The organism is Flavobacterium gillisiae (assembly GCF_900107635.1).
Classification (GTDB): domain Bacteria; phylum Bacteroidota; class Bacteroidia; order Flavobacteriales; family Flavobacteriaceae; genus Flavobacterium; species Flavobacterium gillisiae.
Genome location: NZ_FNRD01000006.1, coordinates 173,014 through 230,684, shown reverse-complemented (window position 1 = coordinate 230,684; position 57,671 = coordinate 173,014). Strand labels below are relative to the sequence as shown.

Annotated in this window: 42 protein-coding genes, 1 tRNA gene and 1 pseudogene (2 of these 44 only partly in view); 11 read left to right on the top strand and 33 right to left on the bottom strand. The window is 35.1% G+C overall.

What is annotated here, in order from left to right:
• The 3 genes from BLV35_RS10330 to BLV35_RS10320 all read left to right on the top strand — a co-directional run.
• On the top strand, nucleotides 1-651 hold the 3' portion of the coding sequence (locus BLV35_RS10330; RefSeq protein WP_091089163.1) for a PH domain-containing protein. The gene continues 60 nt to the left of window position 1, outside the view; the window shows 651 of its 711 coding nt (coding positions 61-711); its start codon lies beyond the left edge, outside the window; its stop codon occupies nucleotides 649-651.
• A gap of 263 nt (nucleotides 652-914) precedes the next feature.
• Nucleotides 915-2,216 (top strand): aminopeptidase P family protein, encoded by a 1,302-nt coding sequence (locus BLV35_RS10325; protein ID WP_091089160.1) that lies wholly within the window; start codon nucleotides 915-917, stop codon nucleotides 2,214-2,216.
• Nucleotides 2,217-2,284: 68 nt separating this feature from the next.
• A complete protein-coding gene (locus BLV35_RS10320; RefSeq protein WP_091089157.1) occupies nucleotides 2,285-4,585 on the top strand; it encodes an aminotransferase class III-fold pyridoxal phosphate-dependent enzyme in 2,301 nt (766 codons plus the stop codon).
• 110 nt (nucleotides 4,586-4,695) lie between these two features.
• On the opposite strand, the gene BLV35_RS10315 is transcribed toward BLV35_RS10320, so the two are convergent.
• The 3 genes from BLV35_RS10315 to BLV35_RS10305 all read right to left on the bottom strand — a co-directional run bounded on the left by BLV35_RS10315 (nucleotide 4,696) and on the right by BLV35_RS10305 (nucleotide 8,021).
• On the bottom strand, nucleotides 4,696-5,796 hold the full coding sequence (locus BLV35_RS10315) for a DUF4407 domain-containing protein (RefSeq protein WP_091089153.1): 1,101 nt from the start codon (nucleotides 5,794-5,796) through the stop codon (nucleotides 4,696-4,698).
• A 155-nt stretch (nucleotides 5,797-5,951) separates the two neighbouring features.
• Nucleotides 5,952-7,553 carry a phosphoenolpyruvate carboxykinase (ATP) gene (pckA, locus tag BLV35_RS10310; protein ID WP_091089151.1) on the bottom strand — a complete coding sequence of 534 codons (1,602 nt, stop codon included), beginning with the start codon at nucleotides 7,551-7,553 and terminating at the stop codon, nucleotides 5,952-5,954.
• 69 nt (nucleotides 7,554-7,622) lie between these two features.
• Nucleotides 7,623-8,021 carry a DUF423 domain-containing protein gene (locus BLV35_RS10305; protein WP_091089146.1) on the bottom strand — a complete coding sequence of 133 codons (399 nt, stop codon included), beginning with the start codon at nucleotides 8,019-8,021 and terminating at the stop codon, nucleotides 7,623-7,625.
• 208 nt (nucleotides 8,022-8,229) lie between these two features.
• Between BLV35_RS10305 and BLV35_RS10300 the strand changes: the two genes are divergently transcribed.
• Nucleotides 8,230-9,597: a saccharopine dehydrogenase family protein gene (locus BLV35_RS10300; RefSeq protein ID WP_091089144.1), complete on the top strand. Its 1,368-nt coding sequence runs from the start codon at nucleotides 8,230-8,232 to the stop codon at nucleotides 9,595-9,597.
• A 106-nt stretch (nucleotides 9,598-9,703) separates the two neighbouring features.
• On the opposite strand, the gene BLV35_RS10295 is transcribed toward BLV35_RS10300, so the two are convergent.
• The 6 genes from BLV35_RS10295 to BLV35_RS10270 form a co-directional block, all read right to left on the bottom strand.
• Nucleotides 9,704-10,945, bottom strand: a complete 1,242-nt coding sequence (locus BLV35_RS10295) for a M56 family metallopeptidase (RefSeq protein ID WP_091089140.1) — start codon at nucleotides 10,943-10,945, stop codon at nucleotides 9,704-9,706.
• Nucleotides 10,942-11,316 carry a BlaI/MecI/CopY family transcriptional regulator gene (locus BLV35_RS10290; protein ID WP_091089137.1) on the bottom strand — a complete coding sequence of 125 codons (375 nt, stop codon included), beginning with the start codon at nucleotides 11,314-11,316 and terminating at the stop codon, nucleotides 10,942-10,944. Before BLV35_RS10290 ends, BLV35_RS10295 begins: the two co-directional genes overlap by 4 nt.
• Nucleotides 11,317-11,393: 77 nt before the next feature.
• Entirely contained in the window at nucleotides 11,394-12,884 is a 1,491-nt protein-coding gene (locus BLV35_RS10285; RefSeq protein ID WP_091089135.1) for a M56 family metallopeptidase, read from the bottom strand.
• Nucleotides 12,881-13,255: a BlaI/MecI/CopY family transcriptional regulator gene (locus BLV35_RS10280; RefSeq protein WP_091089132.1), complete on the bottom strand. Its 375-nt coding sequence runs from the start codon at nucleotides 13,253-13,255 to the stop codon at nucleotides 12,881-12,883. Before BLV35_RS10280 ends, BLV35_RS10285 begins: the two co-directional genes overlap by 4 nt.
• 18 nt (nucleotides 13,256-13,273) lie before the next feature.
• Nucleotides 13,274-13,699, bottom strand: a complete 426-nt coding sequence (locus BLV35_RS10275; protein ID WP_091089299.1) for a toxin-antitoxin system YwqK family antitoxin — start codon at nucleotides 13,697-13,699, stop codon at nucleotides 13,274-13,276.
• 278 nt (nucleotides 13,700-13,977) lie between these two features.
• Nucleotides 13,978-15,366: a dipeptidase gene (locus tag BLV35_RS10270; RefSeq protein WP_091089128.1), complete on the bottom strand. Its 1,389-nt coding sequence runs from the start codon at nucleotides 15,364-15,366 to the stop codon at nucleotides 13,978-13,980.
• A gap of 112 nt (nucleotides 15,367-15,478) precedes the next feature.
• Here BLV35_RS10270 and BLV35_RS10265 point away from each other — a divergent pair.
• Nucleotides 15,479-15,560, top strand: a tRNA-Leu gene (locus BLV35_RS10265).
• 55 nt (nucleotides 15,561-15,615) lie between these two features.
• Here the strand turns inward: BLV35_RS10265 and BLV35_RS10260 are convergent.
• The 3 genes from BLV35_RS10260 to BLV35_RS10250 form a co-directional block, all read right to left on the bottom strand.
• On the bottom strand, nucleotides 15,616-17,391 hold the full coding sequence (locus tag BLV35_RS10260; protein ID WP_091089125.1) for a DUF885 domain-containing protein: 1,776 nt from the start codon (nucleotides 17,389-17,391) through the stop codon (nucleotides 15,616-15,618).
• A gap of 188 nt (nucleotides 17,392-17,579) precedes the next feature.
• Nucleotides 17,580-18,419, bottom strand: a complete 840-nt coding sequence (locus tag BLV35_RS10255) for a c-type cytochrome (RefSeq protein WP_091089122.1) — start codon at nucleotides 18,417-18,419, stop codon at nucleotides 17,580-17,582.
• A gap of 170 nt (nucleotides 18,420-18,589) precedes the next feature.
• Nucleotides 18,590-20,857: a glycoside hydrolase family 3 N-terminal domain-containing protein gene (locus tag BLV35_RS10250; protein WP_091089119.1), complete on the bottom strand. Its 2,268-nt coding sequence runs from the start codon at nucleotides 20,855-20,857 to the stop codon at nucleotides 18,590-18,592.
• A 400-nt stretch (nucleotides 20,858-21,257) separates the two neighbouring features.
• Here BLV35_RS10250 and BLV35_RS10245 point away from each other — a divergent pair, with 400 nt between their 5' ends.
• The gene (locus BLV35_RS10245; protein ID WP_091089115.1) at nucleotides 21,258-22,049 is read left to right on the top strand and encodes a carboxylesterase family protein; all 792 of its coding nucleotides are present in this window, start codon (nucleotides 21,258-21,260) and stop codon (nucleotides 22,047-22,049) included.
• Between the two features lie 183 nt (nucleotides 22,050-22,232).
• On the opposite strand, the gene BLV35_RS10240 is transcribed toward BLV35_RS10245, so the two are convergent.
• The 7 genes from BLV35_RS10240 to BLV35_RS10210 form a co-directional block, all read right to left on the bottom strand.
• A complete protein-coding gene (locus BLV35_RS10240) occupies nucleotides 22,233-22,595 on the bottom strand; it encodes a nuclear transport factor 2 family protein (RefSeq protein WP_091089111.1) in 363 nt (120 codons plus the stop codon).
• Nucleotides 22,596-22,678: 83 nt separating this feature from the next.
• Nucleotides 22,679-23,587 (bottom strand): pseudouridine synthase, encoded by a 909-nt coding sequence (locus tag BLV35_RS10235; RefSeq protein ID WP_091089107.1) that lies wholly within the window; start codon nucleotides 23,585-23,587, stop codon nucleotides 22,679-22,681.
• Nucleotides 23,588-23,835: 248 nt separating this feature from the next.
• Nucleotides 23,836-24,792: a geranylgeranylglycerol-phosphate geranylgeranyltransferase gene (locus BLV35_RS10230; RefSeq protein ID WP_091089104.1), complete on the bottom strand. Its 957-nt coding sequence runs from the start codon at nucleotides 24,790-24,792 to the stop codon at nucleotides 23,836-23,838.
• Nucleotides 24,793-24,967: 175 nt separating this feature from the next.
• Entirely contained in the window at nucleotides 24,968-25,366 is a 399-nt protein-coding gene (locus tag BLV35_RS10225) for a response regulator (protein ID WP_091089101.1), read from the bottom strand.
• A complete protein-coding gene (locus BLV35_RS10220; RefSeq protein WP_091089097.1) occupies nucleotides 25,350-26,783 on the bottom strand; it encodes a sensor histidine kinase in 1,434 nt (477 codons plus the stop codon). The genes BLV35_RS10225 and BLV35_RS10220 overlap by 17 nt, the downstream gene beginning before the upstream one ends.
• A gap of 288 nt (nucleotides 26,784-27,071) precedes the next feature.
• Entirely contained in the window at nucleotides 27,072-28,010 is a 939-nt protein-coding gene (locus tag BLV35_RS10215; RefSeq protein ID WP_091089094.1) for a mevalonate kinase family protein, read from the bottom strand.
• A 58-nt stretch (nucleotides 28,011-28,068) separates the two neighbouring features.
• Nucleotides 28,069-29,175 (bottom strand): diphosphomevalonate decarboxylase, encoded by a 1,107-nt coding sequence (locus BLV35_RS10210; protein ID WP_091089091.1) that lies wholly within the window; start codon nucleotides 29,173-29,175, stop codon nucleotides 28,069-28,071.
• 110 nt (nucleotides 29,176-29,285) lie between these two features.
• On the opposite strand from BLV35_RS10210, the gene BLV35_RS10205 reads away from it, so the two are divergent.
• Entirely contained in the window at nucleotides 29,286-29,762 is a 477-nt protein-coding gene (locus tag BLV35_RS10205; protein WP_091089088.1) for a TspO/MBR family protein, read from the top strand.
• A 31-nt stretch (nucleotides 29,763-29,793) separates the two neighbouring features.
• Here the strand turns inward: BLV35_RS10205 and BLV35_RS10200 are convergent, their stop codons facing one another.
• The 12 genes from BLV35_RS10200 to BLV35_RS10145 form a co-directional block, all read right to left on the bottom strand.
• Nucleotides 29,794-30,537, bottom strand: a complete 744-nt coding sequence (locus tag BLV35_RS10200; protein ID WP_091089085.1) for a hypothetical protein — start codon at nucleotides 30,535-30,537, stop codon at nucleotides 29,794-29,796.
• A gap of 63 nt (nucleotides 30,538-30,600) precedes the next feature.
• Nucleotides 30,601-31,329 (bottom strand): hypothetical protein, encoded by a 729-nt coding sequence (locus BLV35_RS10195; RefSeq protein WP_091089082.1) that lies wholly within the window; start codon nucleotides 31,327-31,329, stop codon nucleotides 30,601-30,603.
• Between the two features lie 189 nt (nucleotides 31,330-31,518).
• The gene (locus BLV35_RS10190; RefSeq protein WP_091089078.1) at nucleotides 31,519-32,727 is read right to left on the bottom strand and encodes a BaiN/RdsA family NAD(P)/FAD-dependent oxidoreductase; all 1,209 of its coding nucleotides are present in this window, start codon (nucleotides 32,725-32,727) and stop codon (nucleotides 31,519-31,521) included.
• A complete protein-coding gene (locus BLV35_RS10185; protein ID WP_091089075.1) occupies nucleotides 32,724-33,401 on the bottom strand; it encodes a glycerophosphodiester phosphodiesterase in 678 nt (225 codons plus the stop codon). The genes BLV35_RS10190 and BLV35_RS10185 overlap by 4 nt, the downstream gene beginning before the upstream one ends.
• Before the next feature lie 85 nt (nucleotides 33,402-33,486).
• Entirely contained in the window at nucleotides 33,487-35,019 is a 1,533-nt protein-coding gene (locus tag BLV35_RS10180; protein WP_091089070.1) for a flotillin family protein, read from the bottom strand.
• Nucleotides 35,020-35,032: 13 nt separating this feature from the next.
• Entirely contained in the window at nucleotides 35,033-35,590 is a 558-nt protein-coding gene (locus BLV35_RS10175) for an NfeD family protein (RefSeq protein ID WP_091089065.1), read from the bottom strand.
• A gap of 258 nt (nucleotides 35,591-35,848) precedes the next feature.
• Nucleotides 35,849-37,513: an alpha-amylase family glycosyl hydrolase gene (locus BLV35_RS10170; RefSeq protein ID WP_091089062.1), complete on the bottom strand. Its 1,665-nt coding sequence runs from the start codon at nucleotides 37,511-37,513 to the stop codon at nucleotides 35,849-35,851.
• A gap of 52 nt (nucleotides 37,514-37,565) precedes the next feature.
• Nucleotides 37,566-39,443, bottom strand: coding sequence for a glycoside hydrolase family 13 protein (locus tag BLV35_RS10165; RefSeq protein ID WP_091089058.1), 1,878 nt, complete (start codon nucleotides 39,441-39,443; stop codon nucleotides 37,566-37,568).
• A gap of 214 nt (nucleotides 39,444-39,657) precedes the next feature.
• The gene (locus BLV35_RS10160; protein WP_091089054.1) at nucleotides 39,658-41,973 is read right to left on the bottom strand and encodes a glycoside hydrolase family 65 protein; all 2,316 of its coding nucleotides are present in this window, start codon (nucleotides 41,971-41,973) and stop codon (nucleotides 39,658-39,660) included.
• Between the two features lie 90 nt (nucleotides 41,974-42,063).
• On the bottom strand, nucleotides 42,064-42,729 hold the full coding sequence (gene pgmB / locus BLV35_RS10155; protein WP_091089050.1) for a beta-phosphoglucomutase: 666 nt from the start codon (nucleotides 42,727-42,729) through the stop codon (nucleotides 42,064-42,066).
• Nucleotides 42,722-44,251 (bottom strand): MFS transporter, encoded by a 1,530-nt coding sequence (locus tag BLV35_RS10150; RefSeq protein ID WP_091089048.1) that lies wholly within the window; start codon nucleotides 44,249-44,251, stop codon nucleotides 42,722-42,724. Before BLV35_RS10150 ends, pgmB begins: the two co-directional genes overlap by 8 nt.
• A 192-nt stretch (nucleotides 44,252-44,443) precedes the next feature.
• Nucleotides 44,444-45,475 carry a LacI family DNA-binding transcriptional regulator gene (locus tag BLV35_RS10145; RefSeq protein WP_091089043.1) on the bottom strand — a complete coding sequence of 344 codons (1,032 nt, stop codon included), beginning with the start codon at nucleotides 45,473-45,475 and terminating at the stop codon, nucleotides 44,444-44,446.
• Between the two features lie 333 nt (nucleotides 45,476-45,808).
• Here BLV35_RS10145 and BLV35_RS10140 point away from each other — a divergent pair, with 333 nt between their 5' ends.
• The 4 genes from BLV35_RS10140 (at nucleotide 45,809) to BLV35_RS10125 (ending at nucleotide 54,405) form a co-directional block, all read left to right on the top strand.
• Nucleotides 45,809-48,748, top strand: a complete 2,940-nt coding sequence (locus BLV35_RS10140) for a SusC/RagA family TonB-linked outer membrane protein (protein ID WP_091089040.1) — start codon at nucleotides 45,809-45,811, stop codon at nucleotides 48,746-48,748.
• Between the two features lie 17 nt (nucleotides 48,749-48,765).
• Complete coding sequence (locus BLV35_RS10135) at nucleotides 48,766-50,358, top strand: RagB/SusD family nutrient uptake outer membrane protein (RefSeq protein ID WP_091089037.1); 1,593 nt, start codon at nucleotides 48,766-48,768, stop codon at nucleotides 50,356-50,358.
• Nucleotides 50,359-50,379: 21 nt separating this feature from the next.
• Nucleotides 50,380-51,447, top strand: coding sequence for a SusE domain-containing protein (locus tag BLV35_RS10130; RefSeq protein ID WP_091089034.1), 1,068 nt, complete (start codon nucleotides 50,380-50,382; stop codon nucleotides 51,445-51,447).
• 69 nt (nucleotides 51,448-51,516) lie between these two features.
• Nucleotides 51,517-54,405: an alpha-amylase family glycosyl hydrolase gene (locus BLV35_RS10125; RefSeq protein WP_091089030.1), complete on the top strand. Its 2,889-nt coding sequence runs from the start codon at nucleotides 51,517-51,519 to the stop codon at nucleotides 54,403-54,405.
• A gap of 111 nt (nucleotides 54,406-54,516) precedes the next feature.
• On the opposite strand, the gene acs is transcribed toward BLV35_RS10125, so the two are convergent.
• Together acs and BLV35_RS10115 are read right to left on the bottom strand one after the other, a co-directional pair.
• A complete protein-coding gene (acs, locus tag BLV35_RS10120) occupies nucleotides 54,517-56,424 on the bottom strand; it encodes an acetate--CoA ligase (protein ID WP_091089027.1) in 1,908 nt (635 codons plus the stop codon).
• A 16-nt stretch (nucleotides 56,425-56,440) separates the two neighbouring features.
• A pseudogene (locus BLV35_RS10115) lies at nucleotides 56,441-57,671 on the bottom strand (acetate--CoA ligase); it runs 686 nt beyond the window's last position.

Sequence of the window (57,671 nt, the reverse complement as noted above, 5' to 3'; positions counted from 1 at the left end):
ATCACTTCAAAGCTTGATGATCTATTGATGAAGAATGAAGAGATTGGATATATAGCGGTTCAGAAAAAACCGGCGCTTACCGTTTTTCCTGACAGTATTGTTATGACAAACAAGCGTATAATTATTTGTCAACCTAAAAACCTAGGGCTTTCAATGGATTTTACAGATTATACCTGGGATCAAATTGAAGGTACTTTTGTTAAAGAGAATATTTTAGGGTCAGAGTTTTCATTTTCGACTAAGACAGATATGGCGGTTTCCATCGATTATATTCCGAAAATTCAAGCAAGAAAAATTTTTACTTACGCAAAGGAGCAGTTGGATATTCTGAAAAACGGTGCGGTTTCAAATGCCATGGTTATGGAAGAAGTTTTAGTTGATGCAACTGATGACTTTGAGATTATTGAAGAAATGGAAACAGAGGAAGTAACTAGTTTTATGGAGATAATGCCTAGTACTCCGCCGCCTTTACCTATTAAGAACGACGATTTTGAGACTCATTCAGAGACTGCAAAAGAAAGTGGTTTTGCTGGGTTATCTCAAGATGAGTTGTTTGAAAAATTACAGAATTATAAAAAACTATTAGATAACGGTTTAATTCTTCAAGGAGAATATGACGCTTATAAAAAAGAGATTCTAAGCTTTATGTAATACAACTTATACACAAAGTAAAAAGGTCAAGTGATAATTTTATCACTTGACCTTTTTTAATATTATAAAGTTCTCTGCTGCTTTTCTATAAAGGTTGTCGCATATTTTTATACTTTTATTGCGTGGGGTAATTTATCTCATTTTGAGAGAATTTATCAATGCTTTTAATTTTTCTAATGATTAATAGACAGCATGATTCGGAGTTAAATATATCTCTGAACGATCATTTTCTGTTTTAATCAAAATCTTTCAATTATAAAAATATGCGATATAAAACGATTCCTTCTTCCTTATTTGTTGCAAACAGAAAGCGGTTTGCCGAAAAAATGAATGGTAATAGCATTGCTATTCTGTCTTCTAATGATGTTATGCCTAATAATGCTGATGATGTAATGGGTTTTGCCCAAAACAACGACTTATTTTATTTGTCAGGAGTCGATCAAGACGAAACCGTTTTGGTTCTTTACCCGGATGCTTTCAAAGAAGAAAACAGAGAGGTCTTGTTCGTAAAGGAAGTAAACGAGCAAAGCAAAATATGGGATGGTGATTTCTTGACAAAAGAAGAAGTCTCTACTATTTCGGGAGTAAAAAATGTGAAGTGGACGCATGAGATGGAGAAAACCTTACAGCTTTTTGCCTTTGAAGCAGATACGTTTTATTTGGGGCATAATGAGCACGTAAAACGAGGTACAGCAGATATGACAACTAGGCAGGATCGCTTAATTCAATGGTGTAAAGAGAAGTACCCATTGCATCAGTACGATAGAGTAGCCAAAATCACTAGGGAGCTTCGTCCTATAAAATCAGAAGAGGAAATAGCTCTTATCAAAGAGGCGGTAGGGATTAGTATAAAAGGGTTTGAAGGTGTCTTAAATGCAATTAAACCCAATGTAAAAGAGTATGAGTTAGAGGCTGAATTAACCTATCAATTAGTGAAAAACGGAGCAACGCGTCATGCCTTTAAGCCTATTGTAGCTTCGGGTAAAAATGCCTGTGCTTTACATTACAACTCTAACGATGCTGTATGTAAAGACGGGGATATGGTTTTAGTAGATTTTGGAGTTTGTTACGGGAATTACAATTCTGATACTACTAGATGTATTCCCGTAAACGGTAGTTTTTCCCCTCGTCAACGAGAAGTGTATGAGTCGGTTTTGCATTGTTTGAAAGAAGGATCAAAGCTATTAAAGCCTGGAGTTTTGTCTGTTAATTATGAAAAGCAAATGGCCGAGTTGGTTGAAAAAGAGTTAGTGAAGTTAAAGTTAATTACTGTAGATGAAATAGCAAATCAAAATCCAGACACGCCGGTTTACAAAAAATACTTCATGCATGGAACGGCGCATCACCTTGGGTTGGATGTGCATGATGTGGGGCTATATTCTCGTGTCTTCGAAAAAGGAATGGTGCTTACTTGCGAACCAGGAATTTATATTCATGAGGAAGGAATTGGTTGTCGTTTAGAAAACGATTATTTGATCACTGAGGATGGAAATATCAATCTTTCGGAAGCTATGCCTATTGAGATTGATGACATTGAAGAACGAATTAGAAAGGCGACTTCTTAGTAATTTATTTTACGTTTAAGCGAAAATCTGCTGCAAATAATACAAGACGATTAATCAAAACTATTATTATGATATTTACCGAATCATTTATAACTACTCTAATCCAAGAACAATATAAGATGGATGTGAGCTGCAAGATATTGAATGGATATGATGAACTTAATTTTTTGCTGACAGATTCGTCTGATAAAAAATATATTTTAAAAATAGCCACCGAAGAACACAATCCTTACTTTCTAGATGCGCAGGTACAAATGGTGAAACTGCTGTCTAAAAGCGGTTTGTCTGAAAAATTTCAGCATTATATAGCTACAGAAGTAAGCGAGGATATCGGTCAAATTATTGTTGAAGGAACTAAGTACTACTATCGATTGCTGAGTTATCTGGAAGGGGTTTTTTGGGTAAATCAAAATAGTAAATCAGCCGCTCTAGCTCGCAATTTAGGGCGTTTTTTAGGCGAAATGGATACTGTTTTAAAAGATTTCAAACACCCTGCAGCAGGCCGCCATTATGAATGGGATATAAAGAACACCTTAGATTCAAGAAGAAATCTACATTGTATTAAATCACATGAAAACAGACGATTGGTTGGCTATTTCTTAATGCAATTTGAAACAGAAGTGACACCACATATCTCGTCGCTTAGAACCGCTACGATTCATAATGACGCTAATGATTACAATGTTTTGGTCAATGGCGATGCTGTTACTGGTTTAATTGATTTTGGCGATATGGTCCATACTTCATTAATAAATAATTTAGCGATTGCTTGCGCTTATGCGATGCTTGACAGTGAAAAACCGCTTGAAATGGCTGTGGAAATGGTAAAAGGCTACCATGAAAAAATGGTTTTAACAGAGCTAGAAGTTTCGCTGTTATATTACTTGATTGCCGGTAGGTTTTGTATCAGCTTGTGTCAATCAGCTTATAATTCTTCATTGGACAGTGTTAATGAGCATCATTTTATTACCGAAAAGCCAGCCTGGAACTTGATGCATCGACTTATTCGAATCAATCCTTTAAAAGCACACCACGAATTTAGACTTGCTTGTGGATTTTCAGGATTGATAGACTCCTCTGATAACCACGAGTTGATACTAAAGGAAAGGCAGCTATATATCGGGAAGAATTTAAGCATTAGTTACACAAAGAAAGTAAAAATTGACAAAGGAGCGCTTCAATATTTGTATGATGACCAAGGAAATACGTTTCTGGATTGTGTGAATAATGTGAGTCATGTAGGGCATTGCCATCCTACGGTAGTGAAAGCAATGCAAAAGCAAATTGCTACATTAAACACAAATACGCGGTACCTTAATGATAATATTATTAAATATGCAAAGGAATTGACAGCTTTGCTTCCTAAGGAATTAGCAGTGTGTTATTTTACTAATTCTGGTAGTGAAGCTAATGACCTTGCTATTAGGATGAGCCGCCATTTTACCAAACAAAAAGATGTAATTGTTCTCGATCATGCTTATCACGGAACTTCAACTACCGCGATAGAAATGAGTCCATATAAATTTGATGGCAAAGGGGGTTTTGGAAAAATGCCATACATACATAAAGCGCAAAACCCAGACATGTACCGCGGTGAATTCAAATATAGAGACGCAGAAGCTGGAGAAAAATATGCTAAAGACGTTGATCGCATCATAGAATCATTGGCAACGGAATCAAAAAAACCAGCGGCATTTATTTGTGAAACCTTACTAGGAGTTGGAGGTCAAATCGCCTTGCCCCCTAATTATCTAAAAGAGGTATATTCCAAAGTGCGAAATGCAGGAGGGATTTGCATTGCAGACGAGGTTCAAGTTGGATTTGGTCGTGTGGGTGAGAAATTCTGGGGTTTTGAATTACAGGATGTTGTACCGGACATAGTGGTGCTGGGCAAGCCAATCGGAAATGGACATCCATTAGCGGCTGTTGTCACTACTAGAGAAATTGCAGATGCTTTCAATAATGGCATGGAATACTTCAATACTTTTGGTGGAAACCCGGTATCTATGGCAACTGGATTAGCGGTTTTACAGGTAATCGAAGAAGAAGAATTACAGAAGAATGCGCTTGAAGTTGGGAATTATTTAGTAAATAGATTAGCGGAATTAAAACCGAATTACGATATCATAGGTGACGTTCGTGGTAACGGATTGTTTGTTGGAGTTGAACTTGTGAGAGATAGAATTACTTTGGAACCCGCTGTTCCTGAAATAGATACTATTGTGGAAAAAATGAAAGAACGCGGTTTCTTTATCAGCACTGACGGGCCTTTGTATAATGTCTTGAAAATTAAACCTCCGATCATTTTTAGTAAACAAAATGCGGACGAATTTGTAGATAATCTAAATGTAGTTCTTGGAGAATTATAAATTATTATATTCCTGAATGATTTATAAATTTACATTTTAAATCGTATAATCGAGGGTGTTATAATTAAGTATGATAGTGGAGAAGGCGGCATTTTGGGGCTGCCGTATCTTTATAAAGTTCTCTTTTGTTTTTCTACAAAATTGTGTGCTTGTAATTCTAGCAATTCGGTCGCTTTCTTGCGCTGTAAATCATATAGATTTTTGTCTTGAGCAATATCTTCATATACTTTGTCGTGCATAGCGGCACTTGTTTTAACTAATAAATTGCGTTGGTATTTGTCTTGTTCTATAGTTGCTTTTAAAGCCGTTTCTAAATCTTCCAGTTTAAAATCGTATTCGCCTTTTGGAGATAGTAATTTAGCGATAATAGGAGATGTTTCAATGGCTAAAAACAACAACATGATAAATAAGGAAGGAAGAGAAGGCAATTTGTTCAGGGCGTTTATACGCGCCATCAAACCGTCAAATCCATCGATTATAGGTTGTGTGTCGGTTAGTTTTTTGTCTAAATCGGCTTGCAGTAGAGCTGCCGTTTTTTCCTTTTCGGCAATTTTTGCCAAGTTGTTTTTTCGAATTGTATCTAGTTGAGCGGAAGCAAGATTGTGCTTGGCTATTTTATCCTTAAAAACGGGGCCTTTGCCAAGTTTTAGCGTGCCTTTTGTTCCTTCAGCTTCTGTGATGTAGGTTTCATACAAGCTGTTAACTTCGTTTTCTTTTTTAGAAATATCCGATTTTAAGCTTGCTATTTCGGTCTTGTTTTTATCTAAATCTGATTTGAAGTAGTTAGCCACTTCTTTTTTGTTTTCGAGTGCCATAGCGTTTTTCTCTTTCAATAAAACGGTATTGATTTCTTTCTCGAATATTTTAATTTCCAATGGCTTCGATATTACGATGGCAATGATAATAGCCAGAATAATTCGAGGTGTAGCTTGTAGAAACTCACTTCCGAACTTATCTCTTTTTCGAATAGTAGAAACAATGAAGCGATCCAGATTGAAAATGAGTAAACTCCATACTAGTCCAAAAAATAGGGCTGGATATACGCTGTCGAAAACAGTAAATAAAGCATAAGCACTAGCGATAAAGGCCATGACAGCGGTAAAGAAAACGGTAGCGCCAATTCCTGCGTATTTAGTTTGTTCGCCTTGAGAACAGCCTTCCAAGATGTCATTGTCAGCTCCTGAGCAGAGGATGAAGAATTGTTTTAACATGATTGATTTTTTTGATTGAATGATGATTGCAAATTTAACGCCAAAAAATCAATACTATTGTAAAACGCTCATTTGTTTTTAGTTAAGAAGTTCTTAAAATCAAAAAGAGCTGTTCCATGGGAACAGCTCTTTTCTTTTTTTGAATTATAATTAACTTATGCATTTGGTGCTCCTGCCATAATTTCGGCATTCGCAAACTCTTCAAATTTGGCAAAATTAGCTTTAAATTTCTTTCCTAATTCTATTGCTTTTTGATCGTATAAATCTTTGTCTTCCCAAGTGTTTCTAGGATTTAAAATTTCGCTAGGTACGTCAGGGCATTCTTGTGGAATTGCTATTCCAAAGACAACATGGTTTTTATAATCTACTGTGTCTAGTTCACCGTTTAAAGCAGCGGTAATCATGGCACGAGTGTATTTTAATTTCATTCTTGTACCAGTTCCGTAAGCTCCACCGGTCCACCCCGTGTTGATTAACCATACTTTTACGTCAACTTCTTGAATTTTTTTACTCAACATTTCAGCATATCTTGTTGGGTGAAGTGGCATAAATGGCGCTCCAAAACATGCAGAGAAATTAGGTTGAGGTTCTGTTACTCCAGCTTCTGTTCCGGCAACTTTTGCAGTATATCCTGAGATAAAGTGGTATGCAGCTTGTCCTGGAGTTAATCTTGAAATAGGAGGTAGAATCCCGAAAGAATCTGCCGTAAGGAAAAATATGTTTTTAGGGTTTTTCCCAATAGATCCTGGTTGAATATTATCAATATGATAAATTGGGTAACTTACTCTTGTATTAGGCGTGATAGAAACATCCTCGAAGTCAACTTCATTGGTTCCCTCTTTAAAAATAACATTTTCTAAAATGGCTCCCTTTTTAATTGCTCTAAAGATATCTGGTTCGTTTTCTTCAGAAAGATTCACCACTTTAGCATAACATCCACCTTCAAAATTGAAAACAGTATTTTCGCTTGTCCATCCATGTTCGTCATCACCAATCAATTTTCTTTTTGGATCTGCTGATAAAGTTGTTTTTCCAGTTCCTGATAATCCAAAGAAAATTGCTGTGTCTCCATTGTTACCTACATTTGCACTACAGTGCATTGGTAACGTATTTTTGTCAACAGGAAGGATGAAATTAAGTGCTGAGAAAATTCCTTTTTTCATTTCTCCAGTGTAGCCAGTTCCACCAATCAATGCTATTTTTTTTGTAAAATCTAGAATGGCAAAATTACTTTGACGTGTTCCGTCTATAGCTGGATCTGCCATAAAACTAGGAACGCACATAACGGTCCATTCTGGTGTGAAGTTCTCTAACTCGCTTTCGTCAGGTCTCAAAAACATATTGTAACAAAATAAATTTGCCCAAGCTGTCTCAGTTACTACGCGAACATTTAATCTGTATTTAGGGTCAGCACATACATAAGAATCTCTTACGAATACTTCTTTGTTAGATAAGTAAGTAGTTACTTTTTTGTACAATGCGTCAAAAGCGGTAGATTCAAAAGGAATATTTACTTTTCCCCACCAAACTTGGTTCTCAGTAACGCTATCTTTTACGATAAATCGATCTAAAGGTGAGCGTCCTGTGAATTCCCCAGTGTTAATTGCTAGTGCACCAGTCGAACTTTCGACCCCTTGACCTGACGCGATGGTCATGTCGTGCAATTCGTTGGCTGATAATTGATAATGAATCTTTGCGTTTTCGATTCCTAAGTCATTTAGCGCAATCGATTTCGTAAACGGTGTGTTATTATTCATGAAATTATGTATTGTGAAGTTAAATTATTCGAATGCAAAAGTAAAGCTAATATTTTAGATACGATTTAATTATCGAATTTTTGTTGGTTTTTTCTTCAAAAAGTTTAACAGCAATACACTCCAGGCCAGTATTAGTAGGAGTCCGCCGATAGGAGTTAGAAAACCGATAATTTTAAAATCAAAGGAAGTTAGGGTGTTTGTGGCCAATAAATATATGGATCCAGAAAATAAAATCACACCAAAAATGACCAAATAATTGATGATTTTCTTCGCTTTTTCACTTAGGTCATTTAACATTCCAATAAAGATTAAAAACAACGCGTGGTACATTTGATAGCGTACTCCAGTTTCAAAAGTAATCAGTTGTTCAGGTAGCAGCACTTTTTTTAGGGCATGCGCTCCAAATGCGCCTAATATTATCGCTATCATGCCCAAAAGAGCTCCTGTTGAAATTAATTTATTTTTCATTTATTGGATATTTTTTTTCTTTGTAAAAGTATTTCTTATCAGGCTGAAATAAAAGATTTTTTGATTATTATGTTTGGACTTTTTATTTAGAGACAAGTCGAAATACAGGTGTTTTTTTATTTTGTTGACAACATAGTTAGGTTTTTAACAAGGACTAGTTGTTATAAATACAACAATTTTATATATTTGTGTTATATTTATATAACATATGAGAGTCATTTTAATTATAGGAGCAGGTAGATCAGCATCATCTTTGATACAATATCTTTTAAATAAATCAGAAAAAGAGAACTTACATCTTGTCATTGGTGATTTATCATTGGCTTTAGCCCAAAAGAAAACGAACAACCATCCCAACGCGACTGCAATAGCTTTAGATATTTTTGATACCAATCAAAGAAAAGAGGCGATTGAAAAAGCTGACATCGTTATCTCGATGTTGCCGGCTCATTTGCATATTGAGGTAGCCAGAGATTGCGTTGTTTATAAAAAAAACTTGGTTACGGCTTCTTACGTTAGTGATGCTATGCAGGAGCTAGATGAAGCTGTAAAGGAAAATAATTTGATTTTCATGAATGAAATTGGTCTCGATCCCGGAGTTGATCACATGAGCGCCATGAAAATCATTGATGAAATAAGTGATAAAGGTGGAAAGATGCTTTTATTCGAATCCTTCTGCGGAGGTCTTGTAGCTCCGGAGTCAGATACTAATCTTTGGAATTATAAATTCACTTGGGCTCCCCGTAATGTTGTGCTTGCTGGACAAGGTGGTGCAGCTAAGTTTATTCAAGAAGGGACTTATAAGTATATCCCGTATTGTAATTTATTTAGAAGAACAGAATTTCTTAAAGTCGAAGATTATGGCCGTTTTGAGGCCTATTCTAATAGAGATTCGTTGAAATATAGAAGTGTATATGGTTTAGATGACGTATTGACCTTATATAGAGGTACTATTCGTCGTGTTGGGTTTTCGAAAGCATGGAATATGTTTGTTCAGTTAGGAATGACGGATGACAGTTATGTTATGGAAGACTCTGAAAACATGAGCTACCGACAATTTGTAAATTCATTCTTGCCTTATCACCCTACAGATTCAGTTGAAATTAAGACACGCTTGATTTTAAAAATAGATCAAGATGATATTATGTGGGATAAACTTTTGGAATTGGATTTATTCAATAACAAAAAAATAGTTGGTCTTAAAAATGGTACGCCAGCACAAATATTGGAAAAAATATTAAGTGATAAGTGGACTTTAGAATCAGACGATAAGGATATGATAGTGATGTACCATAAATTCGGATACGAATTGGATGGTGCTAAAAAACAAATCGATTCTAAAATGGTGTGTATTGGGGAAGATCAGACTTATACAGCCATGGCAAAAACAGTTGGTCTGCCGGTGGCAATGGCGACCTTACTTATTTTAAACGGGAAAATCACTACGCCTGGAGTGCAACTTCCTATTCGTAAAGAAGTGTATTTGCCAATATTGAAAGAATTAGAAGAATATGGGGTTGTTTTTAAAGAGCAATCCATGCCTTACTTTGGTTATAAACCAGATAGTACTATTTAGGTAATAGTTTTTAGTTTTGTAGTAAGACAAATCCGCTTCGTAAAAAGGCGGATTTGTTGTTTTCTGTCTAATATTTAAATATATATAGACTGATTTTGGATACAGATTATTTCCCTTTTGTAACGGGTGGTGGAGGCGGTGGAATATTTTTCTTTTCCTCTAAGGTGAGTTCAGCAAATTTTTTCTCGCCTATAACTTTACCATTAACGTCTTTTATTTTATAGATTTTATTTTTAAAATAATGGTCTGTTTCATTGACTGGGATATAGATAGTTTTCGGTCCTGCCAATTTTTTGACCATTTCTTTATCTTTTGCAGGAGGTGGAGGAGGTGGAATATTTTTCTTCTCTTCGCTAGAAAGTTCACTGAATCTTTTTTGATCAATAATATTTCCTTTTTTATCTTGGAATTTGAAAACAGTATTTTCAAAATATTTCTCCATTCCGGTAATTGGATTTTTCTGCTCGGTACTATTTGTTATTCTTCTCTCCTGAGAGACTGTTTTAACACATGCAAAGAAAATAAGTATCGACAATACTGGAATTAGTATTGTTTTCTTGAACATCGCCCTTGTTGTGGTTGTGGTTCTTGTCATCATAATTAATCGTTTTTTAGTTACTGAATAGTTCAAATTACTCGCTAGGTTATAGGCGGGGTGTATGTTTGCTTTTGAGAGTAATAAATTTTGGTAAAACGAAACATTGTTATGTGATTTCACGACTTTCTCATCAGCTAGAAATTCATGATTGAGTTGGATTGCTTTTTTATAGAAAATAAAAATAGGGTTAAACCAAAAGAGTACTTTCAAAGTTTCAACGAGTAGAATGTCTAACGTATGTCTTTGGGTTACATGAATTAATTCATGTGTGTATAATTCGGGTTCAACTTTTCGATTGTGATAATCCTCTTGATTAATGAAAATTGTATTCAAGAAAGTGTAAGGCAACGTTTTCTCTTCTAATAGAATCAATCGGGATCCTTTATAGCTAATAGCTGTGTTTGATTTCGTCTTTTCATTCAATTTTATAATGTTTCTTGCAAAACGAATTAATAATATTGAGGTCATTATAATATACATCGTCCATATTGCAATTAACCAGTAGTTAGTTTCTTCTTTTAGTACAGCTATGGTTCCTTCCGCATTTTCCGAACTATTTTTAGCAAGAATCGGATTTGTGATTTCTTGGATTACTTCAATAGTGATAAACGGAATCGTGAATGAAAATAGCAAGCAGAACAAAAGGTAAAACCTGTTGAATTTATGTATTTTTTCTTTCTCCAATACCCAATGATATACTGCTAGCAGTACACATAATGAGATGGTCGATTTTAATAAAAAGTCTATCATTTTTTCTTTTTTTGAATGGCACTGTCTACAATTCTTTTAAGCTCTTCAAGTTCCCGTTCCGATAGGTTCGTCTCGTTAGTAAAGAAAGAAGCAAATTGCGTAGCAGAATCGTTAAAGCAATTCTTTATTAATCCGTTGACGTGTTTAGAGAAGTAGGCTGTTTTTTTTACCAATGGGTAATATTCTCTGGAGTTTCCATATTCGATATAAGCCACAAAATCTTTATCAATCATTCTTTTAAGCAAAGTAGCCACAGTAGTTGTCTTGGGTTTTGGCGCTGGAAACGCTTCGAGTAAATCTTTCATAAAGGCTTTCTCCAGTTTCCAGAGACGCTCCATTAGCTGTTCTTCGGCGTTCGTTAACTGTTGCATTAATTAGTTGTTTTGTACTGATTTGCTTTTGATATTTCGAATGAGGATAATACAGATTAAAAGAAATTAACGCGGTTTTAGTGTTTTAAATCTGTTTTTTCAGTTTGAATCGTTATCGGTAAACTGTATAAAGTTCTAACGGGTTCGTCATTTAGTTTGCCAGGAATCCAATTGGGACATTGTTTTAGTACGCGTAGTACTTCTTCACCAGTTCCATATCCTATTTCTCTTAAGATTTTAAAATCGGTTAACGAGCCGTCTTTTTCAATAATGAAAGTTACGTATACTTTTCCTTTTAGTTTATTTTCATAAGCTTCGTCTGAAATTTTAAAGTTTTCGCCAACAAATTTGTAGAAAAGCTCGATCCCTCCCGGGTATTCAGGTTTTTCTGTGATTTCAGCGGTGCTGTAGATGGCATTTTTATCCTCTTTTTTTACTTTAATATTCTTTTGATCGTATGGGTCTATGACAAATATTTCTGGTCCCCCTTCTTTCATTACTCTATCAATTTCGTTTTTAGTCAAAAGTTTGTTTTTGTTGTAAATAAATGCGGGAACTAGGTTTTTTTCTTTAGCTGTTAAATCGGCGTATTTTTTATCGGCAACAACTTTTCCGTTTTCGTCTTTTACTTTAAAAGTAGTTTTGTCGTAGTAATTTTTAAATGCAGAAGATTTGTTTGTAGCAGTACTTTCCTCTTTTTTGGTAGTTTCTTGTGCTACTACTTTGGTGCATAATGAAAATAGAAGTGCAGTCATTAAAGGAATAATAAGGCCCTTTTTTAGTAATGCTCTTGATGCGGATGTGGTTTTTGTCATCATAATTAATCGTTTTTTAGTTACTGAATAGTTTAAATTACTGGCCAAGTAATAGGTTGGGTTCGCGTTTGCCTTTGAGATTAATAAATTCTGGTAAAACGGAACATTGTTATGCGATTTTACAACTTTCTCATCAGCAAGAAATTCATGATTAAGTTGGATTGCTTTTTTATAGAAAATAAATATAGGGTTAAACCAAAAGAGTACTTTCAAAGTTTCTATTAGCAGTATGTCTAATGTATGTCTTTGGGTTACGTGTATTAACTCATGCGTATATAGTTCTTCTTCAATTTTTCGATTGTGATAATCATCTTGATTAATAAAAATGGTATTCAAGAAAGTGTAAGGCAATGTTACTTCTTTTAGCAAAATCAATTGAGAATTTTTATAATCAATTGCTGTGTTCGATTTGGCTTTGGTGTTCAGTTTTGTAATGTTTCTTACAAAACGAAATAGTAAAATTGAGGTCACTGCAGTATAAATCGACCAGATTGAAATTAACCAATAATTGGTTGTTTCTTGCACAACGGCTATGGTTTCTTCCTCGATTTTTATTGTGTTTTGGGGAATTAGCGGATTTGTGATTTCTTGAATCACCTCAAAAGTGATAAACGGAATCGTGAATGAAAATAACAAGCAGAACAAAAGGTAAAACCTATTGAACTGATGTATTTTTTCTTTTTCCAGTACCAAATGGTACATGGCTAAAAGCACGCACAATGAAATGGTTGATTTGATTAAAAAGTCGATCATTTTTTCTTTTTTTGAATGGCACTATCTACTATTTTTTTGAGTTCTTGTAATTCCTTTTCAGACAGATTCGTCTCATTGGTAAAGAAAGAAGCAAATTGCGAAGCGGAATCGTTAAAGAAATTCTTTATTAATCCGTTGACGTGTTTAGAGAAATACGCTGTTTTTTTTACCAATGGATAGTATTCTCTGGAGTTTCCAAACTCGGTATAAGCCACAAAATCTTTATCAATCATTCTTTTTAGCAAAGTTGCCACGGTAGTTGTCTTTGGTTTTGGTTCTGGAAATGCTTCGAGTAGATCTTTCATAAAGGCTTTCTCAAGATTCCAAAGGTGTTCCATTAGTTGTTCTTCGGCGTTCGTTAACTGTTGCATTTTTATTTTTTTAAAGTTTTATTTCAAGATTGTTTCAGAAGCAAGCTTGCCACTCTGATAATTTCGTTCAATTATTAGTTTTCCTTTGTTATCGTAGAATTCCCAGTTGCCGCTATAGAACCAATGGGCATATTTAGTGGTGGTGTCTAAAACTGTTTTCCCTCGGGATTGTATTTTTCCATTTTCATGATAAAATTTGGTGTAACAGGAATTTCCTTTGTACTTCTCTTTTTTGATTATTTTACCGTCTAGGTAATAGCACCACTTTTTTATAGGGTCGTCCTTTTTATATTTCCCGACTGATTTATAATGTGCACTGTCCATCGAATATTGTTCTATCCAAAGACCTTCTCTTTTTTTGTTTATTTTTTGATTGATTAGTTTAGGTTTACAAGAAAATAAACTCAAAATTATACAACCTAGAATAATAAGTGGTTTTTTCATACGTTTTTGTTCTACAGAAAAAGACATTGCTCTACAAATGTAGAATAATAAATCAATAAAACAAGTTTTTGTCTGTAAATTTATAGTTATTAGTGAGTTGCGTTAAGGATAGTAGCGAAAATCCTTATTTGTTTTTACAAATAAGATTGTAGCGGATAGCCTGACCTCGTTGCTGAAGGAGTGTAGTCGCTTAAATCAATAGTTCTGCAACGAGGTAACGCCCAAAAAAAAAATCCGCTCATTGCTGAACGGATTTTGTAGATGGATGTGGAGTTTGTTTATTTGCTTAACTCAACAAAATATTTGTAAAACAACGGAATAGTTTCGATTCCTTTAAGGTAATTAAAGATTCCGAAATGTTCATTTGGTGAGTGAATAGCGTCACTGTCTAAACCAAATCCCATTAGGATCGTTTTGCTTTTTAATTCTTTTTCGAATAAGGCTACAATAGGAATACTTCCACCCGAACGAACCGGAATAGCTGGAACGCCAAAAGTTTCCGTATACGCCATGTTAGCGGCTTTGTAACCAATGCTGTCGATAGGTGTTACATAACCCTGACCTCCGTGATGCGGCGTCACTTTTACGGTTACTCCAGCAGGAGCGAGGCTCATGAAATGCTTTGTAAATAACTCAGTGATTTGCTCCCATTCTTGGTTGGGTACTAAACGCATAGAGATTTTAGCAAACGCTTGACTTGCGATAACCGTTTTAGCTCCTGCGCCAGTGTAACCTCCCCAGATTCCGTTTACGTCTAATGTAGGACGAATAGAGTTTCTTTCGTTAGTCACATATCCTTTTTCACCATAAACGTCTTTTAGGTCGAGTGCTTTTTTATATTTTTCTAAGCTGAATGGTGCTTTTGCCATTTCAGCTCTTTCTTCAAGAGATAATTCTTCTACATTATCATAAAATCCAGGAATGGTAATATGATTGTTTTCGTCATGAAGTGAAGCAATCATTTTTGCCAAAATATTGATTGGATTAGCCACAGCACCACCGTATAAACCGGAATGTAAATCGCGATTTGGTCCTGTAACTTCTACTTCAACATAGCTTAATCCACGAAGACCTGTTGTAATAGAAGGTTGTTGATTAGAGATCATTCCAGTATCTGAAATTAAGATCACATCATTTTTAAGTTTTTCGGTATTGTTTTCAACGAAGGTTTTTAGGTTTACACTTCCTACTTCTTCTTCTCCTTCAATCATGAATTTCACGTTACAAGGTAAAGTATTGCTTTGAATCATGTATTCAAATGCTTTTACGTGCATATACATTTGCCCTTTATCGTCACAGGCACCACGAGCAAAAATGGCTCCTTCTGGGTGAATATCGGTCGTTTTTATCACTGGTTCAAATGGGGGAGAAGTCCAAAGTTCCATTGGGTCTGCCGGCTGTACATCATAATGACCATAAACTAATACTGTAGGCAAGTTTTTGTCTATTATTTTCTCACCATAAACAATAGGGTAACCGTCAGTTTCACAGATTTCTACGAAATCGCAACCTGCTTTTTCTAGGCTTACTTTTACGGCTTCAGAAGTTTCAATAACATCTTGAGAGTAGGCTGCATCAGCACTTACAGAAGGCATTTTTAATAATTCAATTAATTCGTTGATGAAACGATCTTTGTTTTCTTGAACGTATGACTTGATATTTTCCATTTATTAACTAATTTTTTATAGTTTCAAAAGTACAAAAAATAGAATAAAAAAATTTTTAAAAAAATGCTTTGAAAGTTCAAACTTATGTCTATATTTGCACCCACAATTGCACGCGGATATGGTGAAATTGGTAGACATGCCAGACTTAGGATCTGGTGCCGCAAGGCGTGTAGGTTCGAGTCCTATTATCCGCACGAAAAAAGCTTCTCAATCGAGAAGCTTTTTTTATATCTACTATTTAAAATTATTTTATTTTTCAGCAATCCAAGCGTCAATCTTTTTTTCTAATAAGGCCAGTGGCATTACTCCAGATTCCAACACTTTTTCATGAAATTTCTTAATGTCAAATTGAGCTCCCATTTTGTCTTGTGCTCTTTTGCGTAATTCCATGATTTTTAATTGACCAATTTTATACGATAAAGCTTGTCCAGGAATGGCCATATAGCGTTCGATTTCAGTAGTAATTCCAGCTTCACTTTCTGCCTCATTTTCCATTGAAAATTTAATAGCTTGTTCTCTAGTCCATCCTTTACTATGTATTCCTGTGTCAACAACTAAGCGTACTGCTCTGTGCATTTCATTTCCTAACATACCAAAATATTGATAAGGATCTTTGTACAAGCCTAATTCTGTACCTAAGCTTTCTGTGTATAAAGCCCAGCCTTCGCCGTAAGCGCCAAACCAATTGTATTTTCTGAAGTCAGGTAATGCGGTGTTTTCTTGTTGTAAAGAGATTTGAAAATGATGTCCAGGGATTGCTTCGTGTAAAAACAAATCTTCGTCCCCATACATATTGTATTCTTTGATGTTTGGTATTGGCACATAAAACACACCAGGGCGGGAACCGTCTGACGTTCCTTGACTGTATTCTGCACTAGCCGTTTTTTCTCTAAATGCTTCCGTTCGTCTAATTTCAAATTTTGTTTTTGGTTGTAGAGAGAACAGTTTGTCTACGTTTGGTTTTATTATGGTATGAATTCTTTCGAAATTGGCAATTACCTCTTCTGGTTTTTTAAATGGTTTTAACTCTGGTTTGTTTCTTACATAATCAAAAAATTCAAGTAATGTTCCTTCAAAACCGACTTGAGTTTTTACTTTTTCCATTTCAGCATTTAATCTTGCTACTTCTTTTAATCCTAATTCATGGATTTCTTGCGGAGTCATTGTGGTTGTGGTCCACTGTTTTGCATAGGTAGCATATAATTCTTTTCCAAAAGGCAAACTTCCTATTCCGCTCGTTGATCTTGATGCAGGCAGGTATTCGTTTTTAAGAAAAGCAGTCATTTTTTTAAACTGAGGGATCAGTTTGTTATTTATTTCCGCGGTATATTTTGCCGTTAAATCTTTCTTTGTTTCTTCAGAAAATGTAGAAGGCATTAGTTTTATGGACGAGTAAAATAGATTGTCTTCAATGTTAGCGGTAGGCATATCTTCGAACTGTGGAATCACTTTTATGGTTAATGCTTTTGGTAATACAACTCCTTGTTCGATTCCTTTTTTCATATAAACCATTGCCGAATCGATCCAGATACTATACGAATCCATTCTTTTAAGGAAATTGGTATAATCTTTTTCTGTTTTAAAAGGCTGCGCGCTAGTACCTCCAGCATATTGTCCCATTGTTAAGTGGGTTCCCCAAAACTGATGAATGGGCATTAGGTTTGTTGGTTGGTTTAATAATTCTTTACCCACTTCAACTTCCCATTTTATAATTTCATAACTGTTTTTTTCTTCAGGAGTAAGTTCCGCTTCTTTTACCTTATTTAAGGCGGCTTCATATTTATTGAAAAAAGTCAATTGATCTTTTCTAAAACTTTTCGTCATCTCAAATTGTAGCTGATCGTTGTATTCATTTTGACCATTTTGCGTTGCACTCAAAGGGTCTAGAGCATTTTTATCGTTGAAATAACTTGTCGTTAAGGCACTAAAGTCTTCTTTGTCGTTTTCTTTATTGTTTTCCTTTTTACAATTTACAAGTAATAGGGAAAAAATAGGTAGTAAAATAAGGAGGGATGTTCTTTTCATATAAATTGATTATTAGGTAGTTGAAGCTAATTTACTCAAAAAAACTGAATTATAAAGTATTTGTATTTTTCTTCTAAATATTCAGCGATTCATTTTTTGCGTTATGTATAAAGATGAAAAATTTCTCGTTAGAGAGGCTTTTTGAATGCTTGATAGTGAGATTTATTTTAATTCTATGTAAGATTCTTTTATAACTTGTGGTTTGTCATGTATTCTAAATAATTGACAATTTCATCGATCTCTTTAGTTGTTAAGTTCGTAGGCGTTGGCATTTTTACTCCGTTTCTAAAGGACGCTGGATTCTTTATGAAGGCTTTCAATTGAGTTTTGTCCCAATATTCGGTTACGCTTTTTGGGTAGTTTAATTCTGGCCCCATGTTTCCTCCAATTTTATTAATAGAATGGCAAGTGACACAATTCTTGCTGAATAATTGAAACCCAATTTCAGCCTTAGCATCGTCTTTTGGAAATAACAAGGCGATATTCTCGCTATTAGGGACAAGATGTATTTTTATAAGGTTGTAAGGCCATTTAAAATCAACATCTTTTGTTGAAACCTCTTGGTAAATTAAATAAAAGGGAGCGGCTTTCATTTCATGTCCGTCTTTTATAATTGGCAACCATAATTGCCCTTTTGGTGCATCCAAGTCGCTAACGGCAAGAAACGATTTTACCGAAATAAATTTTTGCAAGGGCATCATGGGTTTGTATCCATCTTCACATTCAAAGACGATTTGGTATTCGCTAGTTTCTAAATTTTTGATAGAAGTATAGGTTTCTAAAAGTTCTGGGAAAGGGATTGCATTGTAGCGTTTGATGCTATGATATACAGGGTCATCGTACACTGTTATCAAGGTTGTCTTTTTTAGTTGGCCTTTATTTTGTAGCGCAACTAAGTCAATGGTTAGAGAGTCTTTACCATGACTTTGTATGTTAGTTTCAGCGTCAGTTTTATTTTGCGTTTTTTGTTGACAACCCAGAGTGAGAAATAATATAAGAATCACTATTTTGTATTGAAATTGTCTCATTACTTTTTTGGTAGATAATTGGCTAAAGCTAATGTACTTAAATAAAAGGAATGTTTGTAGAAATTGGGTTTAGTAGTTTTTAAGGCTTTACATGTGTTATGCGTGTAAAACAAAATAAGCTCCTCAATTGAGAAGCTTATTTTATATTGTAAATTTTATTTAAGGAAGATTTACTGTAGTAAAAACTCCTTTGTAAGGTTGCCAATTTGAATTTTGAATGTTCCTTTTTCAGAAATCCATTTTAAGTCATTGCCTACAAACTGTAGGTCTTTTTGATTCAGCGTGAATGCTATTGTTTTAGTTTCATTAGGGCGCAAACTGATTTTGCCAAATCTTTTCAATGCTTTTACTTCAGGTGTAATACTAGCATAAATATCAGATAAGTAAAGTAAAACAGCTTCTTTTCCGTTTGTGGTCCCTGTGTTTTTTACTTCTACGGAAACTGTTATACTATCCGCTTCGCTTATTGTGGTTTTGTCAAGTCTAAGGTTTGAATACTCAAAAGTGGTGTACGATAATCCGGTTCCAAATTCAAATTGTGGGGAGTAACTTTTTTCGTATGTAGCGTCATTGTTTTGTTCTTCATCACCTAAACTCTCCGTATATTTTCGGTTGTATTTTTCCAATGAGTTAGGGTATCTCGGGTAGTTGTAAGGCAATCGTCCGCTTGGATTTACGTCACCCAAAAGAATATCAGCCAACGCTCTCGCACCTTCATTTCCTGGAAGGTAGCATTGTATTACCGCGCTCATTTTATCTTCAAAATCACTGATTAACCTTGGTCTTCCTTCATTCAAAACTAAAATAATAGGTTTGTTTAATTTGGCTAAAGCCAAAGCTAATTTGATTTGTGCGTCGTTAATGAATAAATTACTGATGTCTCCAGGTGTTTCGGTATAGTTCTTTTCGCCTAGACACAGAATTATTTTCGAAGCATTTTTAGCCATCTCTACTGCTTTCTCAATTTCAACATCATCAAAATTCGCAAAATCACTACCTGGCGTGTAGAACACATTTTCTTTTCCTAGTTTGTTCTGCAACGCTTCTAAAATAGTAGATTTATCAGCTGCATAGGTATCTGAATTTTCTCCTTGCCAGTTGTAAGACCAACCGCCGTTCAAGTATTTCATGCTATTAGCCGTTGGTCCTGTAACTAATATTTTTTCGTTTTTATTCAAAGGTAAAACGGTCTCTTTATTTTTTAATAAAGTAATCGATTCTGCCGCTGCATTGTAAGCTACATCTATGAATTCTTGAGAACCAAATTTTGGGTAATCCTTTAAATTAGCAACGGTACTTTCGAATAAATTTAGTTCGAACTTCATTTTTAGGATTCGGGAAACTGCATCATCAATTCTCGACATCGGTACTTCGCCTTTGGCAACTAAATCTAGTAAATCAGTGTAAAAACTGTAATCTTCTGGAACCATACTCATATCAATTCCTGCCATTACTGATATTCTTACAGCATCCCTATTTGTTTCGGCCACTTTGTGACGTGTGTGTAAGTAAATAATGTCTTTCCAATCTGTAACCACGACCCCTTCAAAACCCAATTCTGTTTTTAAAATGTCGGTAATCATTCGTTTGCTGGCATGAACGGGAGTTCCATTGATTTCGCCTGAACTCACCATGATGCTTTTGGCTCCAGCCTTAATAGCGGCTTGGTATAGGGTTAGGTCATATTGTCTCAAGATACGTTCCGGAATTATACTTGGTGTTCTGTCTTTTCCGGTTGTAGTACTACCATATCCTATATAATGTTTCATACATGAAGCGACATTGTATTTAGAACCTACATCATTTCCTTCGAAACCTTTCACCATAGCGGCTCCCATTTCAGAAGATAAATAGGCGTCTTCGCCAAATGATTCCCATATTCTAGACCAAGCTGGATTTCGTGGCATGTCTAAATCGGGTGAAAAAACCCAAGGGATAGAAGAAGCTCTTGTCTCATAGGCTGAAATTTCAGCACCTTTTCTCGCGATTTCAGTATTGAATGTGGCTGCAATTCCTATTTGCTGTGGGAACAAAGTTGCTCCGGCAGTATAGCTGGAACCATGAATTGCATCAATGCCATATAGTACCGGGATTTTCAATCTGGTTTTATTAGCTTCGTTGCTTATAGTAGTAATTACTTCTTTCCAGCGTTGTATTGTTGGCGCACCTGGATTTGGCACATTTAAAATAGAACCAATGTGATACTTTAGAATTGCTTCGTCTAGCTTTGCCATGTCAAAAACACCGGGTTTGCCTTTTGCTTCAAAATTAGTTACCGTAATTTGAGTCATCTGTCCGATTTTCTCTTCAATGCTCATTTTAGAAAGTAATTCTGAAACTTTGCGATTAACTTCTGTTTTCTGGGGGGAGTTATTTTGACTCCATAAATTTGTTGAAACGAGTGTGATTGTTAGTAGAAATAGAATTGGTTTTTTCATTTTTGGCCTGGTCTTTTGGTTGGTTCTTTGTTGTTAAAAAAAATCTAGACGGTGTATTAGATTTTTAAATAATCGATATTAAATGTATGCTTTTTTTTAGATAGTGTTAGTTTAGACTGTTAATTTATGTTGTTTTCAATAGGTTTAACGTTTTCGTTTTTAAAACGATAATTTGTTTTTAAGCCAGAGTTCTTATGTTTTAAAAAATGCTAGTCGGTATGAATAGGTTTTGTTTAAAAGGTTGTTTCAGTTTCATGTTGATAAATAAAGAACTTAATTTCACATTGTCTTAAATCTTTTTTGATAGAGGCTAACAGTCTATACAATCTTTTATTTCTTATGCTAATTGTATGGTAGGTAGATATATATTGCTAAATTTAGATTTTAAAGAGAAAAACATATGAGGCTTCAAAAAACAACTTTAGTGTATTTTATTTGTTTGATTTTTATTTATGGATGCAGTAATGGTGGTTCAGAAGAGTCGGCTAAAGTTCCGCGAACCTATCAAGATGTTGAGAAAGACTTTGATGCTATTAATTTTAAAACTGGAATTAACGATATCTCTTTAAGTAATTTTCGCGGTGGAAAGTGGGATTTTAGAGTGATTATGCCAAATGTCAATTTAACAAATAACCCGAGACCGTTGATAATTACATTGCATGGAGCAGCTGGTGGTAGTCCAGATGCTCATAAACAGACTGCGTGTTATGTAGAAACTGCTTATGCGGGTTTGAATGCCATTATTATAAGTCCAAACGGCTATGTTAATCTATGGTCTGAAGCGGTGAATCAAGAGCAGGTGTTAGCTTTGGTTGATTTAGCTACGAAATATCTTCCTGTAGACAAGAATAAAATTGTGATAGAAGGGTATAGTAATGGAGGGAATGGCGCTTGGTTTTTTGCAGAAACGCAACCTCAAATATTCTCTGCGGCAATTCCATCGGCCAGTTATTACAATACGACAAATAATGGTATTGGAAGATTGATTAAAATACCAGTGTACGCTATTCATGGAGAAAAAGACGCTCTGTTTCCTGTAGTAGATGTTAAGAGGTGGGTTGATGCTACTAATGCCTCCGGAAGTAAGGTTACTTTAGTCATTGCGCCAGGATTAACACATCCAGAACCTTGTTCTTATGTCAATTATATGAAAGGAGCCGCAGAATGGTTGGTTAATGATGTTTGGAAATAAGTTCAATAATTAAAGTCGAATATTATATGAAGAAAACTTGTTGGAAAACACAGAAAGGTTAAAAATACAATGGTCTCGCTGTAATAATAATGGTGAATATACAATACGGCTTGCCCTAATTGAATAAGAACAAGCCGTATTGTATTAGAGCTGCTAAATAGATTTTTAATTGAGCGAAATTTGCTATCCGTGATATACTCTAGAGGCAACAATTTTGTCTTCTCTTATGTCTAATACTTCTGCAACAAGCATTTCATCTTCTCCATCTACTGTTCTTATGTATTCCATGAAAACGCGATCTCCGTTTGCCGTAAGTGAAGTTACTTTGTAGTTTAAACTAGGCAATCGCTCAAAAGCATCTTGCCACCATTCTCGTAACGCTTGCTTGCCTTTTACTAGGCCATTTGTTTCCGGCTTGTGGATTTTTAGTTTTGGACTGAAGTGTGCGGCATCTTCGTCATATAAAGCTAAGAGTTTTTCTAATTCTTTGTTGTTGAAAGTCTCAAACCATTTAAAAGCGATTGATTGTAATTTTTCTGGTGTCATGGTGTTGGCTTTGTTTATTTAATTAAAAAAATCCCATTCGTTTGTCGCGAAAGGGATTTTAATGTAATAATTTCAATGAAGGATTATACGTTCTTCAAGTTGATGATTTCTTGATCAGTAAGTAATCTCCAGTTTCCTCTTGGTAAGTTTTTCTTAGTCAAACCTGCAAACGAAACTCTATCAATTCTTAAAACATCATAACTGAAATGTTCAAAAATAGAACGAACTACTTTTACATTTGATGATCTTAGTTTCAACCCTATTTCGCTTTTAGCTTCTCCTTCAATATAGCTTATGTCTTCTACAAAAACACGGTGTCCGTCAAGCGTTAACCCCTTGTTGATTTTTTCTAAATCTTCAAATTTTAGGTTCTTGTCTAAAGATACGTGGTATATTTTAGATGATTTTTGACTTGGTAAAGTGAATTTACGCAACATGTCTGTATCGTTTGTAAACAATAAAAGACCAGTCGTGTTCTTATCCATTCTCCCTACAGCTCCAATTTTTGCAGTTGTAGATCCTTTTACTAATTCTAAAACATTACGAAATTCTTGACCTTCATCAAGTGCTGTCGTAAAGTTTTTAGGTTTGTTTAATAAAATGTAAACTTTTTTCTCTGGAGTCAAAAGTACTCCGTCAAAATTTACTGTATCTCCTGGTTTTACCATGTATCCCATTTCAATAACAGGAATTCCATTTACTTTTACGTTTCCAGATTGAATGTAAATATCAGCATCACGACGTGAGCAAGCACCAGAATTGGCGATATATTTATTCAAACGAATTTCGTCTTTAACTTTAGGTCTCTTAGGTGCCTGATTCGGTTTTTTTTCAACCTTGTCAGAAACTACTTCTGCAACTTTAGTGTTTATTTTTACTTTTTTTGGCCCTTGTGCCCTTTTTTGCATCGCAGGTTTTGGCTTATTAGAGCTAGGTCTAGAACTCGTTGGTCTAGCACCGCTTTTTTTATTATTGCCTTCCTTATTATTCATAATATTCCATAATTTGTGCAAAGATAGTATTTATATTATTGCTAATCGATATATGGCAATTATAAAACGGTAACTATCTAATTAATAAGTTTTTATTTTGTTTTCTTGGAGCTATTTCCCGCTTTCCACTGTATCTTTTTATCCTGAACTTGTTTCAGGATCCTGAAACAAGTTCAGGATAAAAAGGATGCCGTTTCAATCAGGGCTAGCAAAATAGAAAAATCAGATTTTACCAGAATGTTTTTCGCTTAAATAAGTAATAAGAGTTTCTTTCCACTCCATAATACGGAGGGGTTGATTAGCACGATGCAAAAGACACCAGATACAATCAAGAATTTAAGGACGTTATGAAGTAACAGGTACTGTTCCTTTTTTACTGACTTCCATAAGTAAAGGACAAAGAAAATCAAGATAATCAAACAGGTATAAAAATATACATCCATATAGCCCACATCATAAATTTCAATCAGTACATACACTGGAAAGATGGTCAGTACAGTTAAGACCGTAATGATTTTTTTAGAAAGCATTTCGCCATAGACAATCGGAATCGTTTTATAATCATTAGCTAAATCACCTTTTATGTTTTCTAAATCTTTAATCATTTCGCGTATAAGTATCAACAGTGAAAGAAAGCTAGCGTGGGCAAAAATCACGGCGAAATGTCCTTTGTAATTTTCGATTTCTTCAAAAGAAAGGTTGTTGTAGTAATGTAGTAATATGGCAAAAAAAGGAATAACCGCCAGTAAAGCAGCAGTTAGGTTTCCTACGACTGGGTATTTTTTTATTTTATGCGAGTAAAACCAAATCAAGAAGATGTACGCTGAAAAGAATAAAAAAGCGCGCCATGAGATAAATAGCGCCATTATGGCTACTATAAAATTCAGTGAAAAATACACGGTAAGTTTTGTTTTCTGACTTACTAATCTATCCAGCATGGACTTGTTGGGACGGTTGATCAGATCTTTTCGGCTGTCGTAAAAATTATTAATAATGTAGCCCGAAGCAATGGTCAGTGAAGAAGCAAATACAAGAATGAACAAGTTGAAATCGAGTAGGACAGCAAGTGCTCTTTTTTCAGGAGCTAGAATAAAGATGGCTGAAAGGTACTGGGCCAAAATAATAACAGGAATGTTATATCCTCTTACCACCGAGAATAAACTTACGATCTTCATTATTAAAAGCTTGTGCTTTCTGCTTAACATGTAAAGGGATAGTTTTTTGTCAAGTTATTATAATAGTAACAAAACGTGATGATTTTTTTTCAAAGTTAGGATTTTGTTTTTAATATCAACTTGATTTATTCTGCAAACACAAAAAAGTAATTATTTGGGTACCATAGGAGGAGATTTACTCTAATTAATACATTTTGGTGTTTGTTTAAAGGTCAAGGTGAATTAGGCTACTGAATTCTTTACAAGACAGTGGCTTGCTTAAAAGAGTTTTTACGTATTTGTTGTTTTGTGCTCTTATAATATCATTAGGGTCTAATGTTGAGGAAAGCATGAAAATTAAGGTCTCCTTTTTTATTTCATCACTTAATGTGTCAAACTTTGTAAGGAATTCAAATCCGTCCATTTCGGGCATTTTGATGTCAAGCAGAATAATTAACGATTTTTCAATATCTTTTTTATAATTAAGAAGCCATTCAATTCCTTCTTCGCCATTATTAACCGTAGTTATTTCAGTTAAATTTAGTTTCTTTTTTAGTAATTGGATGGTGACAATCTGGTCAATCACATTGTCATCAATTAACAAAATGTTATAGTTGACTTTCATATTGTTTTGGTAAGGTTATTGTAAACTTGCTTCCTGTATTAATTTTTGAATCTACGGTTATTAAACCATTAAGATTTTCAATGGCTTCTTTAACTATATATAGACCTAAGCCAGATCCATTGTTGTCGTTTGTTGTAACAAAAAACATCTCAAAAATTTTATCATGATACTTTTCGTTAATACCAAGGCCATTATCTTCAATTTCAATTTTGTAATAGTCTCCTTCACTGAAAGCTTTAATCGAAATAAACTGATTTTCTTTTTTTTGGTCAGCATATTTAAAAGCATTCGATAATAAATTATTAATAATTATTTTTAATTTCAGTTCATTACTATAGAGCTCATTAATTGCGAGTTCTCTTGTAATAGTAATTTGATTAGATTGTTTTGCATATTGATTTTGAGAGATAGCTTCTTCAATGATTTTACTCAAACTAACTAAGGTGATAGTTGTTTTTTGCTTTTTATTTCTAGAATAATCTATGATGTCTTTTATAAATTGATCTTGTTTGTTAAGACTTTCATCCATTAGATTTAAATAATCTTTAACTTGATGGATGTCGTCTTCTAATTTCATGACTTCTATTAATCCTTTTAAGGAGGAGATCGGTGCTCTAAGGTCGTGCGAGGCGCTATATACAAACTTGTCGAGCTCCTTATTCGCAATCATTAAATTTTTGTTTTTCTCGTCACTTTCTATCTTAGCACTTTTTAATTTATTTATCATTAAAGCGTAGTAAGTACTAACGCTACCAATGATTATAAGTGTTAAAAAGATATTGATTAAAAGCAAGTAATTTTTAATTGAACGTGTGCCTTCTCCTAGCGCATTAGAAAAGTCATTTTGATTTTTTGATAATGTTACGCTTAGAATATTAACCCTTTGTAAAATATCTTTTTTTTCATTTTGGGTTAATTTATTAGCACTAATTTTTCTATTTATTTCATTACCTAATGCGTGTAATTTTTCGATTGAATAATCGGCTTTTTCCCATTCATCGATTGCTTTTTTGAAGAAAGAAACAGTTTTAAAGTTATTAAAAAGCCATATCATCGCGTCTAAGTCTTTTTCGTCATTTCTTCCAGCCCTTAAGCCATCCTTAATCACTTCGATATCGCTATTATTAATCAATCCAATTCTTGCAGCACCATCTCCTTTAGAAACGCTTAATTCATTATTAAATGCTATCCAACTAGTGGAGTCTTTAGTGAAAAGATAAGTGATAAGATGTCGTGCTCCGTCTTTTTGAGCTTTTGAATAATGCGATTCTCCATTTACGTAAGCTCTAGATGCCGATAAGATTTTTATGGTGAAGTAGTTGGTAAAAATCAATAAAGAGCAAGAAAGCGTTACTATGGCCACCGGGGTGAAAATAGCATTCAGCTTAAGCTTTTTTAGAATGTTATTTTTAAGCATATAGGTTTTGTAGGTTGGGGCAAAAACAACAAGAGCTTAAATGTAGGTGGTTTTTTTATTGTAATGTGTTTTTTGTCTATATTTTTATAAGGAGAATAACCTATTTTTAAAATAAAGAATACTTTTGAGTAAGCACATGAAAATCATGACTTAATGAATGTGTTAAATTCATTTGATCGCTAGTTGTCAAAGTAGAACTGTAAGGCGCCAAAAACCATTTGTATGCAGTGGCTTTCTTACAGTTTTTATTGTAAAAAAGAGTTTGTAATAATAGAAGTGTTTTAGTTTTTAAAACTGGTATACCACTTCTAATTTATAGTCTTTCAAGGAAAGTTTTGCGCGTTCTAAATCTTCGGTAAAACCTAAGATATAACCACCTCCACCAGAACCACATAATTTTAAATAGTAGTCATTTGTATCAATTCCTTTTTGCCATATCGCATGAAATTGCTCTGGAATCATCGGTTTGAAATTATTCAAAACTACGCTTGATAATTTTTTAGTATTCATAAACAATGCTTTCATGTCTCCGCCAAGGAAGTTTTCTACACAAGCATCAGTATATTTTACAAACTGATTTTTTAACATCGTGCGGAAACCTTTGTCTTTTAGGTTTTCCATGAAGATACTAACCATAGGGGCAGTTTCTCCAACAATTCCAGAATCTAACAAAAACACAGCGCCTTTTCCATCCAAAATTTGATTTGGAATGCCAGTAGCTTCAATGTTATCTTTAGAATTGATTAAAATCGGTATGCTCAAATAGCTGTTTAAAGGATCTAATCCTGAGCTTTTTCCATGAAAAAAGCTTTCCATTTGAGAGAATATATTTTTTAATTGTAATAATTTCTCGCGAGTCAAATTTTCAAGAACAGTGATTTTGTCCTGAGCATATTTGTCATAGATAGCTGCTACTAGAGCACCACTACTTCCTACACCATATCCTTGTGGAATACTAGAGTCAAAATACATTCCAGTTTCGATATCACTTTTTAATTCAGTTAGATTAAAAGTTACCAACTCTGGTTGCTCATTTTGTAACGTTTCAAGATAATCAGCAAAACGTTTCAAACTTGCATTAGATGCAATCGCTTGAGGTGATGGGTCTTCATCTCTTTTCAATGCACCATTATAAAAATTATAAGGAATAGACAGCCCTTTCGAGTCACGAATAATTCCGTATTCTCCAAAGAGTAATATTTTTGAGTAAAATAAAGGTCCTTTCATTGATTTGATTGCTAGGTTATTGCTTAAAAATAGATTTGGTACGTAAAGATAGTAATTATTAAACTAATCGAATAGCTCCATTTCCAATTTCGTCACAAATGTACTGCCCATTTTGGCAAAAGCCAACTAATTCGTCCTTAATAAATTGTAAAACGATACCGCTAACGTTTTCGGGATACAAAACATGGACATTTGCTCCAGCATCAAGTGTAAAACACACTGGGATTTTAGTGTCATTTCGGAATTTCCAAATCGCATTAATTATTTGTAAGGTATTTGGTTTCATTAAAATGAAATACGGCATCGAAGTCATCATCATCGCATGTAAAGTCAGGGCTTCGCTTTCGACCACTTTAATAAATTCTTCTAAATTCCCACTTTCAAAAATGGCAGTCAGTTTGTCCAGGTTTTCATGCGCTTGCTCAAATCGTCTTTCGGCATACGGATGGGCATGCATCAAATCATGACCTACAGTGCTCGAAACTTGTTTTTCTCCTTTGTCTACTAATAGAATAGTATCTTGGAAATTCTTGAAATTGTCGTGAATGGCATTTGGAAATTCGACTCCGTATAAATCAGAGCTTCCTCCAATATTAGCTTGATTTCCCCAAACTACCACTTGTCCTTTTACGCTACGGCAAGCACTACCAGAACCCAAACGGGCGAGTAAGGATGCTTTTTGGTAAAAGTAAGCGTCAGTCATTTCAGGATTCAACGCTTTTTCGATGCTCATTAAGTTCATCGCTAAAGCCGCCATTCCTGAAGCAGATGAAGCAATCCCGGAACTATGTGGGAACGTATTTTCTGTATCAATAGTAAAATGATAGTCTTTCAAGAAAGGTAGGTAGATTTCAATTCGCTCTAAAAACTTTTGGATTTTCGGTTTGAAATCTTCTTTTGGTTTTCCTTCGAAAAGCAAATCAAAAGAGAATTTTCCATTTATTACAGTGAGCGGAGTCGAACTGTCTTTTTTGGCGAAAGCCAGTTTAGTAATAGTCTTACAATTGTTCAAGGTAAAACTCACTGATGGATTCGCCGGAATTTGATTGTCCTTTTTTCCCCAATATTTCACCAAAGCGATATTGCTAGGAGCGCTCCACTGGAACTCGCCACTTTCTATATTATGAGAATAAGCTTTTGGGATAAAATCGTTTGTTGTCAACATGAAATATAAAATTTACGCAAAGATACTTTTTTGCTATGATACTATGTGTTTAGATTTTAATTTTAAATATGCTGAAGTTTAACTATTTTTGACACAAATAGAAAACAAAAATGAATAAGCTTACCAAAATACTTACTGTTGTTGTTACCTGTCTTGCGATTGGTTATTTTTCTGGAAATTCGACTCGTTCCGCCATTTTAGATTGGTACCCAACATTGATAAAGCCAAGTTTCAACCCTCCAAATTGGATTTTTGCGCCAGTGTGGAGTATGCTATATATAATGATGGGAATTGCTGCGGGACTCGTTTGGGATCGTATCGATTTTGAAAAAGAAATAGTAAAAAAAGCCCTTATTGTTTTTGCAATACAATTGGCGTTAAATGCTTTATGGTCGTATTTGTTTTTTGGTTTGCACAACCCCATGTTAGCAGGATTAGAAATTATTGTTTTATGGTTGATGATTTATGAAACCTACCTTCAGTTTTCTAAAATTAATAAAATCGCTGGTTATTTATTCATACCGTATTTGGCTTGGGTAAGTTTTGCGATGGTGTTGAATGCAAGTATTTGGTGGTTGAATAAATAGTAAATAGGTTCTAAACCGCTAAAAAAATAAATTAGTTTTTTGAAGTAGCTATCTTTTTAAACTCCGCATTTTTGGCGAATAAGAAATCCATTGTACTAAGCGTATTATTGTTTGATGCAACTGTTTTTGATTTGGGATCTGCTTCACAAAACTGAAGAAAAAGCTCTATTTCATTAGGGTGTAGTTTTAAGGTTTCAAGATAGAATCTTTGATCATAGCTGTTTTTTGCTATTGTAGTAAATGCAGTTTCTGGAATCTCTTTTTCGACGTCCTTCTTTTCTTTTTTAAGTAGACCAGCAAGAAACCCTCCGATTCGAATTAAATTCAATCCTTTATTAATATTTAAATCGTCAATCATTGGCGGTTTTAAAATTTTATCAGCTCTTTCTGCCGTAATTTCATCTCTTTTTATTTGTTCAACTGCGACCCCAGCTGTTAATGTAGTCGCTTGAATATTTGTGATAACAACTTCCTCTAGCTCTTCTGCGTTTAGTTCTAATTCCACGATTGTTACCTTATTTTTAAGTGTTTCAGGGGTAATTGTTATTTTTTTAAGTTCGTGTTCTTTTGATACAAATACAAGAATATCATTTGTGTTTCCGGCGATTGAAAAATTACCATTTACATCTGAGACTGTAAGTGTTTTTGAGGTAGCGTTGATGACTTCGATTTTAGGAATGGAATAATTTTTAAATACGACTTTTCCTTTTATTATTTGCGAGAAGCTAGAAAGAGAAGCTAGAAAGAGAAGAATGCTGAGTAGTTTTAGTTTCATTTTGGCAGTGATAAGTTTTGCACTTCATTTGATCTATAAATAGATTTTAGTTGTAATAAAAAATCACAATTTTTTAAATGCTATATTTTTTTCGAACAAAAAATCCATTGTACTCAGTGTATTGTTGTTTGCTGCAACTATTTTTGATTTGGGATCTGCTTCACAAAACTGAAGAAAGAGCTCTATTTCATCAGCTTGTAGTTTTAAGGTTTCCAGATAGAATTTTTGGTCATAGCTATTTTTTGCTATTGTTGAAAATTCAATTTCAGGAAGCGCTTTTTTGACTTCTTCTTTTTCTTTTACGAACAGACTAACAATCATACCGCCAATTCGCATAAGATCCATTCCGTTTTCGATGGTGCCTGTGTAAACTCCGTTTACTTTTGTAGCTCCTGCATTTTTTTCTAATGTATATTGATCGAGTTTGTCTTGTTCCCACTTTTCATCTTTGCTTATTTTTATAGATGGCATATTGGTAATAAGAACTTCGTTTAATTCTTCTGCTTTTAGAATTAGCTCAACGTCTAATTCATCATTAGTGAATAGCTTAGGATTTAGTATAAGTTTTTTTACCTGATGTTCTTTAGATACAAATACAAGCGCGTCATTCGTTTTTGCAATAATTGAAGACTCCCCATTTGCATCAGTAACTGTAAGTGCTTTTGTGTTTGCATTGATGACTTCGACTTTAGGAATTACATAATTATTACATAGAACCTTCCCTTTAATTGTTTGTGAGAAGCTAACTTGGGAAGTGAATAAAATTAGTGTACTGAGTAGTTTTACTTTCATAGGTTTCGAATCTAATAACTTGATAGTAAAATTATTAGATTCGTCTTAATGAAAACTTATTAAATATGTAAATTCTTGTTAATTGATTGTTTTTGTATGAATTATGGGAGTGCAGAAAAGAATGTAGCTACTAAACTTTTCTGTAAGTTTTATTTCCATAAGCTGGGACTGAATATTGAGCAATGATCACTAAATCCCATTCGCCAATATAAAACCACTCGTCCACGCATTCTGGAAGTTAAATCCACCTGTTATTGCATCGATATTTACAATTTCCCCAGCAAAATAAAGGTTTTCATGCAATTTGCTTTCCATAGTTTTAAAGTTGATTTCTTTTAAATCAATTCCGCCGGCAGTGACAAATTCTTCTTTAAAAGTACTTTTTCCATTCACTTGAAAAGTTCCGTTTGTCAATTGATTTGATAAGTTTTGCAATTGCACTTTCGATAAATCTGCCCACTTGGTTTCGGCTTCAATTCCGGAGGCAAGTACCAGACTTTCCCACAAACGGTTTGGGAAATCAAAATGTGATTTCTTAGAAACTGCTTTTTTGGCGTGTTCCTGTTTTAAGTCTTTTAGTATTTTTTCGGCTTCAGTGGATTCAACATCATTCAGCCAATTTACAAATATGGTAAACTGATAATTTTTGTCATGTAAGATTCTTGCTCCCCAAGCTGATAATTTCAAAACTGCAGGGCCGCTCATTCCCCAATGCGTAATTAATAATGGACCTGTGGAAGTCAGTTTAGTGTCTTTTACTTTCACGGTAACTTGTGCCGCCACACCAGGTAATTCCTTTATGCGAGAATCTTTAATGTTGAAGGTAAATAGGGAAGGGACTGGGCTTACAATTGCGTGGCCATAGGTCTGTAGCATTTCCCAAATTTTAGGGTTGCTTCCAGTTGCTAATATTAATTTTTCAGCGATATAGTTTTCGTTTTGGGTTTCTATTTTCCAAAGAGCCTCTTTCTTAAAAATAGATTGCACGCTTTGTCCTGTTAAGACTTCAATTCCTAATTTTTGAGTTGCAGTAAGGAAACATTCGATAATAGTTTGCGATGAATTAGAAACGGGAAACATACGTCCGTCGTCTTCAATTTTGAGTTCCACACCATGTTTCTCAAACCATTCTATGGTGTCTCCAGAACAAAATTGATGAAAAGGACCACGCAATTCTTTTTCCCCACGAGGGTAATATTTCACCAATTCGTTGGGCTCAAAACAAGCGTGCGTTACGTTACAGCGTCCTCCACCAGAAATGCGGACCTTTTGCAGTACTTCGGCACCACGTTCTAGGATAGCTACTTTTAATTTGGGGTTTTTCTCTACAATATTGATTGCAGTAAAAAAACCTGCTGCTCCACCACCTACTATTATTATGTCAAAATTTTGGTTCATATTCTATCTGGAAAATCGCTGATGATTCCGTTTACGTTAAATGATTTTATTTTTTTTATGTCTTCGGGCTCGTTAACCGTCCAAGGGAAAACTTCGAATCCTTTTTCCTGTAATTGTGCCGTATTTTCGGCGGTCAACAGATGATGATAAGGATGAATTGATTTGGCCTGAATAAATTTGGCGAAAGCCACAGCCAGATCTAAATCCGTTTCAGTTAGTACACCAATGCGTATCTCCCAATTCAGGAGAGCAACTTGTTGCAAGGCCGTCCAATCAAAACTGGAAACTACGAATTGGCTGTAATTCCAATTTTTTTCTGCAATGAATTTTTCGATTAAATCAACTACTTTATCTGCAGTGTCGTAGCTTTTCAATTCAATATTAACATCACAGCGTTGATCGATAAGGTTTAATACTTCGGTTAAAGTCGGGATGCATTGGCTCTTTTCAATCTGGAATCGCTTCAGTTCTGGAAGTGAGAATTGGTTTACGGCCCCTTTTCCATTAGTAGTTCGGTCAATGGTCTCGTCATGTATGACCATTATTTCACCATCTGAACTTAAATGTACGTCCAATTCAATTCGATCGACATGTAGGTCAATTGCTTTTTGGAAACCAATAAGGGTATTCTCCGGTTCATAACCTCTAGCGCCACGATGACCTATTTTTAGCATTGGATTGATTTTTTACAAAGGTAACATAAATAAAAAACCCCAAATACAAATTGATGCATTTGGGGTTTCTAAATTAAAAAAGAAATTATTTTTGCTCTTCAGTAGGTGTGTTGATTTCATTTGAAGTAGCGGATTTAGCTTCTTCAGGTTTATCATCGCCTTTTAAATAGGTTGGCAAGTTTAATCCAGCCATATTGAATAGGTCATTTAAAGGAGGGACGGTTTTCATCATACCAGCAACAAAGTTTGCAGTTGAACCTGCTCCGTTATCTCCGTTATTTCCAGAATCCCAAACGGTAATTTTATCAATTTTAATGTTTTTAACCGCTTCTACTTGAGTTCTAACTAATTCAGGTAGTTTTTCAATTAATAATAATTGGAACGCTTTTGTTGGGTCACCACCGGCAGCACTTACCACTTCACGATACCCTTCAGCTTGTTTGGTCAAAATTTCATATAAACCTTTTGCTTCCGCTTCCATTTTTGCAAAGATGGCATCAGCCTCCCCTTTTGCTAATTCTCTTGTTTTTTCAGCTTCTGCTTGGGCATCAATAATTGCTTTTTGTTTTGCGATTTGAGCAGGGATAACGACATTGGCATTTTGTGTAGAACGTTCTCTTTCGGCACGAGCGTCCTCTGCTTTTTGCTCCGCTACATAAGACTCTTCTAATGCTTTTGCACTTTGTACTTTTTCAGATGCTAAAGCAGTTCTCAATGCTTCTGCTTCACGCTCACGACGAGTTGCTTCTGATTGTGCAATGGCAATTCTAGCTTCATTTTCCCCTTTAATTGCAACCGCATTGGCTTCCGATGTTTTTACACGAGTATCTCTTTGAGCTTCTGCTTTACCAATACTTTCATCTTTAAAAGCAGCAGCGATACTTACTTCTCTATCTTTATTAGTAATAGCAATTTTCACATCACGATCTCTATGAGTTTCAGCAATTTGAACGTCTTTCTCACGATCAGCCATTGCTTTTCCTGTTTCTCCAATTTTTTCTTGTTCTGCAACCGAAATTTTTGCTTCGTTTATTGCTTTTGCAGCAGCTTCTTTTCCTAAAGCTTCAATATATCCAGATTCATCTTTGATATCCGTAACGTTAACGTTGATTAATTTTAAACCAATTTTCTTTAATTCAGAATCAACATTTTTCGAAATATTCTCTAAGAATTTATCTCTATCAGAGTTAATTTCTTCAATGGTCATTGTTGCAATAACTAAACGTAACTGACCAAATAGAATATCCTTTGCTAGCTCTTGAATTTGCTCAGGAAGTAAGCCTAATAAACGTTCTGCAGCGGTATTCATACTTTCTGATTCAGTAGAAATAGCTATGGTGAAACGGCAAGGAACATCGACACGAATGTTTTGACGCGATAATGCATTCGTTAAATTGGCATCAATAGAAAGAGGTTTTAAATCTAAGTATTGATAATCTTGAACAACGGGCCATATAAAAGCACCACCACCATGTATACATTTAGCAGAAGTTCCGCCTGTACGACCATAAATAACAAGAATTTTATCTGAAGGACATCTTTTGTAACGAGAAATAAGCGTTAGAAAGGTTACAAAAACAACAAATACGGCAACAACAATAATAATAATTTCAGTCATGGTTTAGTTTAATTTAATTTTTTTCTACAATTAATAAGTTGTTTTCTATGGCAACTACTTTCACGGCAGTACTGGAAGGGATTTTTTCAGTTGAAAGAGTCATGGCGTCTAATTCATGAATTGCTCCATTTACGCTAATTAATACTTTTCCTTTTCCTGATTTTGACTCGGGAATAGTTAAGTAGACTTGTGCAGTTTTGCCTAGCGTGTTTTCAAGCTTAAAGCTATTGTTTTCAGATAGTTTTAAAATTTGTTTGATTAAGAAGAAGAAAATGGCGACAAATAGTAATCCAACTAAAACGGAAACAATAATTAATATCGTTTTGTTTTCTATGGAATTATAAAATGAAATTCCAGTCCAACTAAAACCTAATAGAAAGTTGATTAAGTTACGTAAAGTAAAGATTTCAAATGGTAAATCAACGTCTCCAGTGTCAGAGTCCATGTCAGTTTCTCCGTCACTTAAACCAATAAATGTCATAATGGTTTGGAGTCCAAAAAATAAGCTTACAGGCAACGCAATGTACCAGAAAGCTTTGAGTAGGGGTTCGTAGTTTTCTAAAAAGTTCATAGTTTAGGTTTAGTTGTACTAATTAGACGACAACTTTACAAAAAGTTACAGCGGGATAGAAATAAAAATAATGACTGTGAATTATTACAATGAGATCTTAAATTAAATGTTTGTCAAAGCTATGTTAGGGATGCAAATCTACTGCAAGACCTAATGAAAAAAAACACTTCTTTATAATTAAGGTCGAATGGGTTTTTTAAGCAGTGATAGGTAAGTAATTCATTCGATTCTAAACTTAACCTAAAAGTATATAACTATTTATCTTTTTTCTAATAGTACGATGTCAAAATCAGTTTTGATTTTAATTCTACCTTTTTTGACTTCAACGATTTTACCAGAATAGGCGTCTCTAAGTCGGGTTCCATCTGCGAATACAGCTGATACTTCTATGACTTTTCTACCGATAGGCAAATCTAATCCAACGAAGACTTGGTCTTTATAGGCTCCTTTAGAATACGTTCTTGAAAAAGTATAGGGTTGCGCTGAAATTTCCTTGTGTATACCAGCACCTATTGCAGGGTGGTTTTTACGAAATGTCCCCAGTTTTCTCCAATGTGCAAGAGTCTTTTTAGTTTGTGGATTAGTTTTAATGGCATCCCAGTTCATAAAAGAACGTAAGGTCGCGTCACCTTGAGTTCCTTCAATTACTAAAGAACGGGCGCTTTCATCACCGTAATACACTTGAGCAACACCCGGAGAGAGTAATAGTTTTGTAGCTGTTTCGATGCTTTTGGTTCTTTTAGCGTCAAATGGACCGCCGTCATCATGAGACGATAAATAATTCAAAACACTATATCCTTTCAATTCGCCATTTAGAATTGTAGAATATTTTGAGAATATAAATTCATAATCTTTTTGGGCATCATATTTAAACTCAAAATTGATCATGTTGTTAAAACCATTTTCGAAATAGTTCACTTTTTTATCTCCAAAATCAAAATTCTTACCAGCACTGATATTATAATTGTAAACTTCGGCGATGGTGTAAAAAGGATTGTTGTCTAATACTTTTGTTGGATTGTTTTTCTTCCAAGTGGCGAAAGCATAATCGCTTTGGGTTTTGAAATCAGCCCAAACACTTTCTTCAGTATGTTTTACCGTATCGGCACGGTATCCGTCAATTCCATATTCAGTAATATAATCTGTTAACCATTTAATAATATAATAACGAGGCGTTTTTGGATAGCCAGTTCGTTTGAAGAAAGCGTCTAATTCTGTCATTTCCTGTTCGTAACGTCCTTCTTTTTTCCATTTTTCGATTAAAAAAGGAGGGAGGTCAACGTTTTGCGTGCTCTCGGTTCTAATATCCGGAAGATTGGCCACTAGAGTACATTCCGTAGTGTTTTGGTAATTCTTATAATCACAAACGGGGCTGGTGCGCACCCAGTAATTTGGCCAGGCAATATCAGTATCTGTAACTGGGCCAGTATGATTAATTACGCCGTCCAGCACAATCCTGATTCCGTGAGCATGTGCTTTTTTGACTAAGTTAGCCAAGTCTGCTTTTGTTCCAAAGTTGGGATCTAAAGCCGTCCAATCTTTAGCCCAGTAACCGTGAAAGCCATAGCTTAATCCAGTTCCTTCATCTACAGCATCATGAATTTGTTCCACTATTGGTGTAAACCAAATGGCATTGATTCCTAATTTATCGAAATAGCCTTCGTCAATTTTTTTTGTGATTCCTTTAATATCGCCTCCTTCAAAACCACGCAGTTTTCCAGAGGTTTTAGTTCTGTCAAAATTGAGGTCATTTGATTTGTCTCCATTATTGAAACGATCTGTCATTAAGAAATAGACAGAAGCTGCTTCCCAAACAAAGGGCACTTTTTTCTTTGGTTTTTTTAGAGAAACTGATTGAGTCGTTGTGCAACTCACAAAAAAAGATAGAGTTAATAGTAGAAGTAGGCTGGTATATTTTTTCATTATTGTTGAACTGATTTTGTAGATGTATTTGTTACATCTGTTTTGATATGTTTTATTTTAATTCTAAAATTACAACCGACTTTGCTTCCAAGCTAATTTCGGTAGAGATTTGGAAAGTCAAGTCTGTTAAAACGTTTTTGGCCGTTGTGAACTCTTTTATATTTTCCTTAAAACGAGCGGTATTCATCGTTTGATTCTCGTTGCTATTGTTCATTATAATCATAACCGTTTTTTTATCAGTATATCTAAAATAGACGTAGACGTTGTTTTCAGGAATGTAGTGCGTCATTTTTCCGAAATGTACCGCTTCATTCGTTTTTCTCCATTGGAACAATTTAGATGTAAAGTCAAAATATTCATTTTGATATGAAGTACGGCCTTCTTTCGTAAAAGCATTGTTTTCATCGCCTATCCAGCCTCCGGGGAAATCTTGGCGTATGTCAGCATCTCCTTTGTCTTTATCTCCGCCCATTCCTATTTCGCTACCGTAATACAATTGTGGAATCCCGCGGACAGTAGCTATTAAAGCCATGGTCATTTGGTATTTTCTAAAATCATTTTGATAGACGTGATTGATGCGGTTGGTATCATGATTTTCGGCAAAAACCATAATACTATTGATGTTTGGATATAAAAAATCATTAGCGAAATTGTCATATACTTTTACCATTCCTTTGTCCCAACTTCCGTCATCTTCATTGAAAACAGTACCAATGGCATCGTGTAAAGTAAAATCCATAACACTTGGGAGGTACGAATTGTAGTTTTGTATAGCACCAATTTTACTGTCTTTTTGCCAATAAGCCATTTGGGCTTGATCGTGCATCCATATTTCCCCTACAATATTGAAATTAGGGTATTCATCAGTGATGGCTTTTGTCCAAGATGCAATTCCAGCGGGGTCAGAATAGTTATAAGTGTCGACTCTGAAGCCGTCTAGATTTGCATATTCGATCCACCAAATAGCATTTTGTTTGAGGTAGTTTAGTACCAAAGGATTCGATTGGTTTAAATCAGGCATGGATGGAACAAACCAACCATCAAGACAGATTTCAGTATCTATTTTAGAAGCATTAATGTCGCTTATCGTTGAGCGTTTGTGATTTGTTTGGGTATAGTTTTCAAATTGATGAATCCAATCCTGTGTGGGTAAATCATTCATCATCCAATGTTCAATTCCCCAATGATTAGTAACATAGTCCATTACTAGTTTCATGTCTCTTTTATGCATCTCAGAGGCCAATCGCACGTAGTCTTCATTAGTCCCATAACGAGGGTCAATTTTATAGACGTCAGATTGCGCATAGGTATGATACGAAAACGCTTTGTCGTTGTCCTCGCAAAGAGGCGTGCTCCAAATTGCAGTCGCTCCAAGAGAGGAAATATAATCTAAGTTATTTATTATCCCTTGAATGTCTCCACCGTGTCTTCCTCCGGGTAGATCACGATTGTATTTTTCTACAGTTGCGCTATTGCTGTCATTTTTAGGGTTACCATTAGCAAAACGATCGGGCATGATAAGGTACATCATATCTGATGCGTCAAAACTTTTACGCTCTGCTGATTTTTCTCTTCTTTTCTTTATGCTGTATTTATGTGTAAAAGCAATTTGATTTTTGTTTCTGAACGAAAAGATGATTTCGGTAGCAGCAACATTTTTAGTGTTAATGGTAACAAATAAATAATTCGGGTTTTCCGTTTTCCTTAGGTTGGTGATGGCAATGGAATTTGAAGCTGTGACTTCATATTGCGCTATGTTTTTACCATAAAACATAATCTGTACTTCTGGATTATGCATTCCGGCATACCAAAAGGGAGGTTCGACCCTGTCAATTTGTGCATTTATGGTTAGAGACATAAAAAAAAGGATTATGGGAATGATTTTTAAAAAAGATATGTTTCCCAGTGAAATCGAGGTAAATTTATTCATATTTAAGCACATAATGATTACGATTAGATTTTTTTCAGACAATTAAAGTTGTGGATGTCACTACTTGAAGTGCTTGCGTTATTCTCTTTTTATTGATATCAGATCTTGAAGTACAACTTAAATCAATTAAACAATCCCAATGAATATTGGGATTGTTTGTTAGCCACAGTGGACTTGTAATTAAGTGAAAGAATTGTCTACAAGTTCTTTACAGTTAATTTTGTGATACAGCAATCGGGCTGTTTGGCGATACGGTAATATTTTTTCCGTTTACTACAATAGCTAAATCTGTAGTTCCATCTACTGAAAAAGTAGTTTCGATATGAGTGATTGCTACTTTTATAATCTGATTTCTAAAATTAATTTTAAAGGAGTATCCTTCCCATTCTTTAGGGATTTTTGGAGAGAAATTAAGGGTGTCGTTTTTCACGCGCATTCCCCCAAAACCTTCAACAATACTCATCCAGGTTCCAGCCATAGAAGTGATGTGACAGCCTTCTTCAACCTCTTTATTATAGTCATCTAAATCTAAACGGGATGTTCTTAAGTAAAAAGTATACGCCATCTCCATCTTATCTAATGAAGCCGCTTGTATAGAATGTACACATGGAGAAAGTGAACTTTCATGCACGGTAAAAGATTCATAAAATTCAAAGTTGCGTTTCAATTCCTCTTTAGTGAAATGCTCTTCAAAGAAATAAAAACACTGTAATACATCAGCTTGTTTGATATAAGGCGAACGCAATACTCGATCCCAAGACCATTTTTGGTTAATTGGTCGTTGTGCGGGATCCAAATCTTTTACTGGAACTAAGTCTTTGTCTAAAAAACCATCTTGTTGTAAGTATACACCCAATTCTTTAGAGACTGGAAAGTACATGTTATCAGCTACTTTTTTCCATTCCTTTAGTTCAGATTCAGCCAGCTTTGTTTTTTCAATAATTCGTTTGTGGTCTGATGGGAATTCCAATGAAACTCTCTGAAGTTGTTCATACGTATAATCAATACACCATTTTGCAATATAATTAGTATAGAAATTATTGTTTATGTTGTTTTCATATTCATTAGGTCCCGTAACCCCTAAGATTACATACTGATTTTTATCTTTAGAGAAATTAGCTCTTTGATGCCAGAAGCGTGCAATACCAATTAATACTTCCAATCCTTTTTCAGGAATATAAGAGTAATCACCAGTAAAACGATAGTAGTTAAAAATAGCAAAGGCGATCGCACCATTTCTGTGAATTTCTTCATGTGTGATTTCCCATTCATTATGGCACTCTTCACCATTCATGGTGACCATTGGATATAGAGCTGCTCCGTTTTTAAAGCCTAAATTATTTTGGGCATTTTCAATTGCTTTATCCAACTGGTTGTAACGGTAAGTCAATAAATTACGCGCTACTTGTTGGTCTTTTGTAGCCATATAAAATGGAATACAATAAGCCTCAGTGTCCCAATACGTTGATCCACCATATTTTTCGCCAGTAAATCCTTTTGGACCAATATTCAATCGGCTGTCTTTACCTAAGTAGGTTTGGTTTAGTTGAAAAATATTGAAACGAATTCCTTGTTGTGCTTTTACGTCGCCTTCAATGGTGATGTCTGACATCTCCCAGATTTTTGACCAAGCTTCTTTTTGGTCTTCCAATAATTGATCGTAGCCTAAAGCTAAAGCAGCTTGTATTGCTTTCTCAGCAGCAGCTTGTGTATTGGTGTGGTTTAGCGAAACAGTGTATCCTCCTATTTTTTGAATAGAAGAGGTCTTTCCTTGTGCTACTATTGCTGCATAAATACTCTGAATCTTATCAGTCGTTGTATTAAAATTTGTAGGTGAAAGGTTTAAGTTTTTGCCGTTTTCTAAAATGCTGTTTTGCATAAAAGTAGTCACTTTAAAATGCGTCTTAAACGTTTGTGCTGTTACAAATGCTTCGTTACCGGTGTGTTTTACTTCAAGCGGTTCCCAGAATTTTTCATCCCAGTTAGCATCTTCGTTAGTAACACCAGCATCAATATAGGGTTTGTAGACGATTTTTGCGTCCTTATTTAAAGGAGTGATTTCATAATTGATGATTCCTACTTCGTCTAAATCTAGAGCAAGAAAACGCACCACATTGACAGCGATTTCAGTTCCGTTTTTTAATTTTGCTTCAAAAGAACGACTGTACCAACCTTCTTTCATATTCAATTCACGACGAAAGTTTTTTATTTCGGTACAGGTATTCAAGTCGAAAGTCTCATCGTTTATTTCGATTTCAATCCCAATCCAGTTTGGAGCATTTAAAACTTTGGCAAAATATTCAGGATAGCCATTTTTCCACCATCCCACTTTAGTTTTATCCGGATAATAAATTCCTGCAATATAACTTCCCTGAAAAGTTTCGCCTGTATAATTTTCTTCAAAATTAGCGCGTTGTCCCATCGCACCGTTACCAATGCTAAAAAGGCTTTCAGAGGACTTTACGCTTTCTGTATCAAATCCTTCTTCAATGATGGACCAATTGTCTGGTTTTATGTAATCTTGGTTCATTTTGTTTTAATTAGATCATTAGGCAATTATAAAATTGCTTAATTGGTTTTATAATTTATTCGAAATTTTGAGAATTATCTCGTTCTCTAATTAATTCGTTTTCTTGTTTATTAAAGACTCTATAAAGCTTTCTTCTATATGGGTAAAATCCTCAAATATGTATTTTGCTTCAAATAAAACAGATTCTTCTCCAATTCCGATACTTGTCATTTTTCCAATATTGGCTGCCTGAACTCCTGCCACAGAATCTTCAAAAACAATCGCGTTCTCAGGACTAACGTCTAGTAATTTAGCTGCAATTAAGAATACTTCTGGATCCGGTTTTGCATTCGAAACATCATTTCCATCCACAACAACATCAAAGTAATGTCTGATTCCGGTTTTCTCTAAAATAGGCCTAGCATTTTTGCTGGCTGATCCTAAAGCAATCGGTTGGTTTTTTTCTTTTAAGTAATGTAGCATTGATAGAACACCTGGCAGTAGTTCACTTTGATCCATATCGACTAAGTACGATAGGTACTCTTCGTTTTTTTGGATCAACCATCTGTTTTTGTCTTCTTGCGAAGCTTCTACTTTTCCTAATTCTAAAATAATATCAAGAGAGCGTACTCGGCTTACGCCTTTCAATAGCTCGTTGTTTTCTAATGTGAAATCAATATTTAATTCATTTGCAATTTTTTGCCACGCTAAGAAATGATATCTGGCGGTGTCAACAATTACTCCGTCAAGGTCGAAGATGAATGCTTTCTTATTCATTTATTATAATTTTTGATTCGTCATTAATGGTAAGAGAAATAATTCCGGCAAGAATCATGGAAACTCCACCAATTAAAAGTGCATAAATAGGTTCGCTGTTAAAAAATTTAGAAACTAAAAATCCTAAAATAGAAGCAGCTACTAATTGTGGGATTACGATAAAGAAGTTAAAAACTCCCATGTAATAGCCCATTTTGTTAGAAGGTAATGAACCGGATAACATTGCGTAAGGTATAGACAGGATACTTGCCCAAGCAATTCCAACACCAATCATTGGAAGCCATTCCATCATAAAAACCGTTGGCTCCTGAATGAAGTAGATGGATATAAGGCCAAGTCCACCGCATACTAATGCAATAAAGTGCGTGAATTTTGTACTAGTATATTTTGCTAGTACCGGTAGTAAAAAGGCTGCTATTGCTGCAATTAAATTATAATTGGCAAACATTTCACCTACTTGATTCGCCCCCGTATTATACGTTTCAGAGGTTGTATCTGTCGTTCCATAAATATGTTGTGTAACCGCGAGAGTCGTGTAAATCCACATGGAGAAAAGCGCAAACCAAGAGAAAAATTGTACCCAGGCTAATTGCTTCATGATTTTTGGCATGAACTGGAAGTCATTCATGATGGTTACAAAGCCATTTTCGGTATTGTTGTTTTTTTGCATCATACCAGATACTAACATCGCTAATCCTCCTAAGCCAATAAGACCGAGAGCTAAAACATACAAGTCTTTCTTTAGATCGTATTCATAAATTGCGAATGAAAATAAGGCGCTTACAACAAGAAATAGTATTCCTTTTGTTAAATGCGATTTTCCGTTAGTAACGAACCACTCAGCAGAATGTTCTTCTTTTGTGAATGTTGTTTCTTTGTGTTTTTCAAAAGCTTCTAGTTCTTCAGGAGAATATTCTTTAGAAGTGATAACAGTCCATAACACCGTTGCAATAAATACGACTCCACCAAAGTAGAACGAGTATTTAACTGAATCGGGAATGATACCAAGCGGAGCGGTATTTTGAACTCCGAAATGAGTAAAGATTAATGGTAATTTTGATGCGAAGTAAGCGCCAATTCCGATAAAAAAACTTTGCATGGCAAATCCCATGGTACGTTGTTTTTCTGGAAGATTGTCTCCAACAAAAGCGCGAAATGGTTCCATCGAAACATTGATGGAAGCGTCCATGATCCAGAGCATCCCAGCTGCAAACCATAAAACGGGAGAATTGGGCATTATAAATAATGCTGCCGATGCTAAAATTGCACCCGCTAAAAAGTAGGGTTTTCTTCGTCCTAATTTTGTCCAGGTCCTGTCTGAAAAATAACCAATTATAGGTTGGATAATTAAGCCCGTCATAGGAGCGGCAACCCATAAAATTGGGATGTCGTCAATGTTAGCACCTAAAGTCTGAAATATTCTACTGACATTCGAATTTTGCAAGGCAAAACCCATTTGAATTCCCAGAAACCCGAAACTCATGTTCCAAATTTGCCAGAAACTTAATTTACGCTTCTCCATTATCGTAATTTATATATTAACGATAAGCGCTATGCTTATCAAAACTTAACTTATTTTCGAAGTAAAAGTAAAAGCGTTGACTGGGTAAATATAAAAATTTATTTCAATCTTTTATTTTTTCGATACGAATAAAAAGCAACTTTTTTAACTACAAGGTTGTAGTAATGAATAAAATAGGAAAATATCTAAGTTCTAAGCTTGGTAGGTAGATTCCCTTTCGATAAGATGGGTTTCAATTACTTCAGTTTTATAATTTTCTTCTTCTAGATGTTCGTCTTCCAGTTCCAGTCTGTCAATCAGCATTTTTGCCGCTCTATTGCCCATTTTTTTTCCACTTTGACTTACGGTTGTAATAGTAGGAGTAGAGTATTTAGAAATAATTCCATCTGTAAATGCGATTACAGCCAGGTCTTTAGGGACATTCACTCCCATTTTGTTTGCGGCTTTAATACTTGTGACGGCAAAGAGTTCGTTTACGGCAAAAACGGCATCGATAGCTTTGTCTTCTAGTAGTTTACCAATGATGATTTCGCAAGTATCTACATCTTCAATTTTAATGATTAAATCCTCATTAAAAGGAATTCCATTGTCTAGTAAGGCTTTAGTGTAGCCATCTGTTCTTAGTTTACCTACACTTACATAATCGACGGTGGTAACCAAGGCTATTTTTTTTCTGCCTTTGTCGATAAGGCTTTGGACTGCTTCGTAAGCTGCCAGTTTATCGTCAATAATCACTTTGTCACACAGGATTTCATTAGAAACTCTGTCAAACATAACGACTGGCATTCCTTGATCTATTACTTCTGAAATGTGGTGGTAATCGCCTTTAAACTGGGTTTCTTTCGATAGGGACATGATAAAGCCATCAATGCTTCCATTAGCAAGCATTTCCATGTTAAGAACTTCTTTATCAAACGAATCGTCAGATAGCGTGATGATAACACTGTATCCATTTTCATTTGCTACTTGTTCTATTCCATTGATGACCGTGGAGAAAAAATAATGGACAATCTCTGGTATAATAATTCCTATGGTTTTTGTTTTTCGGTTCTTTAAACTTAAGGCAATGTTGTTGGGTCTATAGTTGTAGAACTTAGCAAAAGCCTGCACTTTTAATCGGGTATCTTCTCCGATTTCCAAGCTATTTCTTAATGATTTTGAAACTGTAGAGATTGAAACGTCAAGTTCTTTAGCAATTTGTTTAAGCGTTACTTTCCTTTTCATAGAGATGGAATTTATTTTTTAGTGGTCAGATGTAGTATCGCTGTTTTATTTTTTGGTGCTTATTTGCATCAAATTTTTTGTTAGTGGCGATGTCATAATTGTAAAATTGATAAAAATTATTTTCGTAATAAAGATATGGTTTGTTTTTATTAATGGCAATTTAACCCTTAAATAATTGGGTAATAGAGAAAGTTTTCAACACTATCACGTTTTCGTAAACTAATATAAAATAGTCTTTGTCGGGGCTGTTAAAATTTATATAAATTTAGCGTTCGAAGTAAAATTAAAAGTTAAAAACACAACCCAAAACACAAATTAATTTAAACAAAAAGTATGAAAACAATTTATAAAAAGTTGTTATTTTTATTACTGTTACTTCCTTTTAGTATTCTGGCTCAGAATACTCTTAGTGGAACTGTTCTTGATAAATCATCAGGACAGCCCATTCCTGGAGTAAATGTAAATGTACAAGGTAGCACAAATGGAGTTTCGACAGATTTTGACGGAAAGTTTCAATTGCCAAATGCTAAGAAAGGCGCTAAAATCGTTTTTTCTTTCATTGGTTACAAAAATACAGTCATTAACTATGATGCTCAAAAATCAGTAACGGTTTCACTAGAAGAAGATGCAAATCAATTAAGTGAAGTAGTAATCCAAGTGGGTTACGGTACCGTTAAGAAAAAAGATGCGACAGGAGCAGTAACCGTTTTGACATCGAAAGATTTTAATAAAGGACCAGTAACTTCTGCGGATCAAATGATTCAAGGGAAAGTAGCTGGTTTGCAAATCATTAATGGAGGAGGTTCTCCAGGTGAAGGTGCTACGATTAGAATTAGAAGTGGTTCGTCATTATCTGCAAATAACGATCCTTTATATGTGATTGATAATGTTCCAGTTGCGGCTGGTGGGATTAATGGAGGAAGAAATCCATTGTCTACGATAAATCAAAATAATATAGAATCTATTACAGTATTAAAAGATGCTTCGGCAACTGCTATTTACGGTTCTCGTGCTTCTAATGGTGTAATTATTATTACTACCAAAAAAGGAAAAGCTGGAGAATTGAAAGTGAATTACAATGGAAATCTTCAAGTTTCTGAAGTTACTAATAAAGTAGATGCTTTGTCGTCTACTCAATTTAAAGACTTTGTTACTGCTAATGGTAGTGCTGCTCAAATAGCTTTACTAGGTAGTGCTGATACGAATTGGCAAGATGAAATTTTCAGAACTGCTATTGGTACTGATCATAATATTGCTTTAAGCGGTGGAACTGATAATGTAGTTTACAGAGCTTCTGTTGGATATGCTAATTTGAATGGTATCTTAAAAAGAGATAACATGCAAAGAACAACTCTTGGAGTTGGTGTAACTGGAAATTTCTTGGACAAACATTTGAAAATTGAATTAAACAACAATACATCATCAATTAAAAACAACTACAGTAATAGAGGTGCAATTGGTGCGGCTATTAGTTTTGACCCTTCACAAGCGGTTAGAAATGCTGACGGTACTTTTTTCCAATGGTATACTTCACCTACTGAAATAAATCAGTTGGCTGGAAGAAACCCTGTTTCTTTAATTGATCAGTTTGATAACTATGGTACTTCATACAGAAGTATTGGAAACATCCAAACGGAATATAAAATGCATTTTTTATCAGAACTAAAAGCGGTAGCTAACTTTGGTTATGATCAATTGAGCGGAAGATCTTACGGCGGTACAGGTGCTAATTTCCTTAACGGAATTAAAGGTTCAGGACACAATAATACGTATGAAAATACAGGTTCAAGATTTAATAAAGTGATGGATTTGTATTTAAACTACAATAAGAAAGTAGATGCAATCGATACGCAAATTGATGCAACGGGTGGATATACGTATCAAGATTTTAGAGATGTAAATGATGGGTCTTCTTTTGATTTCCAAAATAATGTAACGGTTCCTGGTGTTCCTGTTCCTTCTAGAGTGAACTTACAATCTTTCTTTGCTAGAACAAACTTCACGATTGCTGATAAATATATTATTACGGCATCTTACAGACGTGATGGGACATCGAGATTCACAGAGTCAAACAGATGGGCAAATTTCCCTGCAGTAGCAGTAGCTTGGAAGTTAAACGAAGAAAGTTTCTTGAAAGATGTAGCTAGTATTTCTACTCTCAAAATTAGAGGAGGTTGGGGTATTACAGGACAACAGGACATTGGAGTAAGTTATCCTTCGATTCCGTTGTATTTAATTTCTAATAGTACGGCTCAATATCAATTTGGGAATACTTTTTATTCTACTTTTAGACCGCAACCGTACAATAGTAACTTGAAATGGGAGCAAACAACCACTTTAAATGCTGGTCTTGACTATGGCTTGTTCAACAACAGACTTACAGGAAGTGTAGATTTGTATAAAAGAACGACTAAGGATTTATTGTTGTACACTCAAAACCCATCTTTCTTTGGTTTTTCAAATTATGACAATTATAACGTAGGAACAATCGAGAATAAAGGTATTGAATTGTTAGCTGAGGTTATTCCGGTTCGTACTCAAGATTTTGAATGGACGATAGGTGGAAACGTTACTTTTCAAGATTCTAAAATCACAAAGTTAACGACTACTCAACCTAATACTCCTGGTATTAGTGTAGGTGGTATCTCTGGAGGTACAGGAAATACAATTCAAAATCACCAAGTAGGATATGCGCCAAGTTCATTCTTTGTGTATGAGCAAGCATATGGTGCTGATGCAAAACCACTTGACGGAGTTTTTATTGATAGAAACCAAGACGGGATCGTTAATGAACAGGATAAATACCGTTTTCATAAACCGGCAGCTGATGTTTTCTACGGTTTCAATACAAGTGTAACTTATAAAAACTTCGATTTTTCAATGGATTGGAGAGGATCTTGGGGTAATTACATGTACAACAATGTAGATTCTAATTTTGGAACGGATATTAATGTATTATTAAGACAAACAGATTTATCTAATGGAGTTGCTAATTTATTAGAAACTCGTTTTGCTAAATCAAATGACCTTCAATTGCATTCTGATTATTATGTACAAGACGCTTCGTTTATTAAGTTAAATAATGTGAGTGTTGGTTATACTTTCAATCAAAAACCAGAATCATCTTCATTAGTGAAATTAACTTTGTCAGCTCAAAATGTTCTAACTATTACTAAATATGATGGTTTGGATCCAGAAATTTCTGGTGGTATTGATAATACTTTATATCCTAGACCAATTATTTTCACGTTAGGTTTAAACGTTAATTTCTAATACAAACAAAAAGAAAAATGAAAAAGACACAAATAAAATTATTGGGTATTTCATTGTTATTGATGGTGTTTTTATTTCCATCATGTACCAATGATTTAGACCAAGCACCTGAAAGCACAAATGCTATTCCAGGGGATCAATTTTTTACTGATGCAGCTTCTTATAAACAAAATCTAGCAAAATTATATGCAGGTTTTGCTACTTCAGGACAATCGGGACCTTCAGGGTCGCCAGATATTTCTGGAATCGATGAGGGTGAAAGCCAGTACATAAGAGGATATTGGTTATTACAGGAGTTAACTACTGATGAAGCAGTTATTGCTTGGAATGATGGAACTATAAAAGACTTACATTCACAAACATGGACTTCTTTAGATCGTTTTGTAACTGCTGTTTTTGCACGTTACTCTTTTCAAGTTGTAAACTGTAATGAGTTTTTAAGACAAACTACAGATGAGAAATTAGCGGCAAGAGGAGTAGATGCTACTTTGAAAGCAGAAATTGCTACTTATAGAGCAGAAGCTCGTTTTTTAAGAGCGATGACGTATTGGCATTTAATTGATATGTTCGGTGGTGGTTCTTTAGTAACTGAGGAGTCTCCAAGCACTTTCTTTTATCCAGAATATGCTACAAGAGCAGAGTTATACAAGTTTGTTGATGAAGAATTGACAGCGATTACACCTTTATTGAAAGCACCAAAATCGAACGAAGCATTTCGTGTAGATCAAGCTGCTGCTTGGATGTTACAAGCTAATTTGTATATGAATGCAAAGGTATATACTGGTAAAGATCATTATGCTGAGGCACTTCCTTTACTTACAAAAATTACTGGTTCTGCTTATAAATTGCATACTAATTACAATCAATTGTTCTTCGCTGATAATGATAAAAATGGATCGCAAAACGAATTTATCTTTGCTATAGCTTTTGATGGTCTTCGTACACAAACTTATGGTGGAACAACTTTCTTGACACATGCGCCAGTGGGTGGAAGTATGAAAGCTGCTGACTTTGGTATCAATGGTGGATGGGGTGGTATAAGAACTACTTCTGCTTTTGTTGATAAATTTGATGCTAATACAACAGATACCCGTGGACAATTTTATAAAGATGGGCAAACAAAAGAAATCAAAGAAATTGGAAATTTCACAGATGGATATGCTATTCAGAAATTTAGAAATGTAGATGTAAATGGCGTACAAGGTTCAGATAAAGCGGGAAATTTCTCGGATGCTGATTTTCCTATTTTCCGTTTAGCAGATGCTTATTTAATGTATGCAGAATGTGCTGTAAGAGGTGCAGGTGGAAGTTTAGTTACTGCTACAAAATATGTTAATGATTTAAGAACTAGAGCTAAAGGAGCAGCCGTTACTCAAGGAGATCTTACCTTGAATTTTATTCTTGATGAAAGAGGTAGAGAATTGCACTGGGAAGGACACAGAAGAACGGATTTAATTCGTTTTGGTAAATTTTCTGGAGGAAGTTATTTATGGCCTTGGAAAGGAAATGTGGCTGGAGGATCTCCAACACAGTCTTACAGAGATTTATTCCCAATTCCTGCAACAGCTCTTGCATCAAATAGTAAATTAATACAAAACCCTGGATACTAATAATTTTAAAAATTTATAAAAATGAAAAATATAACTAAATCAATAATTGCCTTATTCGCGGTAGTTGCTTTGTCTTGCAGCGTAGAAGATGTTCAAGACAGACCCGTTATCGAAGGAGTTGATTCTCCTGTATTAACAGCTCCAACAGCTGGTGCTGCTTATGTACTTTCGCCTGCAAATGCAACTGCGCAAGCAGAGCGTTTTACATGGAAATCTGCTAACTATGGTGGTGCTGTAGAAGTTGTTTACACGGTAGAAGTAGACAAGAAGGGGAATGCGTTTAAAACACCTGTAGTATTAGCTTCAAGAAAATCTGAAAACCAAGCATCAGTTTCAGTTGAAACTATGAATGGAGCAGCATTAACATTGAAAAGCACACCTTTTGCTCCTGCTGAATTTGAAGTAAGAGTAAAATCTACTGTTGGTACTGAAGTAATGCTTTCTAATGTAGTTGGAATTGTAATTACTCCTTATACAACTGAAAGCCCTAAATTATGGGTTCCTGGTGGTTATGCAAAAGCATCTGGATATCCAAATGATTGGGATCCTGCTACATCTCCACAGCTTTCTGCTTCAGGATATGGTAAAGTAGACTTTGAAGGATACATCAATTTTAATGATGCTGGTGCTGAATATAAATTTACAAGTTTCCCAGAATGGAAAGGGGAATATGCTGCCGGAGCGACTGCAGGTACTATTGCTACGTCTGGAGCAAATCTTAAAATTCCAGCTGCTGGTTATTATAAAATGGAAGTTGATACAGAAAAATTAACTTATAAAGTTACTGCACAAGTATGGGGAATTGTAGGTAATGGTACTCCAGGTGGTTGGGATGCTGATACTAAGATGACTTATAATAAGGTCGCTAAAACTTGGTCTATTATTGCCACTTTGACAACTCAATCTGCTCCAGATAACGGAATGAAATTTAGAGCTAATAACAATTGGGATTTTAACTTTGGAGATACTGGTGCTGATGGTACTCTAGAAGCTGGAGGTACTAATATTAGTACTACAGCAGGTACTTATTTAATCACTTTAGATTTAAGTCATCCAAGAGCATATACTTATACTATGGTAAAACAATAATATATTTTGTTTCCCAAAAAGGGCTATCTTTTCGATAGCCCTTTTTTATAATTTTAAAGAATAAATATTATGAAAAAAACTATACTTTTAATACTGTTTTTCTTGTCAATTGGGGCTTTCGCCCAACAACAAACCGTTAGTTACAGCATTAGTCCAACTACCTTCGAAGAGTCGACAGCTATCACTATTACCGTTAATGGGAGTAGTATAAATGAAGCCACTTGGGGAGTAACTGGAAATGCTTTGTACTTATGGGCTTGGGCATTTGATTTAGATGATACAACGCAAAAAGGAACACCTCTGAATGGTTCATGGACTGCATCAGATGAGGCTAGTAAATTCACGTATAACCCAGGACCTGATACTTATACAAAAACGATAACACCCACTGCGTACTATAATACAACTAGTATAGGGAAAATAGGATTTTTGATAAAAGCCAAAGATGGTACTGGAGATAAAAAATCACAAGATATTCTGGCTGAGGTGGGAAGTTTTCAGGTTACTTTAACTTCGCCTTCGCAAAATAGCTCTACTATTATTACTTCTGGCGCAAGCTTGAATATTACTGCAACAAATACAGCGGGTAATGCCAGTTACAACTTAAAGTCAAATGGCGCTAGTATTAATACAAATCCAGCAACGGCAAATTATAGTTATAACCATACTAATATCACTTCTAATCAAAATTATGAACTTGAAGTGACGCAAGGATCAACTACACTTGTTAAGAAATTTACTGTTATTGTAAACCCAGGTGCAGTATCAGGAACTATGCTGTCGGGTTTATTAGATGGGATCAATTATAATACTACAGATGCTACCAAAGCTACTTTGGTACTTGATGCGCCGTTAAAAGATTTTATATATGTTGCGGGAAGTTTTAATAACTGGCAACCTACCAATGCTTATTCGATGACAAAAGATCCTACATCTGGGAAATTTTGGTTGGAACTTACGGGTCTAACATCGGGGGTTAATTATACGTATCAGTATTGGGTAGGAGAAACAACTCCTATTGCTAATTCACCTGCATTAGTAAAAACAGCCGACCCATATTCGACTTTGGTTTTGTCACCTTATGATGATGGCGGTATTCCCACTGCAAGTTATCCTAATATGCCTGTCTATCCAGTAGGGCAAGAAAGAGAAGTGACGGTTTTACAAACAGGACAAGCACCTTATGCTTGGAGTACTGCAACAACAAATTTCGTGAAGCCAGAGAAGGAAAAACTGGTGGTTTATGAACTTTTAGTAAGAGATTTTGATGCAGGTAGAAATTATCAAAGTATAATTGATAGAATCGATTATTTTAAGAATTTGAAGATTAACGCGATTGAGTTATTGCCAGTAATGGAATTTGAAGGGAATGAAAGCTGGGGGTATAATACCTCATTTCACATGGCTTTAGATAAATTTTACGGGAGTTCAAGTAAGCTAAAAGAAATGATTGATGTTTGCCATCAAAATGGAATAGCGGTAATTCTTGATGTTGCGTTGAATCATGCTTTTGGGCGAAACCCAATGGTTAGAATGTGGATGAACGACCCTGAAGGTGACGGCTGGGGATCGCCAACAGTTGAAAGCCCTTATTTCAATACCGAGGCTAAACACAGTTATAATGTGGGTGAGGATTTTAACCATCAGTTGCCAGGAACGCAGAATTATGTGAAACGAGTTATAAAACAATGGATTCAAGAATATAAAATTGATGGTTTCCGTTGGGATTTAACGAAAGGTTTTACTCAAAACTGTCCTTCAAGTGTTGCAGGTGGTCAAGATAATTGTACCAATGCGTACCAACAAGATAGAGTAGACGTTTTGAAAATGTATGCTGACTATTCTTGGAGTCTGGACCCAACGCATTATATTATTTTTGAACATTTAGGAGGTAATACAGAGGAACAACAATGGGCAAATTATAAAATTGCCGAAAATCCGAGTAAAGGAATCATGATGTGGGGTAAAATGACTGATAATTACAATGAATTATCTATGGGTTACCCTGGGAATATTTCTGGAATGACAAGTTCCAGCCGTGGATTTACGGCTAATAGATTGATGGGGTATGCTGAAAGCCATGATGAAGAGCGCCTAATGTATAAAAATTTGCAATATGGAAATAGTGCAAATCCGGCACATAACGTAAAAACATTAGATATTGCCTTGTCAAGAATGTCAGCTATTGGAGCAGTTTCTTTATTGGTTCCAGGACCAAAAATGATTTGGCATTTTGGAGAACTGGGATGGGATACCTCTATATTTAGTTGTAATAACGGAACGGTAAATACGCCATCAGATGCTATTTCTGGCGATTGTAAGTTAGATACAAAACCACAACCACAATGGACAAATAATTGGCTAGCTAACAACAGTAGAAATAAAATTTACACGGATTGGGCAAAGATGATTAGTTTGAAAACAACAGAGCCTGTTTTTATAGGTACTGCAACGATTAATAATAGTTCGTCATTATCACAAACTATTAAAATAACAAATACTGCTCTGGCAAGTACTCAGCTTAAAGATGTTTTGGTACTTGCTAATTTTGATGTGACTTCTAGCGCTGTATCTACGGGTTTCCCATATACTGGTACTTGGTATAATTTAATGGATAATTCAACTATTAATGTAACAAATACTTCGGCACCTATTAGTGTTGAGGCAGGTGGTTTTAGAATTTATGGAAACAAAGTAGCAAATTTGGCAATAGCAAATTATGAAGGAGAGACTGGAATATTTTTGTATCCAAATCCAGCTTCTAATTATTTTACTTTAAATACAGATACTACTAAAGTTCAGATTTTTTCAATGGCTGGAAAATTAGTAAAAAGTTTTGATGCGAGTCATTCTAAAGATACTCCATTTGTGATTAGTGATTTGAGTAAAGGACTTTATATTGTAAAGGCATTGAATGAAAACAATGAAATTCAAGTGATGAAATTCATGAAAAAATAGTGTTTAGTTTGATTTCTGAAAAAGCTGCCCTTCAAAAGGCAGCTTTTTTTATACAAAAAAACTGCTCCATAAATGAAGCAGTTTCTCAATAAATTAAAACTAATAAAAAATTTAAATTTTGCCGTTCTTTATTTCTTCCACAATTTCTGGATTCAATAAAGTGGAGGTGTCTCCAAAGTTAGAATAATCACCTTCCGCTATTTTGCGCAATATTCTACGCATGATTTTACCCGAACGAGTTTTAGGTAAACCAGATACAAATTGAATTTTATCTAGCTTGGCGATGGGCCCAATTTGGTTTGAAACTTGTTGGTTGATTTCCTTACTTAGATTTTCTCTGTCACGATATTCTCCTGTTTCTTTTAGAATCACAAAACCATATAATGCATTTCCTTTTACGTCATGAGGGAAACCTACAATGGCGCTTTCAGCAACTGCTGGATGCTCGTTAATGGCATCTTCAATAGGAGCGGTTCCCAGATTGTGACCGGAAACGATAACAACGTCATCTACGCGACCTGTAATTCTGTAATAGCCTACTTCATCACGTAAGGCTCCGTCGCCGGTGAAATATTTGCCTGGAAAGGCAGTAAAATAGGTTTCTTTATATCTTTTATGGTCACCCCAGATGGTTCTAGCAATTCCTGGCCATGGATATTTAATACATAAACTACCTACTACTTGATTGCCTTCTATTTCATTTCTTTTTTCATCCATTAAAACGGGTTGGATTCCTGGTAAAGGCAAAGTGGCATAAGTTGGTTTAGTGGGAGTCACAAAAGGAATAGGCGAAATCATAATACCTCCTGTTTCTGTTTGCCACCAAGTATCTACTACGGGGCATCTTTTATCGCCCACGTGGTCATTGTACCAATGCCAAGCTTCTTCATTTATAGGTTCTCCCACAGAGCCGATTACTTTTAAAGTGTCTAGTTGGTATTTTTGTACGAAATCTAAACTCTCTTTTGCCAAAGCACGAATAGCAGTTGGTGCAGTATAGAACTGTGTTACTTTGTGTTTAACAATAACTTCCCAAAAACGACTATAGTCTGGATAAGAAGGAACTCCTTCAAAAATTACTGTTGTAGCTCCGTTCAATAAAGGACCGTATAAAATATAGGAATGTCCAGTTATCCAACCAATATCTGCGGTACACCAGAATATATCGTTGTCTTCATAATTGAATACATTTTTAAAAGTATAAGCGGTATAAACCATATAACCGGCTGTGGTATGTACCATTCCCTTTGGTTTTCCGGTAGATCCAGAAGTGTATAGAATAAACAATGGATCTTCGGCGTCCATGATTTCTGCAGTATTATTGTCTGAAGCAGCATCTAAAAGGGGTTGTAACCATTGGTCACGTCCTTCTTGCATGTTTATAGTGCTGTTGGTTCTTTTTACCACCAATACGTTAGCAACACAAGGCGTATTTACTAATGCTTCGTCGATAATTCCTTTCAAATCAATCGTTTTGTTTCCGCGATATCCACCATCTGAAGTGATAACCATTTTACAATCACTGTCATTTATTCTAGTAGCCACTGCCGATGCTGAAAACCCAGCAAAAACAACAGAATGGATGGCTCCAATTCTAGCACAGGCCAAAGTAGTAATAGCTAGTTCAGGAATCATTGGTAAATAAATACAAACGCGATCTCCTTTTTCTATTCCTTGTTCGCGCAATACGTTTGCCATTTTACAAACGCGTTGGTGCAATTCAGTATAGGAAATATGCAATGCTTCTTCACTTGGGTCATTTGGTTCGAAAATAATTGCAGTTTTATCTCCTTTTTTTGCAAGATGTCTGTCAATACAGTTTTTGGTAATGTTTACTTTGGCATCGACAAACCATTTTATTTCGGCTTCAGCCATATTAAAATCAACCACTTTATCCCATTCTTGGTACCAGGTGAAGTTTTCAGAAGCAATTTTGTCCCAGAACTTTCTTGGCTCACGGACTGATTTTTTATATTCTTTAAAGTATTCTTCTAGATTGTTAATTTTATAGCGACTCATAATCTGTTGGATATATTTAGTTAGTTAGTGTGTTGTTTTTGTTAAAAGTGCCGATTTCATGTTTTTGTAAGACTTCGGTGATTTCATCGATAATGGCTTCGTCATCGATTGTTGATGGGATTTGAAACTGATCACCATCTGCGATGCTTCGCATGAGTTTCCGAAGAATTTTACCGGAACGCGTTTTTGGTAAACGATTTACGATAACCACATTTCTCAAGGAAGCCACAGCTCCTATTTGTTGGCGTACGATGTTGATGATTTCATGTTCTAATTGAAAATTTTCGATTTCATCATTTAATTTGATTACTACCAATGCTAAAGGAATTTGTCCTTTTAGAGCATCGTTAATTCCAATAACAGCGCATTCTGCTACCGATGGATGTGAGGCGACTACTTCTTCCATTTCGGCTGTTGAAAGGCGATGACCCGCAACATTGATGACATCATCGACTCTTCCGGTAATGTAAATATAATCGTCTTCATCTTTATAACCACCATCACCTGAAAAATAGTAACCAGGGAATTGTTCTAAGTAACCAGCCTTAAATCTAGGGCTATCATTCCATAAATCAAGTAGCGTTCCAGGAGGTAGAGGTAGTTTTACGACCACATATCCTTGCTGATTTGCTTCAACTTCATTTCCTTCTTCATCAAATATTTTAATGTCGTAGCCACAAACTGCTTTACCTACAGAACCAGGTTTTATAGTTAAAGTTTCAACTCCTATCATATTTGCAATCATAGGCCATCCTGATTCAGTTTGCCACCAATGGTCAATTGCTGGAACAGGAATGTGTTGGTTATACCATTCTAATGTGGGAACATCACAACGTTCTCCAGCTAGAAGTTGTGTTTTCAAAGAACTCAAATCATATTTTTTTATAAAATCGCCATTTGGATCTTCTTACTTAATAGCGCGAATAGCTGTAGGTGCCGTAAACATTGCATTTACTTTATGCTCGTCAATAATTCTCCAAAAAGTACTGGCATCTGGCGTTTTTATTGGTTTTCCTTCAAAAATAATAGTGCTGTTTCTATTGATTAAAGGCCCGTAAACGATAAAGCTGTGTCCTACAACCCAACCCACATCTGAAGCTGCCCAAAAAACTTCAGCTTCCTTTATGTTGTAGATTTTTTGCATCGAAAATTTCAATGCGACTGCGCAGCCACCTGTGTCACGAACCACTCCTTTTGGCTTTCCGGTTGTTCCTGAAGTATACAGAATGTACAAGGGATGAGTGGCA

Coding starts and splice junctions, on each gene's coding strand:
- BLV35_RS10250 (WP_091089119.1), bottom strand. CDS start 20,857: ATGAAAAAACCAATTCTATTTCTACTAACAATCACACTCGTTTCAACA.
- BLV35_RS10190 (WP_091089078.1), bottom strand. CDS start 32,727: ATGAACCAAAATTTTGACATAATAATAGTAGGTGGTGGAGCAGCAGGT.
- BLV35_RS10210 (WP_091089091.1), bottom strand. CDS start 29,175: ATGTTGACAACAAACGATTTTATCCCAAAAGCTTATTCTCATAATATA.
- BLV35_RS10215 (WP_091089094.1), bottom strand. CDS start 28,010: ATGAAAGGACCTTTATTTTACTCAAAAATATTACTCTTTGGAGAATAC.
- BLV35_RS10315 (WP_091089153.1), bottom strand. CDS start 5,796: ATGTTAAAACAATTCTTCATCCTCTGCTCAGGAGCTGACAATGACATC.
- BLV35_RS10320 (WP_091089157.1), top strand. CDS start 2,285: ATGATATTTACCGAATCATTTATAACTACTCTAATCCAAGAACAATAT.
- BLV35_RS10325 (WP_091089160.1), top strand. CDS start 915: ATGCGATATAAAACGATTCCTTCTTCCTTATTTGTTGCAAACAGAAAG.
- BLV35_RS10150 (WP_091089048.1), bottom strand. CDS start 44,251: ATGGAGAAGCGTAAATTAAGTTTCTGGCAAATTTGGAACATGAGTTTC.
- BLV35_RS10285 (WP_091089135.1), bottom strand. CDS start 12,884: ATGATCGACTTTTTAATCAAATCAACCATTTCATTGTGCGTGCTTTTA.
- BLV35_RS10305 (WP_091089146.1), bottom strand. CDS start 8,021: ATGAAAAATAAATTAATTTCAACAGGAGCTCTTTTGGGCATGATAGCG.
- BLV35_RS10170 (WP_091089062.1), bottom strand. CDS start 37,513: ATGAAAAAATATACCAGCCTACTTCTACTATTAACTCTATCTTTTTTT.
- BLV35_RS10200 (WP_091089085.1), bottom strand. CDS start 30,537: ATGAAACTAAAACTACTCAGCATTCTTCTCTTTCTAGCTTCTCTTTCT.
- BLV35_RS10290 (WP_091089137.1), bottom strand. CDS start 11,316: ATGCAACAGTTAACGAACGCCGAAGAACAGCTAATGGAGCGTCTCTGG.
- BLV35_RS10240 (WP_091089111.1), bottom strand. CDS start 22,595: ATGACACCAGAAAAATTACAATCAATCGCTTTTAAATGGTTTGAGACT.
- BLV35_RS10175 (WP_091089065.1), bottom strand. CDS start 35,590: ATGAACTTTTTAGAAAACTACGAACCCCTACTCAAAGCTTTCTGGTAC.
- BLV35_RS10235 (WP_091089107.1), bottom strand. CDS start 23,587: ATGAATAATAAGGAAGGCAATAATAAAAAAAGCGGTGCTAGACCAACG.
- BLV35_RS10185 (WP_091089075.1), bottom strand. CDS start 33,401: ATGCTAAAAATAGGTCATCGTGGCGCTAGAGGTTATGAACCGGAGAAT.
- BLV35_RS10125 (WP_091089030.1), top strand. CDS start 51,517: ATGAAAAAAACTATACTTTTAATACTGTTTTTCTTGTCAATTGGGGCT.
- BLV35_RS10225 (WP_091089101.1), bottom strand. CDS start 25,366: ATGAAAGTCAACTATAACATTTTGTTAATTGATGACAATGTGATTGAC.
- BLV35_RS10195 (WP_091089082.1), bottom strand. CDS start 31,329: ATGAAAGTAAAACTACTCAGTACACTAATTTTATTCACTTCCCAAGTT.
- BLV35_RS10270 (WP_091089128.1), bottom strand. CDS start 15,366: ATGGAAAATATCAAGTCATACGTTCAAGAAAACAAAGATCGTTTCATC.
- BLV35_RS10130 (WP_091089034.1), top strand. CDS start 50,380: ATGAAAAATATAACTAAATCAATAATTGCCTTATTCGCGGTAGTTGCT.
- BLV35_RS10300 (WP_091089144.1), top strand. CDS start 8,230: ATGAGAGTCATTTTAATTATAGGAGCAGGTAGATCAGCATCATCTTTG.
- BLV35_RS10145 (WP_091089043.1), bottom strand. CDS start 45,475: ATGAAAAGGAAAGTAACGCTTAAACAAATTGCTAAAGAACTTGACGTT.
- acs (WP_091089027.1), bottom strand. CDS start 56,424: ATGAGTCGCTATAAAATTAACAATCTAGAAGAATACTTTAAAGAATAT.
- BLV35_RS10135 (WP_091089037.1), top strand. CDS start 48,766: ATGAAAAAGACACAAATAAAATTATTGGGTATTTCATTGTTATTGATG.
- BLV35_RS10165 (WP_091089058.1), bottom strand. CDS start 39,443: ATGAATAAATTTACCTCGATTTCACTGGGAAACATATCTTTTTTAAAA.
- BLV35_RS10260 (WP_091089125.1), bottom strand. CDS start 17,391: ATGAAAAGAACATCCCTCCTTATTTTACTACCTATTTTTTCCCTATTA.
- BLV35_RS10255 (WP_091089122.1), bottom strand. CDS start 18,419: ATGAGACAATTTCAATACAAAATAGTGATTCTTATATTATTTCTCACT.
- BLV35_RS10245 (WP_091089115.1), top strand. CDS start 21,258: ATGAGGCTTCAAAAAACAACTTTAGTGTATTTTATTTGTTTGATTTTT.
- pckA (WP_091089151.1), bottom strand. CDS start 7,553: ATGAATAATAACACACCGTTTACGAAATCGATTGCGCTAAATGACTTA.
- BLV35_RS10140 (WP_091089040.1), top strand. CDS start 45,809: ATGAAAACAATTTATAAAAAGTTGTTATTTTTATTACTGTTACTTCCT.
- BLV35_RS10220 (WP_091089097.1), bottom strand. CDS start 26,783: ATGCTTAAAAATAACATTCTAAAAAAGCTTAAGCTGAATGCTATTTTC.
- BLV35_RS10275 (WP_091089299.1), bottom strand. CDS start 13,699: ATGAAAAAACCACTTATTATTCTAGGTTGTATAATTTTGAGTTTATTT.
- BLV35_RS10280 (WP_091089132.1), bottom strand. CDS start 13,255: ATGCAACAGTTAACGAACGCCGAAGAACAACTAATGGAACACCTTTGG.
- BLV35_RS10295 (WP_091089140.1), bottom strand. CDS start 10,945: ATGATAGACTTTTTATTAAAATCGACCATCTCATTATGTGTACTGCTA.
- BLV35_RS10180 (WP_091089070.1), bottom strand. CDS start 35,019: ATGACTGAAATTATTATTATTGTTGTTGCCGTATTTGTTGTTTTTGTA.
- BLV35_RS10205 (WP_091089088.1), top strand. CDS start 29,286: ATGAATAAGCTTACCAAAATACTTACTGTTGTTGTTACCTGTCTTGCG.
- pgmB (WP_091089050.1), bottom strand. CDS start 42,729: ATGAATAAGAAAGCATTCATCTTCGACCTTGACGGAGTAATTGTTGAC.
- BLV35_RS10230 (WP_091089104.1), bottom strand. CDS start 24,792: ATGTTAAGCAGAAAGCACAAGCTTTTAATAATGAAGATCGTAAGTTTA.
- BLV35_RS10160 (WP_091089054.1), bottom strand. CDS start 41,973: ATGAACCAAGATTACATAAAACCAGACAATTGGTCCATCATTGAAGAA.